This window comes from Cupriavidus sp. WS (assembly GCF_000395345.1).
Taxonomy (GTDB): domain Bacteria; phylum Pseudomonadota; class Gammaproteobacteria; order Burkholderiales; family Burkholderiaceae; genus Cupriavidus; species Cupriavidus basilensis_B.
Genome location: NZ_AQPL01000032.1, coordinates 1 through 56203, shown reverse-complemented (window position 1 = coordinate 56203; position 56203 = coordinate 1). Strand labels below are relative to the sequence as shown.

Annotated in this window: 51 protein-coding genes and 1 pseudogene (1 of these 52 cut by a window edge); 18 read left to right on the top strand and 34 right to left on the bottom strand. The window is 68.9% G+C overall.

Going from position 1 to position 56203, the window contains the following annotated elements:
- From purD to K206_RS0103510, 8 genes are all read left to right on the top strand, one after another.
- Positions 1-78: the end of a phosphoribosylamine--glycine ligase gene (gene purD, locus K206_RS0103545; RefSeq protein ID WP_029043191.1), read on the top strand. The gene continues 1191 nt to the left of window position 1, outside the view; the window shows 78 of its 1269 coding nt (coding positions 1192-1269); its start codon lies beyond the left edge, outside the window; the stop codon is at positions 76-78.
- Positions 79-370: 292 nt separating this feature from the next.
- Positions 371-1282 (top strand): oxygen-dependent coproporphyrinogen oxidase, encoded by a 912-nt coding sequence (gene hemF, locus K206_RS0103540; protein ID WP_020201032.1) that lies wholly within the window; start codon positions 371-373, stop codon positions 1280-1282.
- Positions 1283-1292: 10 nt separating this feature from the next.
- Positions 1293-2039: a nicotinate-nucleotide adenylyltransferase gene (locus K206_RS0103535; protein ID WP_020201031.1), complete on the top strand. Its 747-nt coding sequence runs from the start codon at positions 1293-1295 to the stop codon at positions 2037-2039.
- Between the two features lie 13 nt (positions 2040-2052).
- Entirely contained in the window at positions 2053-2817 is a 765-nt protein-coding gene (gene rsfS / locus K206_RS0103530) for a ribosome silencing factor (RefSeq protein WP_020201030.1), read from the top strand.
- Positions 2818-2839: 22 nt separating this feature from the next.
- Positions 2840-3310, top strand: a complete 471-nt coding sequence (gene rlmH / locus K206_RS0103525) for a 23S rRNA (pseudouridine(1915)-N(3))-methyltransferase RlmH (protein ID WP_020201029.1) — start codon at positions 2840-2842, stop codon at positions 3308-3310.
- Between the two features lie 129 nt (positions 3311-3439).
- Positions 3440-4042: a nucleoside triphosphate pyrophosphatase gene (locus tag K206_RS0103520; RefSeq protein ID WP_043365298.1), complete on the top strand. Its 603-nt coding sequence runs from the start codon at positions 3440-3442 to the stop codon at positions 4040-4042.
- Between the two features lie 123 nt (positions 4043-4165).
- Complete coding sequence (rng, locus tag K206_RS0103515) at positions 4166-5632, top strand: ribonuclease G (RefSeq protein WP_029043189.1); 1467 nt, start codon at positions 4166-4168, stop codon at positions 5630-5632.
- A 117-nt stretch (positions 5633-5749) separates the two neighbouring features.
- Positions 5750-6136, top strand: a complete 387-nt coding sequence (locus K206_RS0103510; protein ID WP_020201026.1) for an RcnB family protein — start codon at positions 5750-5752, stop codon at positions 6134-6136.
- 179 nt (positions 6137-6315) lie between these two features.
- On the opposite strand, the gene K206_RS0103505 is transcribed toward K206_RS0103510, so the two are convergent.
- Entirely contained in the window at positions 6316-7692 is a 1377-nt protein-coding gene (locus K206_RS0103505; RefSeq protein ID WP_043365294.1) for a cytochrome-c peroxidase, read from the bottom strand.
- Between the two features lie 293 nt (positions 7693-7985).
- On the opposite strand from K206_RS0103505, the gene acpA reads away from it, so the two are divergent.
- Together acpA and K206_RS0103495 are read left to right on the top strand one after the other, a co-directional pair.
- Entirely contained in the window at positions 7986-10121 is a 2136-nt protein-coding gene (acpA, locus tag K206_RS0103500; protein ID WP_029043188.1) for an acid phosphatase, read from the top strand.
- A gap of 258 nt (positions 10122-10379) precedes the next feature.
- The gene (locus tag K206_RS0103495) at positions 10380-10904 is read left to right on the top strand and encodes a hypothetical protein (protein WP_020201023.1); all 525 of its coding nucleotides are present in this window, start codon (positions 10380-10382) and stop codon (positions 10902-10904) included.
- 10 nt (positions 10905-10914) lie between these two features.
- Here K206_RS0103495 and K206_RS0103490 read toward each other — a convergent pair whose 3' ends face one another.
- From K206_RS0103490 to K206_RS0103475, 4 genes are all read right to left on the bottom strand, one after another.
- Positions 10915-12132 (bottom strand): cation:proton antiporter, encoded by a 1218-nt coding sequence (locus K206_RS0103490; RefSeq protein ID WP_020201022.1) that lies wholly within the window; start codon positions 12130-12132, stop codon positions 10915-10917.
- A gap of 126 nt (positions 12133-12258) precedes the next feature.
- On the bottom strand, positions 12259-12849 hold the full coding sequence (locus tag K206_RS0103485; RefSeq protein ID WP_020201021.1) for a peroxidase-related enzyme: 591 nt from the start codon (positions 12847-12849) through the stop codon (positions 12259-12261).
- 111 nt (positions 12850-12960) lie between these two features.
- Entirely contained in the window at positions 12961-14730 is a 1770-nt protein-coding gene (gene msbA, locus K206_RS0103480; protein WP_020423652.1) for a lipid A export permease/ATP-binding protein MsbA, read from the bottom strand.
- A complete protein-coding gene (locus K206_RS0103475; protein ID WP_020201019.1) occupies positions 14727-15959 on the bottom strand; it encodes an O-antigen ligase in 1233 nt (410 codons plus the stop codon). The genes msbA and K206_RS0103475 overlap by 4 nt, the downstream gene beginning before the upstream one ends.
- 32 nt (positions 15960-15991) lie before the next feature.
- Between K206_RS0103475 and K206_RS0103470 the strand changes: the two genes are divergently transcribed.
- Positions 15992-16759, top strand: coding sequence for a glycosyltransferase family 2 protein (locus K206_RS0103470; RefSeq protein WP_043365282.1), 768 nt, complete (start codon positions 15992-15994; stop codon positions 16757-16759).
- Here the strand turns inward: K206_RS0103470 and K206_RS0103465 are convergent.
- Both K206_RS0103465 and dnaE read right to left on the bottom strand, forming a co-directional pair.
- The gene (locus K206_RS0103465; protein ID WP_020201017.1) at positions 16707-17963 is read right to left on the bottom strand and encodes a glycosyltransferase; all 1257 of its coding nucleotides are present in this window, start codon (positions 17961-17963) and stop codon (positions 16707-16709) included. The genes K206_RS0103470 and K206_RS0103465 overlap by 53 nt on opposite strands.
- Positions 17964-18012: 49 nt before the next feature.
- A complete protein-coding gene (gene dnaE / locus K206_RS0103460) occupies positions 18013-21525 on the bottom strand; it encodes a DNA polymerase III subunit alpha (protein WP_020201016.1) in 3513 nt (1170 codons plus the stop codon).
- 183 nt (positions 21526-21708) lie between these two features.
- Between dnaE and K206_RS0103455 the strand changes: the two genes are divergently transcribed.
- Complete coding sequence (locus tag K206_RS0103455; protein WP_020201015.1) at positions 21709-22554, top strand: sulfurtransferase; 846 nt, start codon at positions 21709-21711, stop codon at positions 22552-22554.
- 17 nt (positions 22555-22571) lie between these two features.
- On the opposite strand, the gene K206_RS0103450 is transcribed toward K206_RS0103455, so the two are convergent.
- The 5 genes from K206_RS0103450 to rpsP form a co-directional block, all read right to left on the bottom strand.
- A complete protein-coding gene (locus K206_RS0103450; RefSeq protein WP_020201014.1) occupies positions 22572-23252 on the bottom strand; it encodes a CoA pyrophosphatase in 681 nt (226 codons plus the stop codon).
- Positions 23253-23407: 155 nt separating this feature from the next.
- The gene (gene rplS / locus K206_RS0103445) at positions 23408-23803 is read right to left on the bottom strand and encodes a 50S ribosomal protein L19 (protein WP_020201013.1); all 396 of its coding nucleotides are present in this window, start codon (positions 23801-23803) and stop codon (positions 23408-23410) included.
- A 75-nt stretch (positions 23804-23878) separates the two neighbouring features.
- Positions 23879-24688, bottom strand: a complete 810-nt coding sequence (trmD, locus tag K206_RS0103440) for a tRNA (guanosine(37)-N1)-methyltransferase TrmD (protein WP_020201012.1) — start codon at positions 24686-24688, stop codon at positions 23879-23881.
- Between the two features lie 55 nt (positions 24689-24743).
- On the bottom strand, positions 24744-25442 hold the full coding sequence (gene rimM, locus K206_RS0103435) for a ribosome maturation factor RimM (RefSeq protein WP_020201011.1): 699 nt from the start codon (positions 25440-25442) through the stop codon (positions 24744-24746).
- 40 nt (positions 25443-25482) lie between these two features.
- Positions 25483-25737, bottom strand: coding sequence for a 30S ribosomal protein S16 (gene rpsP / locus K206_RS0103430; protein WP_020201010.1), 255 nt, complete (start codon positions 25735-25737; stop codon positions 25483-25485).
- A 145-nt stretch (positions 25738-25882) separates the two neighbouring features.
- On the opposite strand from rpsP, the gene K206_RS0103425 reads away from it, so the two are divergent.
- The 4 genes from K206_RS0103425 (at position 25883) to K206_RS0103410 (ending at position 30828) form a co-directional block, all read left to right on the top strand.
- Positions 25883-27013, top strand: coding sequence for a sorbosone dehydrogenase family protein (locus tag K206_RS0103425; protein WP_020201009.1), 1131 nt, complete (start codon positions 25883-25885; stop codon positions 27011-27013).
- 192 nt (positions 27014-27205) lie between these two features.
- The gene (locus K206_RS0103420) at positions 27206-27613 is read left to right on the top strand and encodes a hypothetical protein (protein ID WP_020201008.1); all 408 of its coding nucleotides are present in this window, start codon (positions 27206-27208) and stop codon (positions 27611-27613) included.
- Positions 27614-27860: 247 nt separating this feature from the next.
- Positions 27861-28343, top strand: coding sequence for a TM2 domain-containing protein (locus K206_RS0103415; protein ID WP_020201007.1), 483 nt, complete (start codon positions 27861-27863; stop codon positions 28341-28343).
- A gap of 214 nt (positions 28344-28557) precedes the next feature.
- Positions 28558-30828, top strand: a complete 2271-nt coding sequence (locus K206_RS0103410; RefSeq protein ID WP_020201006.1) for a copper-translocating P-type ATPase — start codon at positions 28558-28560, stop codon at positions 30826-30828.
- Positions 30829-30859: 31 nt separating this feature from the next.
- On the opposite strand, the gene K206_RS0103405 is transcribed toward K206_RS0103410, so the two are convergent.
- Both K206_RS0103405 and K206_RS0103400 read right to left on the bottom strand, forming a co-directional pair.
- Positions 30860-31945 (bottom strand): PA0069 family radical SAM protein, encoded by a 1086-nt coding sequence (locus K206_RS0103405; RefSeq protein WP_020201005.1) that lies wholly within the window; start codon positions 31943-31945, stop codon positions 30860-30862.
- Between the two features lie 119 nt (positions 31946-32064).
- Positions 32065-32568 (bottom strand): Lrp/AsnC ligand binding domain-containing protein, encoded by a 504-nt coding sequence (locus tag K206_RS0103400; protein ID WP_029043186.1) that lies wholly within the window; start codon positions 32566-32568, stop codon positions 32065-32067.
- A gap of 109 nt (positions 32569-32677) precedes the next feature.
- Between K206_RS0103400 and K206_RS0103395 the strand changes: the two genes are divergently transcribed.
- Complete coding sequence (locus K206_RS0103395; protein ID WP_029043185.1) at positions 32678-33982, top strand: D-amino acid dehydrogenase; 1305 nt, start codon at positions 32678-32680, stop codon at positions 33980-33982.
- Positions 33983-34147: 165 nt separating this feature from the next.
- Here the strand turns inward: K206_RS0103395 and K206_RS0103390 are convergent, their stop codons facing one another.
- From K206_RS0103390 to K206_RS0103355, 8 genes are all read right to left on the bottom strand, one after another.
- Positions 34148-35932: an acyl-CoA dehydrogenase gene (locus K206_RS0103390; RefSeq protein WP_020201002.1), complete on the bottom strand. Its 1785-nt coding sequence runs from the start codon at positions 35930-35932 to the stop codon at positions 34148-34150.
- A gap of 89 nt (positions 35933-36021) precedes the next feature.
- Positions 36022-36957 (bottom strand): electron transfer flavoprotein subunit alpha/FixB family protein, encoded by a 936-nt coding sequence (locus K206_RS0103385; RefSeq protein WP_020201001.1) that lies wholly within the window; start codon positions 36955-36957, stop codon positions 36022-36024.
- 17 nt (positions 36958-36974) lie between these two features.
- Positions 36975-37724, bottom strand: coding sequence for an electron transfer flavoprotein subunit beta/FixA family protein (locus K206_RS0103380; protein ID WP_020201000.1), 750 nt, complete (start codon positions 37722-37724; stop codon positions 36975-36977).
- 204 nt (positions 37725-37928) lie between these two features.
- Entirely contained in the window at positions 37929-38726 is a 798-nt protein-coding gene (locus K206_RS0103375) for a MetQ/NlpA family ABC transporter substrate-binding protein (RefSeq protein WP_020200999.1), read from the bottom strand.
- 83 nt (positions 38727-38809) lie between these two features.
- Positions 38810-39463 (bottom strand): methionine ABC transporter permease, encoded by a 654-nt coding sequence (locus K206_RS0103370; RefSeq protein WP_029043184.1) that lies wholly within the window; start codon positions 39461-39463, stop codon positions 38810-38812.
- Positions 39453-40487, bottom strand: coding sequence for a methionine ABC transporter ATP-binding protein (locus tag K206_RS0103365; protein ID WP_020200997.1), 1035 nt, complete (start codon positions 40485-40487; stop codon positions 39453-39455). Before K206_RS0103365 ends, K206_RS0103370 begins: the two co-directional genes overlap by 11 nt.
- A gap of 160 nt (positions 40488-40647) precedes the next feature.
- The gene (locus tag K206_RS0103360) at positions 40648-41451 is read right to left on the bottom strand and encodes an enoyl-CoA hydratase (RefSeq protein WP_020200996.1); all 804 of its coding nucleotides are present in this window, start codon (positions 41449-41451) and stop codon (positions 40648-40650) included.
- A gap of 28 nt (positions 41452-41479) precedes the next feature.
- Positions 41480-42403 (bottom strand): histone deacetylase family protein, encoded by a 924-nt coding sequence (locus tag K206_RS0103355; protein ID WP_020200995.1) that lies wholly within the window; start codon positions 42401-42403, stop codon positions 41480-41482.
- A 117-nt stretch (positions 42404-42520) separates the two neighbouring features.
- Here K206_RS0103355 and mltB point away from each other — a divergent pair, with 117 nt between their 5' ends.
- Positions 42521-43627 carry a lytic murein transglycosylase B gene (gene mltB / locus K206_RS0103350; protein WP_020200994.1) on the top strand — a complete coding sequence of 369 codons (1107 nt, stop codon included), beginning with the start codon at positions 42521-42523 and terminating at the stop codon, positions 43625-43627.
- Positions 43628-43750: 123 nt separating this feature from the next.
- Here the strand turns inward: mltB and cysM are convergent, their stop codons facing one another.
- The 12 genes and pseudogenes from cysM to K206_RS0103290 form a co-directional block, all read right to left on the bottom strand.
- Positions 43751-44653: a cysteine synthase CysM gene (gene cysM / locus K206_RS0103345; protein WP_020200993.1), complete on the bottom strand. Its 903-nt coding sequence runs from the start codon at positions 44651-44653 to the stop codon at positions 43751-43753.
- A 125-nt stretch (positions 44654-44778) separates the two neighbouring features.
- Positions 44779-46086 carry a solute carrier family 23 protein gene (locus tag K206_RS0103340; protein ID WP_029043183.1) on the bottom strand — a complete coding sequence of 436 codons (1308 nt, stop codon included), beginning with the start codon at positions 46084-46086 and terminating at the stop codon, positions 44779-44781.
- A gap of 323 nt (positions 46087-46409) precedes the next feature.
- Positions 46410-46823: a helix-hairpin-helix domain-containing protein gene (locus K206_RS37415; protein ID WP_155887933.1), complete on the bottom strand. Its 414-nt coding sequence runs from the start codon at positions 46821-46823 to the stop codon at positions 46410-46412.
- Between the two features lie 361 nt (positions 46824-47184).
- Positions 47185-48180: an ADP-glyceromanno-heptose 6-epimerase gene (rfaD, locus tag K206_RS0103330; RefSeq protein ID WP_020200990.1), complete on the bottom strand. Its 996-nt coding sequence runs from the start codon at positions 48178-48180 to the stop codon at positions 47185-47187.
- A complete protein-coding gene (rfaE1, locus tag K206_RS37410) occupies positions 48177-49169 on the bottom strand; it encodes a D-glycero-beta-D-manno-heptose-7-phosphate kinase (protein ID WP_020200989.1) in 993 nt (330 codons plus the stop codon). Before rfaE1 ends, rfaD begins: the two co-directional genes overlap by 4 nt.
- A 69-nt stretch (positions 49170-49238) precedes the next feature.
- On the bottom strand, positions 49239-50612 hold the full coding sequence (locus tag K206_RS0103320; protein ID WP_020200988.1) for a UDP-glucose/GDP-mannose dehydrogenase family protein: 1374 nt from the start codon (positions 50610-50612) through the stop codon (positions 49239-49241).
- Between the two features lie 42 nt (positions 50613-50654).
- Positions 50655-51929 carry a lipopolysaccharide assembly protein LapB gene (lapB, locus tag K206_RS0103315; RefSeq protein WP_020200987.1) on the bottom strand — a complete coding sequence of 425 codons (1275 nt, stop codon included), beginning with the start codon at positions 51927-51929 and terminating at the stop codon, positions 50655-50657.
- A gap of 3 nt (positions 51930-51932) precedes the next feature.
- The gene (locus tag K206_RS0103310; protein WP_020200986.1) at positions 51933-52259 is read right to left on the bottom strand and encodes a lipopolysaccharide assembly protein LapA domain-containing protein; all 327 of its coding nucleotides are present in this window, start codon (positions 52257-52259) and stop codon (positions 51933-51935) included.
- 241 nt (positions 52260-52500) lie between these two features.
- Entirely contained in the window at positions 52501-52989 is a 489-nt protein-coding gene (locus tag K206_RS0103305) for an integration host factor subunit beta (RefSeq protein ID WP_043365284.1), read from the bottom strand.
- Between the two features lie 30 nt (positions 52990-53019).
- The gene (rpsA, locus tag K206_RS0103300) at positions 53020-54714 is read right to left on the bottom strand and encodes a 30S ribosomal protein S1 (protein ID WP_020200984.1); all 1695 of its coding nucleotides are present in this window, start codon (positions 54712-54714) and stop codon (positions 53020-53022) included.
- 148 nt (positions 54715-54862) lie between these two features.
- Positions 54863-55525 carry a (d)CMP kinase gene (gene cmk, locus K206_RS0103295; RefSeq protein ID WP_020200983.1) on the bottom strand — a complete coding sequence of 221 codons (663 nt, stop codon included), beginning with the start codon at positions 55523-55525 and terminating at the stop codon, positions 54863-54865.
- Between the two features lie 143 nt (positions 55526-55668).
- Positions 55669-56203 (bottom strand): annotated as a pseudogene (locus K206_RS0103290) (3-phosphoshikimate 1-carboxyvinyltransferase); the annotation flags it as partial.

The following is a 56203-nucleotide window of genomic DNA, read 5'->3' as shown; positions in this document are numbered from 1 at the left end:
TACGCGGCGGTCGGGCAGATCCATTTCGACGGCATGCAATATCGTACCGACATCGGCTACCGCGCCCTGAAGCGTTAAAGGCGGATAAATCTACTGCGCGGCGCATGGCGGGCCCTGTGGTGCTCGCCGTACCGATGTACGGCTGCGCTCCTCGGACCCGCCATGCGCCGCTCGCTACGATTTCTCCGCCTTTAACGGGACGTCCGGACCAGCGTTTCAGCGTTTCGGCATGCCCCGCGCCAAACATCCGCAAAGCCCCTATTCCGGGCATTCCCGGCGCCAGCCAGTACAATCATGACACCGCCATGACGGCCGGACAGGCGAACCGCCTGCCCGGCCGTCGCCGCACCGGCCCATCCGCCCGCACACCATGATCGATTCCCAGGCAGTCCGTGCCTATCTGCTCGGTCTGCAAGACCGTATCACCGACGCTGTCGCCGCCATCGACGGCCAGCCGTTCGCCACCGATGCCTGGGAGAAGCCGCCCACCGAGCGCCTGCGCGGCAGCGGGCGCACCCGCATCCTGGAAGGCGGCGCCGTGATGGAGCGCGCCGGCGTGGGCTTTTCGCACGTGCGCGGCGACGCGCTGCCGCCGTCGGCCACGGCCAGCCGGCCGGAGCTGGCCGGGCGCGGCTTCGAGGCGCTGGGCGTGTCGCTGGTGTTCCACCCGCGCAATCCCCATGTGCCCACCGTGCACATGAACGTGCGCTGCCTGCTGGCGGTCAAGGACGGCGCCGAGCCGGTGTGGTGGTTCGGCGGCGGCATGGACCTGACGCCCTACTACGGCGACGCCGGCGACTGCGCGCACTTCCACCGCACCTGCCGCGACGCGCTGGCGCCCTACGGCGCGGAGCTCTACCCGCGCTTCAAGCAATGGTGCGACGAGTATTTCTTCCTCAAGCACCGCGGCGAGCCGCGCGGCATCGGCGGCATCTTCTTCGACGACTTCTCCGCGCTCGGCTTCGAGCGCAGCTTCGCCATGACGCGATCGGTCGGCGACGCCTTCCTCGATGCCTACCTGCCGATCCTGCGCGCGCGCAAGGACCAGCCCTACGGCGCGCGCGAGCGCGACTTCCAGGCCTACCGGCGCGGACGCTACGTGGAGTTCAACCTCGTGTTCGACCGCGGCACGCATTTCGGCCTGCAGTCGGGCGGGCGCAGCGAATCCATCCTGATGTCGATGCCGCCGCAGGCCACCTGGCGCTACGACTGGCAGCCGGAGCCGGGCAGCGCCGAAGCGGCGCTGTACACCGACTTCCTGCCCGTGCGCGACTGGGCCTGACGGCGAGCGTATGGAACACGACAAGACCCGACCAGGCAGCACCGGCGACGGCCAGCGCCCCTACCGCCTCGGCATCCTCGGCGGCACCTTCGACCCGCCGCACAGCGGCCACGTCGCGCTCGCGCGGCTCTGCATCGAGCGGCTCGGGCTGGACGAGCTGGTGTGGATCCCGACCGGCCAGTCCTGGCAGAAAGGCGACGACGTCACGCCCGCCGCCGACCGCCTCGCCATGACCGAACTGGCCGCGGCGGCGCTGGCCGACACGCACGCGCGCGTGCACGCCAGCCGCATGGAAGTCGACCGCGCCGGCCCCAGCTACACCGTCGACACCGTGCACGAACTGCGCCAGCGCTACGGCCCGCATGCCTCGCTGGCGTGGCTGATGGGCGCCGACCAGTTGCTGCGCCTGCATACCTGGCACGGCTGGCAGGCGCTGTTCGCGGACGTGCATCTGTGCGTGGCCACGCGGCCCGGTTTCGACCTCTCCGAACTCGACGGTCCGGTGCGCCAGGAGCTCGCCGCGCGCCGCGCGCCCACCCACCTGATACAATCCACGCCCTCCGGCCACATGTGGATCGACCAGACGCTCGCCGTCGACCTCTCCTCCACCGCCCTTCGCCAACGCCTGGCCGCCGGACAGCCGGCAGATGACCAACTGCCGCCCGGCGTGGCACACTACATCGCGAGCCGCGGCCTTTACCGGCCTGCCCCGTCGGATCTGCCCGGCGCGGCCCGCCCACAAACCGATCTCAGCTGAACAAGAACGCACCATGGATATTCGCAAACTGCAACGCGCCATCGTCGACGGCCTCGAAGATGTCAAGGCGCAGGACATCAAGGTGTACGACACCACCCACCTGACCGAGCTGTTCGACCGGGTGGTGATCGCCAGCGGGACCTCGAACCGCCAGACCAAGGCGCTGGCCGCCTCGGTGCGCGATACCGTCAAGGGCGCGGGCGGCCACATCGTCGCGGTGGAAGGGCTGGAAACGGGCGAATGGGTGCTGGTCGACTGCGGCGACGCCGTGGTCCACATCATGCAGCCGCAGTTGCGCATGTACTACAACCTCGAGGAAATCTGGGGCGACAAGCCGGTGCGCCTGAAGCTGGCCGCCGCCAAGAAGGGCCTGGCCAAGGCCAGCGAGCCGGTCGACGAGGACGAGGATGAAGACGCGCCGGTGATCCGCACCGTGCGCCGCGCCAGCAACCTGCGCCCCGCGCTGGCACGCCTGCCCGAAGGCATGAAAGAGCCCTCGCCGCCGCTCGGCCACGAGGACACCGACGCCGACGCCATCGCCGTCAACCGCGCGCCGGCCGTCAAGAAACGCCTGACCAGCAGCCTGGGCTCGGCTCCCGCACGCAGCGCGCCGGCCAAGTCCGCCGCGCCGCGCAAGAGCGCCGCCGGCACCGGCGCGGCGCGCAAGACCGCGGCGAAGACGCCGGTCAAGACCGCCACCAAGACCGCGGCCAAGGCGCCCGCCAGGACCGCCGCCGCCAAGGCGCCGGCGCGCAAGCGCGCCACCCGTCCGGCCTGAGCCGGCGCGGCGCCATCCCGCCATGCAGTTGCTGATCGTGGCCGTCGGCCACAAGATGCCCGGCTGGATCGAGACCGGCTTCGCCGAGTACGCCAAGCGCATGCCGCCCGAGCTGCGCATCGAGCTGCGCGAGATCAAGCCCGAGGCGCGCTCCTCCAGCAATAACGCCGCCACCGTGATGCAGCGCGAGGCGGCCCGCATCGAGGCGGCGCTGCCGCGGCAATGCCGCATCGTGGCGCTGGACGAGCGCGGCCGCGACCTCACCACGGTGCAGCTCGCCGGCCAGTTGACCGACTGGCAGCGCGAGGGCGGCGACGTGGCCTTCCTGATCGGCGGCGCCGACGGCCTCGACCCGGCCCTCAAGGCGCGCGCGCAGACCCTGCTGCGGCTGTCCAGCCTGACCCTGCCGCACGGCATGGTGCGCGTGCTGCTGGCCGAGCAGCTGTACCGCGCGTGGTCGGTCACGCAGAACCATCCGTATCACCGCGCCTGACCTGCGCGCCGGTCCCGCGCACCGCCCCCCGGCCGCATCTGCGGCGATGCAGCACAAGGGTACAATGCGGCCCAAGCGGCGCATGGCGCCTGCCGGATCTTCTCCCACCAGGACTACCCGACCGCCGTGATCCATCCCTTTCTCTACCTTGCCTCCCAGAGCCCGCGCCGGCGCGAGCTGCTGACCCAGCTCGGCGTGGCCTACGAACTGCTGCTGGCCGGCGACGATGAAGACGCCGAAGCGCTCGAAGCGGTGCTGCCCGGCGAAAGCCCCGACGACTACGTGCAGCGCGTGTGCGCGCTCAAGGCCGAGGCCGCGCTGCGCCGCCGCGAGCGGCGCGCCCTGCCCGACGCGCCCATCCTGACCTCCGACACCACGGTCTGCCTGGACGGCGAGATCCTCGGCAAGCCGGACGGCGACGCCGATGCCGCGCGCATGCTGGCGGCGCTGTCGGGCCGGACCCACCGCGTGCTGACCGCGGTGACGGTGGCCTCCACGCTCGGCCTGCGCCATGCGCTGTCGGTCTCCGACGTCACCTTCCGCGCCATGACCGAGGCCGAGATCGCCGCCTACGTGGCCAGCGGCGAGCCGGCCGGCAAGGCCGGCGCGTACGGCATCCAGGGCCGCGCGGCGGAGTTCGTGGCGCGAATCGCCGGCAGCTATTCGGGTATCATGGGCTTGCCCTTGTTCGAGACGGCTGCCCTGCTCAGACAGGCCCGACTACGGTTCTGAGAACCCGCCACCGACCTTTTCGTCAACCCACGGCATGCACGGCCGTGGCATCTCCCCCGGAGCGCGTGGCGGCATAGTGCGGACAACCATCTGGCCGGCGCGCCGGCACGAGTTTCACCCACCATGACTGAAGACATCCTAGTCAACATCACACCGCAGGAAACGCGCGTGGCCATCGTGCAGCAGGCCGCCGTGCAGGAGCTCCATGTCGAGCGCACGCTTTCGCGCGGGCTGGTCGGCAACATCTACCTGGGCAAGGTCGTGCGCGTGCTGCCGGGCATGCAGTCCGCCTTCATCGACATCGGCCTGGAGCGCGCGGCCTTCCTCCACGTCGCCGACATCTGGCACCCGCGCGACCCCGAGAAGAACGGCAACGCCGCGCCGCTGGCGATCGAGAAAACGCTGTACGAAGGCCAGGCGCTGATGGTGCAGGTGATCAAGGACCCGATCGGCACCAAGGGCGCGCGCCTGTCGACCCAGGTCAGCATCGCCGGGCGCACGCTGGTCTACCTGCCGCAGGACCCGCACATCGGCATCTCCCAGCGCATCGAAGGCGAGGTCGACCGCGAAGCGCTGCGCGCGCGCGTGCAGGGCCTGGTGCCGGCCGACGAGCGCGGCGGCTTCATCGTGCGCACCATCGCCGAGGAATCGAGCGACGAGGAGCTCGGCAACGACATCGCCTACCTGCGCAAGATCTGGGCCTCGATCCGCCAGAACGCCACCAGCCTGCCCGCGCCCAGCCTGCTCTACCAGGACCTGAACCTGGCCCAGCGCGTGCTGCGCGACTTCGTCAGCGACGCCACCAACGTGATCCAGGTGGACTCGCGCGAGAACTACCAGAAGCTGGTCGAGTTCGCCCAGGAATACACGCCCGCGGTGCTGCCGCGCCTGTCGCACTACACCGGCGAGCGCCCCGTCTTCGACCTCTTCAACATCGACGCCGAGATCGAGAAGGCGCTGTCGCGCCGCGTCGACCTCAAGTCCGGCGGCTACCTGATGATCGACCAGACGGAGGCCATGACCACCATCGACGTCAACACCGGGGGCTACGTCGGCGCGCGCAACTTTGACGACACCATCTTCAAGACCAACCTGGAGGCGGCGCACACCATCGCGCGCCAGCTGCGGCTGCGCAACCTGGGCGGCATCATCATCATCGATTTCATCGACATGGAGAACGCCGAGCACCGCGACGCCGTGCTGTCCGAGCTCAAGCGCGCGCTCGCGCGCGACCGCACCCGCATCACCGTCAACAGCTTCTCCCAGCTCGGGCTGGTCGAGATGACCCGCAAGCGCACGCGCGAATCGCTCGCGCACGTGCTGTGCGAGCAGTGCCCGGTGTGCCAGGGCAAGGGCCAGGTCAAGACGCCGCGCACGGTGTGCTACGACATCCTGCGCGAGATCATGCGCGAGTCGCGCCAGTTCAACCCGCGCGAATTCCGCATCCTCGGCTCGCAGCACGTGATCGACCTGTTCCTCGAGGAAGAAAGCCAGCACCTCGCCATGCTCGGCGACTTCATCGGCAAGCCGATCTCGCTGCAGGTGGAATCGACGTTCCACCAGGAGCAGTACGACATCATCCTGATGTGAGCCCGGCGTGCGGCGCCCGCCTCCCGGAATGGAAGAATTGGTAACAGTTGTGCCGGGCGATCCACGCTAGACTGATCCGCAAGCCCTTCCTGAACAGGGCTCTTCGGAGAAGAAACGATGAAAAAGACCAAGGTGGTCGCCAGCATGCTGCTGGCCGCTTTCGCGATGACTTCGGTCGCCGGGTTCGCCCAGGGCCATGACGACCGCAGGGGCCCGCCGCCGGGCCGGTACGATCACGATCACGGCCACGGGCCCGCGCATGGCCGCGGCCCGGACCGCGGTCCCGACCGTGGCCCCGAGGGGTATCGCCCGCCGCCGGGCGGCTGGCACAAGGGCGAGCGGATTCCGATGGAATACCGCGACCGCCAGTACGTGGTCGACAACTGGCGCGAGCATCGCCTGTCCGCGCCGCCGCGCGGCTACCAGTGGGTCGGCGTGGGCGGCGACTACTTCCTGATCGGCGTGGCCACCGGCGTGGTGCTCCAGACCCTCATCGGCCACTGAGCGCCGCATCGCCACGGGTCGGCGGGCGGGGCCTGCGCCGGGACGAGGCGCCGCCAGCCGACCAGCCGCCGGACCGCGCCATGCGGCCGGCGGGCATCAAACTCCAGACGCCACGCGCGGCCCTGGCGCCGCCTTGACGTCCTGCCCCGATGTTCTGCCCTGATCCCTGATCTGCAGCCTCAACGCGCCGCCGCCACCTTGGCCGGCGCCGGCACCGCGTAACCATCCGTCAGCGTCTTCAGGAACGCGATCACGTCGCGGATCTCGGCGTCGCTCATCGCCGGCTTGCCGCCGGCCTTGCCGCCGAACGGCGCTTCCATGTTGACGTTGTCGTGGTACTGCGCGGGCAGGTCGTCGAACTTGTCGACGCCGCCGCCGGGCTTGTGCGGATACCAGCGACCCGGGTTGGTGTCGCGCTCCGCGTAGAAGTGCAGCACCGCTTCCAGCGAATGGAACATGCCGTTGTGGAAGAACGTGCGGCGCAGCGCCACGTTGCGCAGCGACGGCGTGCGGAACAGCCCGCAGTAGTCGCCGCGCTCCTTGAGGTCGGTACGGTCGGGGCCGCACAGACCCATGTCGAAAAAGGCCGGGTCCGCGTTGCTCGCGAGCTTGCGGTTGCGCGGCACGCCCAGCGCGATGAAGCCGAAGTCCGTGAACGCCGGGAACGCGCCTTCGCGGATGCTGCCCGGGTGGCAGGCGGCGCAATTGCCCTTGTCCGGATCGTTGAACACGCGCAGCCCGCGCGTTTCCTGCGGGGTCAGCGTCGCCTGGCCGCGCAGCACGGCGTCGTACTTGCTGGTGTACGGATAGAACTCGGCCGGCGTTTCCTGGAAGACCTCGAGCGCCATCACGATAGCCTGGTAGGCGGTGCCTTCGTCGTCGAGGATGTCCTTGCCGAACACCTGGCGGAAGGTGTCCGCGTGCGGGCCCGAGCGGATGCGCGCGACCACCGCGCCCGGCGTGCCGTTGGCCATCTCGTGCGCGGACAGCAGCGGCGCGCCGGCCTGCTCGTGCGTCGACGCGGCGCGGCCGTCCCAGTCGTGGCCGCCGGTCGGCCCCTGGTCGACCGAGTCGTCGCCGTCGTTCTCGTGGAAGTGCTCGGCGAACGGCGGCACGTTCTGCACATAGCGCAGCGACGGCGCGGCGCGCGTGCCCGGGTGCCGCATGTCGGTGCCGCCCAGTTGCACGGACAGGTCGTTGGGCGGCCCGTAGGCATGCGTGGGGCTGTGGCAGCTCGCGCAGGCCTGCTGGCCCGATGCCGACAGCGCCGGATCGAAGAACAGCGCCCTGCCGAGCGCGCCCAGCGCCGGAATCGACGGATGGCGCTCGGCCATCATCGCGTAGAACGCCTTGGGTGCGGCCTTGGAAGCCGGGGCCGGCGCGCTGGCCGCCACCGGCATGCTGGCCGCGCTGGCCGCCACCGCCGGCGGCGCGTCCTGCCCGCCGCACGCGCCCAGCAAGGCCACCGCCAGCACCAGCGCCCCGCCACCCGCAGCACGCCTCCACGCCTGCGGTGAAGGCAACGAGATATTCAACGGCAAGGGCGGCAGCAGCATGGAGGCGAAGCGCGAAATCGTGGAAGTCGTGAGGGGGCGGCGCAGGCGCGAGGCGTCGGCATTCGCGCCCGGAAGGCTTGCCACACTAGCGCACGCGGATGACAGCCGCGTGTCAGTCACCAGACCGACTTGTGCGGCGCTGACCGCCGCCGGCACGCGAAGTTCCCCGCTGTGCAGCACCATCATCAATTTGACACGGACGCGCGCCACACTCCCGCCTCATGGAAAACACCGGCCTTTTTTGCCTCGGCAGCCATTTCTTGTCCCCTCAAACGCATAGAAGAGGAAAACCCATGCGTCGCGCATTTCGACTCTTTCCGCTGGCAGCACTAGCCGCTGCCGCCATGACCGCCTGCGGCGGCAGCGACTCCGTCAGCCCGGCGCCGGCCACGCCGGCCGCCACCACCTCCGGCGTAGTGACCGGCAGCTACTTCGAGCACGCCAAGGTCTGCATCGACGCCAACAACAACGCCAAGTGCGACAGCGGCGAAGCCAGCACCTTCACCGACGCGCAAGGCGCCTACACGCTCACCGGCAGCGGCGCCGTGGTGGCCGAGATCGGCACCGACGCCTTCCGCAACGACGGCAGCGCGCACAACGCAGTGACCCGCCCGCTGGTCTTCCGCGCACCGGCGGCGGCCAACGGCGTGCTCAGCGCCATCTCGACCGAGCTGGCCGCGCTGATGGACGGCAACGGCGGCGACCTCAACGCGGCCAAGACGCAACTGGCCACCCGCCTCGGCGTGGCCGCGGACAAGCTGCTGGAAGACCACAACAAGGAAACCGACAGCAAGATCAAGACCACGCTGCAGGCCGAGATCGACCAGACCATCGACCTGATCGCCGACGCCGTGGCCGCTGGTGGCGACATCGGCAAGGCCATCGGCGACGGCGTGGCCAAGCGCCTGGCGCTGAACAACATCCAGACCGTGGTGGTGATCTACGCGGAAAACCGCGGCTTCGACACCCTGTACGGCCTGTTCCCGGGCGCCAACGGCATCCCCGGCGCGAACCCGACGTCGGACGGCAAGATCGAGCCGCAGAAGGACTTCGACAACAGCGCGCTGTCCTCGCTGCCGCCGACCTGGGGCGGCTTCACCGCCACCGGCCAGACCGTCACGATCCCGCAGGCCAACACGGTCGGCTGGGCCAACAAGCCGTTCCGCATCGACGACCCGGCCGGCGTGCAGAACACCAGCACGGTGGTGGACCAGACCGTCATCACGCGCGACCTGGTGCACCGCTTCTACAACAACCAGATGCAGATCAACGGCGGCAAGAACGACAAGTTCGCGGCCTACTCCGACGCCGGCGGCCTGTCGATGGGCTACTACGACGGCAGCAAGATGGCCCTGTGGAAGGTCGCCCAGAACTACACGCTGGCCGACAACTTCTACATGGGTGCGTTCGGCGGCTCGTTCCTGAACCACCAGTACCTGGTCTGCGCCTGCGCGCCGCAATACCCGAACGCGGACACCTCGCCGGCCAGCGGCTCGATCTCCGCCATCGACACCGATGCCAACGGCAATTTCGTGCGCCTCACGCCGGCCGCCGCGGCGCCGGCCAGCGTCCTGACCGGTGCTGCCACCTACAAGAACGACAGCACGCTGACGCCGAAGGACAAGACGGGCATGTACTACGCCGTCAACACCATGCAGCCGGCCTACCAGCCGAGCGGCAACGCGCCGGCGGCCAGCGGCAACGCGGCCTATGCCGACCCGAGCAAGGCCACCACGCTGCCGCCGCAGACGCAGGCCACCATCGGCGACCTGCTCGACGCGCGCGGCGTCAACTGGGCCTGGTATGCAGGCGCCTGGTCCAAGGTGACGGCCGACCGCACGCTGATCAACAACGGCCAGGCCGTGCCCAACTTCCAGACGCACCACCAGCCGTTCAACTTCTACGCCAAGCTGGACCCGGTCGCCAACGCCAGCTACCGCAGCGCGCACCTGAAGGACTTCGACTCGCAGTTCCTGCAGGACGCCGCCGCCGGCAAGCTGCCCGCCGTCACGTTCTACAAGCCGCAGGGCAACCTGAACCAGCACGCCGGCTACGCCAACGTGGCCGACGGCGATGCCCACATCGCCAGCGTGATCAGCCAGCTCCAGCAAAGCCCGCAGTGGAAGAACATGCTGATCGTCGTGACCTACGACGAAAACGGCGGCTTCTTCGACCACGCCGCGGTGCCGAAGGGCGACGTGTGGGGCCCGGGCACGCGCATCCCGGCGATCATCGTGTCGCCGTTCGCCAAGAAGGGCTTCGTCGACCATACCCAGTACGACACCGCCTCCATCCTGCGCTTCATCACGCACCGCTACGCCCTGCCGACGCTGCCGGGCCTGAAGCAGCGCGACGATGCGCTGCTGGCCAACAAGGGCAAGGCGATGGGCGACCTGAGCAACGCGCTCGACTTCTCCGCGGCCAAGTAAGCCCACGCCCGGCACCGCGTCGCCTGATGCGGCGCCGGGCGCGCGCAGGCCCGCAAACGAAAAACCCCGCGCCGTTGCCGGCGCGGGGTTTTTGCTTTTCGTTGCGCGGCGCGGCAACGCCGGCGCGGCCTCCGATGCCTGCCGCACGCAGGCGCCGTGCTTTCCCCTCGCCTTCCTTTGCGCATCCGCTATAACTACAGGTAGAGGTGGGCGCGGCCAGCCCGACGGCCGCGCGGGCACCGGGCGCAAGGAGTAGCCATGAAGAACACGCGCTTGCCTGCGTGGGTGCCGGTCGCCGCGCTGTCGGTTGCCGCACTGACGGCCTGTACCGTGACCTTGCCGCCGCCCTCCCCGCCCGCCGCGCGCGCGCCCGAGCCGCGCCCCTCGGCCGCCGGCGCCGCGCGCGAGCGCGCCACGCCGATACCGCCGCGCGACATCGACCTCGCCGGCAGCTGCCAGCGCACCGAAGACGATGGTTTCCGCGAGGACGCGCACATGCGCGTGGCGAGCAACGACGTGCGCAGCCTCACCTGGACCCTGTGGGTCGGCCGGCGCGGCTCCTGCCATTTCGACCTGGCCGAGTTCCGCCAGACCCGCAAGACCCCGCACATCGAACTGCGCGCGCTCGACGACAGCGGCTGCACGCTGATGGTGTGGCAGGACCCGCGCCGCGTGACGCTGGCCCATGCCCACTGCGAGAAGCATTGCACGCCGGGGATCTACGAGCAGGCGTGGCCGGTCCTGTTCGACCCGCGCAGCGGCGCGTGCGCGGAGGCGCGCTAGCGCGCCCGGCTCAGGCGGCGCCGCGCAGCCCGGAAGCGGCGCGCGTCAGCGGCTTGGCCAGCACCGTGGTGGCCAGCGCCATCAGCAGCAGCCCCGAGAACGCCGTCTGGCCGATCAGCCCGGCCTCGAACAGGATGCCCAGCACCACCACTTCCATCAGCCCCTTGGTCTGCACCAGCGCGCCCAGCATCCATGCCTCGCGCCGCGGCAGGCCGGCCAGGCGCGCGGGCAGCGCGGTGCCGGCCACCTTGCCGGCGACCGCCACCAGCGTGCTGAGCCCGAACACGAGCAGCGTGTCGTACCCGCCGATGGCGATGTCGGTGCGCAGCCCGGTCATCAGGAAGAAGAACGGCATCAGCACCACCACCGTGGTCGGCTCGAGCTGGCGCCGCAGGTCGGCCGCCGCCTCGCGCGGCAGCGCCACGCCGGCCAGGAAGCCGCCCAGGATGTAGTGCAGCCCGATCGATTCGGAGACCAGCGCGGAGCCGAAGATCAGCACCGCGACCAGCGCCAGCCGCGCGTCGTTGCCCTGCATGCGCGGCAGCAGGCGCGCCAGCGCCGGGCGCACCAGCCACAGCATGGCGCCGACGTAGAGCGCGCCGCACAGCGCCAGGCGCAGGAAGTCGCCGGCCGACGAGCGGCCCGCGCTGGCGAGGATGACCGAGAGCACCAGCCAGATCGCCGCGTCGCTGAACGCGGAGCAGCCCAGCGCGAGCTGGCCGGGCACCGAGTCGGACAGTTTCATCTCGCGCAGGATGGCGCCCAGCACCGGCAGCGCGGTCACTGCCATCGACACGCCCACGGCAAAGGCGAACTGCCAGGCCGAGGCCGCCGGCCCGACCACCGCCGGCGCCGCATGCGCCAGCCACGCGCCGGCCGCGGTGCCGAGCGCGAACGGCGCCAGCACGCAGCCCAGCGCCGCCGCCGTGGCGATGCGCCGCATGCCCGGCTGCCCGGCGCCGCCGATGTGCAGGCCCGAGAGGAAAGCGAACAGCACCACCGCCAGCCATTGCAGGCCCGACAGCGCCGACAGCTGCGCGGCGCCGAACAGCGCCTGCCAGCCCCGCGGCCACAAGGTGCCCAGCAGCGACGGCCCGAGCAGGATACCGCCCACGATCTGCATGGCGACCAGCGGCACGATGCTGCCGATGCGCAGTCCGCGCCACAGGACGAAGGGCGTGCCCACCACCAGGCAGGCCTGGGCGAAGAAGAGCGAGACAGGATTCAAGATGGAAGGCGCCGTGCCGGTCGGGCAGGACGAACAGAGGTTGGTGGATCGAGGCAACGGGAGCCGGAGACCACGCCACGCGCGGCCCCGGCAGCGGGCGAATCAGCGAATCAGCCAACGAGCGCGCTATTTTGCCTTGGGCACGCGCCCCATCAGGTAGAACTCGTCGTTCGGGCGCATGCCGATGGTGTTGGCCATGCGGTTGGACAGGCCGAAGAACGCCGTGATGGCGGCGATGTCCCAGGCATCCTCGTCGCTGAAGCCATGCGCGCGCAGCGCGGCGAAATCGGCTTCGTCGACCTCGTGCGAGGCCTGGCAGACCTTGAGCGCGAAATCGAGCATGGCGCGCTGGCGCGGCGTGATGTCGGCCTTGCGGTAGTTGACCGCGACCTGGTCGGCCAGCGCCGGCTGCTTCTCGTAGATGCGCAGGATGGCGCCGTGCGCCACCACGCAGTACAGGCACTGGTTGGCGCCCGAGGTCGCCACCACGATCATCTCGCGCTCGCCCTTGGTCAGGCCGCCGTCCTTGAGCATGAGCGCGTCGTGGTAGGCGAAGAACGCGCGGAACTCGTCGGGCCGGTGCGCCAGCGTGAGGAACACGTTGGGAACGAAGCCGGCCTTGTCCTGGACCTCCAGGATGCGCGCGCGGATGTCGTCGGGCAGATTGGCGAGCGCGGGCACGGGATAGCGGCTGATCGGGGAAACGGGCTGGCTCATGTCATCCTCTCGGCTGTGGTTTGCCTGCCATTCTAGCCAAGTCGGCCGGCGGCACCGGCAAACCCCGGCGGGAGGATGTGGCGCCGCCTGCCCGCGGCGCCGGCGCCGCGCTCAGTGCGTGGCGAACTGGATCTTGTGCAGCCCGGCGTAGAGCCCCTCGGCCGACAGCAGCTCCTCGTGGCTGCCGTGCTCGGCCACGCGCCCGTGGTCCAGCACCACGATGCGGTCGGCGTTCTCGATGGTGGACAGGCGGTGCGCGATCACCAGCGTGGTACGGCCGACCATCAGCGCCTCCAGCGCGGCCTGGACCTGGCGCTCCGACTCCGAATCCAGCGCCGAAGTGGCCTCGTCGAGGATCAGGATCGGCGCGTCCTTGTAGATCGCGCGCGCGATCGCCAGCCGCTGGCGCTGGCCGCCCGACAGCTTCATGCCGTTGTCGCCGATATTGGTCTCGAGGCCCTGCGGCAGGCCCTTGACCATGTCGGTCAGGTAGGCCGCCGCCAGCGCGCGCTCGACGCGCGCGATGTCGATGTCCTGCGCGTCGTGCACGCCGTAGGCGACGTTGGCCGCCACGGTGCCGTTGAACAGCACCACGTCCTGGCTGACGAAGGCGATCTGGGTGCGCAGGTCCTTGAGCGTGAACACGTCGATCGGCTGGCCGTCGAGCAGGATGCGGCCCTCGGTCGGGTCGAAGAAGCGCGGCACCAGGTTGACCAGCGTGGTCTTGCCGCTGCCCGACGGCCCCACCAGCGCCACCACCTCGCCCGCGCTGGCGTGGAAGCTGACCTTGTCCAGCGCCGGCCGGCCGGCGTCGCCGTAGCGGAAGCTCACCTTGTCGAACACCAGGTCGCCGCGCGCGCGCGCCAGCGGCAGCCCGCCCTCCTGGCGCTCGACCGGCTCGTCGATCAGGCCGAAGATCATCTCGGCCGCGGTCAGGCCGCGCTGCAGCGGCTGGTTGAGGTCGGTCAGGTGCTTGAGCGGCGAGATCAGCAGCAGCATCGCCATCACGAAGCCGGTGAAGCTGCCCACCGTGGTCTGGTTGGACTGCGACTGGATCATGGCGATGGTCAGGATCACCGACAGCGCCAGCGAGGCCAGGAAGGCCGTGACCGGCTGGTTCAGCCCGCCCGCCACCGCCATGCGCATCGAATAGCCGCGCAGGCGCTCGGCCATCGCGGCGAAGCGCCGGGTCTCGTACTGTTCGCCGCCGTGCAGCTTGACCACCTTGTAGCCGCCCACCGCTTCCTCGACCACGTAGGCCGCGCTGTTGGTCAGCGCCTGGTGGTCGCGGTTCAGGCGGCGCAGGCGCCGGTTGACCTTGGACATCACGAAACCGATCACCGGCAGGATCACCGCCACCACCAGCGTCAGCCGCCAGTTGGTGTAGAACAGGTAGACCAGCAGCGCCAGCACCGTCAGCGAATCGCGCACCAGCGTGATCAGCACGCCGGTCAGGATCTGCATGACCTGGTTGACCTCGAAGATCACCGCGTTGATGAGCGACGCCGCGGTATTGCGGTGGAAGAACAGCGCCGGCGCGTGCAGCATGCGCTCGAACATCTGCATGCGCATCTTCAGCAGCACGCGGTTGGAGATCAGGCTCAGCAGGTAGCCGGAGGCGAACTGCGCCACGCCGCGGATCAGCGCCACGCCGGTCAGCAGCGCCGGCACGTGCCAGAGCTTGCCGACGTAGGCGCCGCCGAACCCCTTGTCGAGCAGGTCGTTGACGACCTTGGGGATCAGGCCTTCCGCGCCCGCCACCACCGCCATCGCGATGATGGCGACGACGAAGACGCGCATCTCCGGGCGCAGGTAGGCCCAGACGCGCTTCAGGGTATCGGCCTCGCGGCCGTGGGGGGCGTGTTGTTCTCGAACGTTCACAGGTTCTCCACCCCGCCGGCGCGGGGATGTCTTGCTTGTAGGGCAGCCAGGCCGAGCAGCAGCCCGACGATGCTGGCATAAAAAACGATATTGGCCTGGTGTGCCATCGTCACCTGGGTCAACCCGCAGATTAGGCTGGCCAGCACCACGCCGAGGCCGCCGGCGCTCAGGCAGACGCCGATGCGGTTGTCCGAGCGGCAGCAAGCGCGCAGCAGCTGCCAGAACAAGACGCCGGGCACCAGAAACAGGCCCAGCAGCGCCAGCAGGCCCGGCATGCCGGTGGTGGCGGCGGCCTCGAGCACGTCGTTGTGGGCATGCTGGAGGATGCAGACATCGGACTCGCTGTGTTGCTGGCAGAAGGCCGAGGCGCGGGGAATCCGCGCGAACTGGCCAATGCCGACACCCAGCCACGGATGCAGGCGAATCGAGTCCAGTGCCAGTTGCCAGGTCTTCAGGCGCGCGCCGACCGACGTTTCCGTGTTGCCCTCCTGGAACTGCTCCAACTGGCCGCGCACCAAATCGACCCGTTGGGCCACGGGGCTATCCGGCACCAGATAGAGTCCGGCGGCAAGCGCGACGATGAGCGACACCGCACCGATGAACTTGCCGGGCCTCATGCTGGGGTAGCGCACGAACAGCAACGGCAGCATCGTGACCGCCAGCGCCAGCCAGGCGCCGCGCGTGCCGTTGACGATCAGCACCGCTGCCGCCAGCGCCAGGTTGGCCCACGCGATCAGGTGCGCCTTGCGGCTTTTGCCCGGATGCACGAAGCCGATCAGCCCCAGCGCGGCAACCATGTTGCCGAAAGCGATGGCCTGCGTCCACGCGGAAGGCCGCGGATCGTTGAGAATCCAGCGCTGGAACAACACCGCCACGAGACTGAGCGCCAGCGCCACGGTGATCCCGCCCCAGATGCGCTGCGGATCGGGCGCGGTCCTCAGCACGACCAGGCAGGTAAGCAACAGCAGCAGGATCCGGGACGGATTGTCCATCACGTTCCACGGCACGCCGAAATAGAGCTTCGACGTCATGAACACGACCACGGCGGCTAGAATAGCGAGCCCGAGCGGACAGAGCGTGGCACGGTAGCGCACCCACGTGTCGCCCATGCCCCGGTGGGCCAGCAGCGCCAGCGCCAGGATGCCGGCGAGAAAGATGCCGGCGCCCTTGGGCACGCAAAGCAGCAGGATCGGGAATGCCAGGACCAGCGCGTTGGCGATGGAAGTCACTTTCCCTGCACGAAACACCATAAACAAGCCCTATGAAAATCTCAGTCGTACTGATTACGAAAAACGAGGCACACAACATCCGGGCCTGCCTGGAAAGCGTGTCCTGGTGCGACCGCGCGATTATAGTGGATTCGGGTAGCCGGGACGGCACGGTCGAGCTGGCCCGCGGCCTCGGCGCCGAGGTGTTCGAAACCGGGCATTGGCCGGGCTTCGGCGCCCAGAAGAACCTGGCCGTGTCCAAGGCCGACACCGAGTGGGTCTTCTCGCTCGACGCCGACGAGCGCGTCACGCCCGAGCTGCGCGACGAGATCCTGGCGGCGGTTGCGTCCGGCCAGGCCGACGCCTACGAGATGCCGCGCCTGTCGCGCTTCTGTGGCCGCTTCATCCGCCACGGCGGCTGGTATCCCGACTACGTCACACGGCTGTTCAGGCGCGGCCATGCCCGCTTTACCGACGACCTCGTGCACGAGCGCGTGGTCGCCGACGGCCCGGTCGGCAAGCTGGCCTCGCCGCTGCTGCACTACACCTACGACGACTTCTCGCAGGTGCTGCGCAAGGTCGACCAGTACTCCACGCTGGGCGCGCAGCAGGGCTTCGCGCGCGGCAAGTCGGCCTCGCCCGCCGGCGCCGTGCTGCATGGCGCCTGGGCCTTCCTGCGCACCTACCTGATGCGCCGCGGCTTCCTCGACGGCGCGCAGGGGCTGGGCGTGGCGCTGATGAACGGCCAGGCCAGCTATTACAAGTACATCAAGCTGTGGTACCTGCGGCAGAAGACGCAGCCGCAGGAGCCGCGGGGCTAGCGCCGGGCGCCGCGGCCGGCGGCGCGCCCAGCAGGTCGTCCACGCAGGCCGCGAAGGCGGCCGAGGTCGGGCCGAACCCCATCTGCTCGATGTGGGTGGCGGCGAAGGCCAGCAGCCGCGCGCGCAGCGGCGCGTCTTCCAGCCCGCGCCGGATCGCCTCGGCCAGCGCGTGCACGTCGCCGACCGGCGTGAGCAGGCCGGCCTTGCCGTCGGCCAGGATCTCGCGCGGGCCCACCGGGCAGTCGGTGCTCACCACCAGCTGGCCGAGCGCCATGCCTTCGAGCAGCACGTTGGGCAGCCCTTCCATCTTCGAGCTGAACGCCATCAGCCGCGCGTGGCGGATCCATGCGTAGGGATTGGCCTGGAAGCCGGCGAACGTCACCCGTTCGCTGACGCCCAGCTCGCGCGCCAGCGCCTCGAGCCGCGCGCGCGAGGCGCCGTCGCCCACCAGCACCAGGCGCTCGCGCAGGCCGGTGCCGCGCACCAGCGCGGCGTAGGCGTGCAGCAGCGTGGTGAAATCCTTCTGGCTTTCTTCCAGGCGCCCCACCGAAACGATGTAGGGATGGGCCGGCGGCGTGAACGGCGCGTTGCCGAGCGCGCGGATGCGGTCCAGGTCGGTGGCGTTGTACAGGCGCACGAACTTGGCCGCGGCCTCGGGGATCAGCGCGCGCGCGTCGGCCAGCATGCTGTCGTTGAGCACCACGATGCGGTCGTAGTGCTCGCGGCACTGGCGCCGCAGCTTGCGCAGCTTGCGCGGGTTGTCTCGCTCCAGGTGCGCCACGCTGAAGTGCTGGTAGCCGATCATCGGTATCGGCAGGCGGCCGGTCAGCCGCGACAGCGACATGTCGTAGTCGATGGCGAGGTCGTAGCCGCGCGCGATCGCGCGAAAGCGCCGGTTGACCAGCGGCTTGCGCACCGGCGGCAGCAGCACTTCCTCGTAGATCTTGCCCAGCGGGCCGAGCTTGCCGGCCTTCTTCTTCTGCCGGAAATGCGACAGCCAGCGCTCCGGCGCCAGGATGTGGATCTTCACGTCCGGCGGCAGCATGGCGCGGAAATGCGTCTCCAGCGCCTCGGTCGGATAGGTCAGCGTCAGGCCGAGCTCGAAGCGCTCCCGGTCCAGCGAGGCCAGCAGCGACACCAGCGAGGTCTCGATGCCGCCGCGCAGGAAGTGGGTCAGGTGAAAGAGGATGCGTTGCTTGGCCATGCGGGGGCGTGGTGGATCCAGGGGATGACGGACTGCCGGCAACTGCGGATCAGCCGTACAGCATGCGCACGCTGTCGCCGGACAGCGCCGCGCGGAAGCTCGCGAGCGCGTCGTCCGACGGCGTGACCAGCCACTGCCGCCCGAGCTCGGCCTCGCAGCGCGCGCCGCTGGTGGCGTAGCTCACGCGCACGGGCAGGCCCGGCGTGTTGGCCACGGTGGCGAGATACGGCGTGAGCAGCTCGCGCAGCAGCTCGGTCGAGGCGTTGCCGTTGAAGGCCAGCCCCACGGCCTCGGCATAGCGGGCGCGCGCGGCCACCAGGTCCATCACCGATTCGGCGGTGAAGCGCACGCCGCCGGTGAAGGTGTCGTGGCGCGCGTTGCCCTGCACGATCACCAGCTCGTCGTCGCGGAACATGTGGCGGTTGGCGTCGAACAGCTCGTTGAACACCGTCATCTCGATCTGCGCGGTGCCGTCGTCGAGCATCACGATCAGCATCTTGCCGCGCTGCGTCATCTGCGTGCGCATGCCGGTGATGACGCCGGCGATGACCTTGCCGCGCACGTCGCGCCCGTAGCCGCCGCCATTGCCCTGCACTTCCTTTTCCAGCCCGGCCAGCGTGCCCTTGAGGAAGCGCCCGACCTCGTCGCGGTAGGCGTCGAACAGGTGGCCCGAGAAGTAGTAGCCGAGCGCCTGCTTCTCCTCCTGCAGCGTGCGCTTGGGCGGCCAGCGCGGCTCGTCGACCAGTTCGGGGCGGTGCGATGCGCCGGCGTCGGCCATCAGGTCGAACAGCGAGACCTGGTTGGCCGACTCTGCCTTCTGCTCGGCCGCTTCCATCGCACGCGACACCGAGGCCAGCAACTGGCCGCGGTTGTCGTTGAGGCTGTCGAACGCGCCGGCGCGGATCAGCGCCTCGATGGTGCGGCGGTTGACCTGGCGGCGGTCGACGCGCTCGCAGAAATCAAACAGGTCGGCGAACGGCTTTTCCTCGCGCGCGCGCAGGATGTCCTCGATGGCGCCCTGGCCCGAGCCCTTGATGCCGCCGAGGCCGTAGCGGATGGTCTTGGCGTCGGTCGGCGCGAAGCGGTATTCGCTGGCGTTGACGTCGGGCGGCAGCACCTTGAGGCCATTGAGCTTGCAGTCCTCGTAGAGGATCTTGACCTTGTCGGTGTCGTCCATCGCCAGCGACATGTTGGCTGCCATGAATTCGGCCGGATGGTGCGCCTTGAGCCACGCCGTGTAGTAGGCCAGCAGCGCATAGGCGGCCGCGTGCGACTTGTTGAAGCCGTAGCCGGCGAACTTCTCCATCAGGTCGAAGATGTCGTCGGCCTGCCCGGCGGTCAGCCCGTTCTTGTCGGCGCCCTCGCGGAACATGACGCGGTGCTGCGCCATTTCCTCGGGCTTCTTCTTGCCCATCGCGCGGCGCAGCAGGTCGGCGCCGCCGAGCGAGTAGCCGCCGATGATCTGCGCCATCTGCATCACCTGCTCCTGGTAGACCATGATGCCGTAGGTCTCCTTGAGCACCGGCTCGACGCGCGGGTCCGGGTACTCCACCTTCTCGCGGCCGTGCTTGCGCGCGCAGAAGCTGGGGATCAGGTCCATCGGGCCCGGGCGGTAGAGCGCCACCAGCGCGATGATGTCCTCGAAGCGGTCGGGCTTGGCGTCTTTCAGCATGCCCTGCATGCCGCGGCTTTCCAGCTGGAACACGGCCACCGTGTTGGCGGTCTTGAGGATGTCGAAGGCGGGGCCGTCGTCGAGCGGGATGTGGCTGCAGTTCCAGTCCGCCCTGGACGGGTCGAGCCGGCGGATGTAGCGCTCGGCCCAGTCGAGGATGGTCAGCGTGGTCAGGCCCAAGAAGTCGAACTTGACCAGGCCGGCCGCTTCCACGTCGTCCTTGTCGTACTGGCTGACCACGCCGCTCATGCCGTCGTTCTGGCCGCCCTGGGTGTAGAGCGGGCAGAAGTCGGTGAGCTTGCCGGGCGCGATCAGCACGCCGCCGGCGTGCATGCCGACGTTGCGGGTCATGCCCTCGACGCGCTGCGCCAGCTCCAGCAGCTGGCGCACTTCCTCCTCGTTGTTCTCGCGCTCGGTCAGCAGCGGCTCTTCCTTCTTGGCCTCCTCGATGGTGACCAGCTTGCCGGGCTTGAACGGGATCAGCTTGGCGATGCTGTCGACGAAGCCGTAGCCGAGGTCAAGCACGCGGCCCACGTCGCGCACGGCGGCCTTGGCCGCCATCGTGCCGAAGGTGGCGATCTGCGAGACCGCGTCCTTGCCGTACTTCTCCTTCACGTAGGTGATGACGCGGTCGCGCCCGTGCTGGCAGAAGTCGATGTCGAAGTCGGGCATCGAGACCCGTTCCGGGTTCAGGAAACGCTCGAACAGCAGCGCGTACTTGAGCGGGTCGAGGTCGGTGATGCCGAGCGCGTAGGCCACCAGCGAGCCGGCGCCGGAGCCCCGCCCCGGGCCCACCGGCACGCCGTTGTTCTTGGCCCAGTTGATGAAGTCCGCCACGATCAGGAAGTAGCCGGGGAAGCCCATCTTGATGATGGTGCCGGTCTCGAATTCCAGCCGCGCGTAGTACTCGGCGCGCCGGGACTCGCGCTCGGCCTCGTCCGGGAACAGCACGGCCATGCGCTTTTCCAGGCCTTCCTTGGCGAGGTGGACGAGGTAGTCGTCGAGCGACATGCCGTCCGGCGTGGGGAACAGCGGCAGGCGCGGCTTGCCCAGCTCGAGCGTGAGGTTGCAGCGGCGCGCGATCTGCACCGCGTTCTCGAGCGCGGACGGGATGTCGGCGAACAGCGCGCACATCTCGTCCTGCGTCTTGAAATACTGGTCGGTGGTGAAGCGCCGCGTGCGCCGCGGGTTGGCCAGCAGCTCGCCCTCGGCGATGCAGGTGCGGGCCTCGTGCGCGGTGAAGTCGTCGGCGGTCATGAACTGCACCGGGTGCGTCGCCACCACCGGCAGGCGCAGCCTGGCCGCCAGTTGCACGGCCTGCTGCACGTAGGCGTCGGTGCCGGGATGGCCGGCGCGCTGCAGCTCGACGTAGAAGCGCTGCGGGAACACCCGGGCCCAGTGCGCGGCGGCGCGCTCGGCCGCGGCGTCGTTGCCGTTGGCCAGCGCCATGCCGATGTCGCCGCTCATGGCGCCGGACAGCGCGATCAGGCCGGTGGCCAGCGGCAGGTCCTCCTCGCCGGGCTCGTCGAACCAGCCGGGTTCGATCTCGGCGCGGCCGCGATGCTGGTTGGACAGCCATGCGCGCGACAGCAGCATGCACAGGTTGAGGTAGCCGCGCCGGTCCTGCACCAGCAGCAGCAGGCGCGCCGGCTTGTCGCGGTCTTCGGCGTTGGTGAGCCAGACGTCGGCGCCGACCACCGGCTTGACGCCGCCGCCGCGCGCTTCCTTGTAGAAGCGGATCAGGCCGAAGGCGTTGGCGAGGTCGGTCAGGGCGAGCGCGCCCATGCCGTCGGCCGCGGCGGCCTCGACGGCGGCATCGAGGCGCACGATCCCGTCGACGACGGAGTATTCGGAATGGAGGCGGAGATGAACGAAGCGAGGTGCAGACATGGACGTGATTGTACCGGCTCGGCATGGCCGCGCCTGCCTTCTTTGCAGGCGCGCCGCGCCGGCATGCCCGAGCGGGGCGCTCGGGCAAGGCCGCCGCACGGCCTCCGAGGCGCTATAATTTCGCCTTTCCAATCAGGCAGTTACCGCGCGGCCGCAAGGCGCGCGGCCGGGCGCGCCTCCGCTATGCAGATCGTCAACATCTCCGCTTATAAATTCGTCACGCTGGACGATATTCCGGCCCTGCGCCCGGACATGCGCGCGCGCTGCGAGGCCCTGGGCCTGAAGGGCACCATCCTGCTCGCGCCGGAGGGCATCAACATGTTCCTGGCCGGCAGCCGCGCGGCCATCGACGGCTTCATGGGCTGGCTGCACGCCGATCCGCGCTTCGCCGACATCGCGCCCAAGGAAAGCCTGTCGGAGAGCCAGCCCTTCAAACGCATGCTGGTGCGCGAGAAGAAGGAAATCATCACCATGAAGATGCCGCTGATCCGCCCCGAAGCCGGGCGCGCGCCGGCGGTGCGGCCGGTGGACCTGAAGCGCTGGCTCGACCAGGGCCACGACGATGCCGGCCGCCCCGTGGTGATGCTCGACACCCGCAACGATTTCGAGGTGGCGGTCGGCACCTTCACCCACGCGGTGGACTACGACATCGCCAAGTTCAGCGACTTCCCGCCCGCCATCGCCGCGCACAAGGCGGAATTCGAGGGCAAGACCGTGGTGTCGTTCTGCACCGGCGGCATCCGCTGCGAGAAGGCCGCCATCCACATGCAGGAAGCCGGCATCGAGCATGTCTACCAGCTCGAGGGCGGCATCCTGAAATATTTCGAGGAAGTGGGCGGCAGCCACTACCGGGGCGACTGCTTCGTGTTCGACTACCGCACCGCGCTGAATCCCAGCCTGGAGCCGGCCGGCCCCAAGCAGTGCTTCGCCTGCCGCGCCGTGGTCACGCCCGAGGAACAGCAGAGCCCGCACTACGTGGTGGGCAAGAGCTGCCCCCACTGCATCGCGCAGCGGCAGGCAGCGGCCTGAACCGAACGCGGGCGGCTTCAGGCCGCCAGCAGGTGGTAGAGATTGCGCAGCATGCCGGCGGTGGCGCCCCAGATGAAGCGGTAGCCGCCGTTTTCGCGCGGGAATGGCATGGCGTAGAACAGCCGTTCGCCGTCGACCCAGCGGAACAGGCGCCGCTGGTGATGGGATGGGTCCATCAGGAAGCCGAGCGGCACCTCGAACACGTCCGCCACCTCGCGCGCGTCGGGGCGCAGCGTGAAGCCGCTGCGGACCAGCCCGACCACGGGGCTGACGTGGAATCCGGTGCCCGTGATGTAGTCGGGCAGCGCGCCCAGCACTTCCACGTAGTCCCGCACCAGCCCCACTTCTTCTTCCGTCTCGCGCAGCGCGGTGTCCACCCGGTCGACATCCGACGGCTCGTGGCGCCCGCCCGGAAAGCTGATCTGCCCCGCGTGGGCGCTGAGGTTGGCGTTGCGCTGCGTGAGCAGCACCGTCAGGCCATCCTCGCGCTCCACCAGCGGCACCAGCACGGCGGCGTCGCGCAGCGCCACGCTGCGGTCGTAGATGCGCGATTCGTCGGTCAGCTCGGGCGCCCACGCCGGCGGCGACTTGAGCCGGTGGCGCACGAAGTCCGGCCGCAGGCGCACCTCGGGCAGGGCCGGATGGCTGCTATCGGTGGAGACGATGGGTAGGGTTTCGGGATCGAAGGCGGGACGCATATCGCCTCGCAGTATGACAGATGACGGGCAAAACCGTCTTTGCGCGATGCAACAGGACGCTTTGCAGCGCAGCTTGCGCGGACCCATGCAAAAAGGGCACCCGGAGGTGCCCTTCTTGCGCAGCCACGGCCGGCGGACCGGCCACGGCAACCAGCTTACTCGGCGGCTGCGGCCTTGGCGGGCGCTGCCTTGTATGCCAGCTTTTCCTTGATACGCGCGGACTTGCCCGAACGCTCACGCAGGTAGTACAGCTTGGCGCGGCGGACGTCGCCGCGGCGCTTCACTTCGATACCGGCGATCAGCGGCGAGTACAGCTGGAACGTGCGTTCCACGCCTTCACCCGAGGAAATCTTGCGCACGATGAAGGACGAGTTCAGGCCGCGGTTGCGCTTGGCAATCACGACGCCTTCGTAGGCCTGCACGCGCTTGCGGTTACCTTCCACCACGTTCACGCTGACGATCACGGTGTCGCCGGGTGCGAATGCGGGGATGGTCTTGTTCGCGGTCAGGCGCGCGATTTCGTCTTTCTCGATCAGCTCGATGAGGTTCATCGTTTCTTCTCCTTGTCCATCATGCCGGCGTTGTATGCCCCGGGCGTTGCCCGGGCCCCGGCAGAGGATGGGGTTTCACTTGACGGGAGCGAACTCCCGCCCTTCATTCGCCAGCCACGCCGACAGGAATTTCTCGTCGGCGCGGCTGAGCAAACCTGCGCTGCGGGCGGCCCCGATCAGGTCGGGGCGCTTCCTCGCAGTGTTGGCGAGCGCCTGCTGGCGCCGCCACTTCTCGATCTCGGCATGATGGCCCCCGAGCAGTATCTCGGGCACCCGCATGCCTTCGTATTCTTCCGGCCGCGTGTAGTGCGGGCAATCCAGCAGGCCGTTGACGAAGCTGTCCTGCACCGCCGACTGCGCATCGCCGAGCACGCCGGGCAGATGCCTGACCACCGCGTCGATCACCGCCATCGCCGGCAGCTCGCCGCCCGACAGCACGAAATCGCCGAGGCTGATTTCCTCGTCCACGCGCCGCTCGATCAGGCGCTGGTCGATGGCCTCGTAGCGCCCGCACAGCAGCACCAGCCCGGGGCGCTGCGCCAGCGACATCACCTTCGCGTGCGTCAGCGGCGCGCCCTGCGGCGACATCAGCACCACGTGCGGCTTCACCGTATCCGCCGCATCCACCTGGGCATCGGCCCGCGCCGCCTGCTGGGCCGCGCAGGCCGCGTCGATGGCGTCCTCGAGCGGCCTGGCCAGCATCACCATGCCAGGGCCGCCGCCATACGGGCGGTCGTCGATGGTACGGTAGTTGTCGGTGGTGAAATCGCGCGGATTCCAGGTGCGCAGCGCATAGCGCTGCTGCTTCGCCGCCCGGCTGGTAATACCCCAGTCGGTCAGCGCGCGGAACATCTCGGGAAACAGCGTGATCACATCGAACTGCATCCGCCTCTCCCTTGGCTTGCCCACCGGGCCCGGCCCGGCGCCTGTCGCCAGGCGCTCAGTAATCCAGCCCCCAGTCGACCACCACCTGCCGGGCCTTGATATCGACCGAGCGCAGGAAGGCATCGACAAACGGGATCAGGCGCTCGCCGGCCTTGCCGTCGGGCAAGGCATGCGCCACCTGCAGGATCTGGTGAGCCCCGTTGTCGATCAGGCCGGACACTTCGCCCAGCAGCTCGCCCTGTTCGTTGGACACGGCGCAGCCGATCAGATCGACCCAGTAAAACTCGTTCTCGTCCGGCGCGGGGAAATCCTCGCGGCGGATCCATACACGACGGCCCTTGAGCGCTTCGGAGTGGCTGCGGTCGGACACGCCGACCGCCTGCGCCACCACCGTGCCGCTATGCTCGCGGGACTGCGCGATCTTCACGCACAGGGCTTCGGCGCTCACCGCGCCCGCCGCGCCCAGCACGCCGGCCGGCGGCTTGAGCAGCCACCAGCGGCGCGCGTGCAGCAGCGCGCTGGCATCGTCGGCGTGCGGCTGGATCTTGATCCAGCCCCGGATTCCGTATGCGGCGCCGACGTAGCCGACTTCGATCAGGTCGTCCGGCAACGCGTCGGTGTACGCCAGCGCGGCCGGCAATCCGGCCTGCGGCCTGGGCGCCGGCTTCTGGCCGGCGGACTGCGGACGGGCCGCGGGTTCCAGCGGCACATTCAGCGGCCGCCGCGCCGGGGCGCCTTGCTTGCGTTCGGTCACGTGTCGTCTGCCACGCGTCGCGAAACGCGCGTCACAGCAATCAGGCAGCGGCCTTGGCGGCGTTCTGCTTGACCAGGCGGGCCACGGTCGGCGACATCTGGGCGCCAACGCCGGTCCAGTAGGTCAGGCGGTCCTGCACCAGGCGCAGGCCTTCTTCGCTGGCGCCGGCCAGGGGATTGTAGAAACCGATACGCTCGATGAAACGGCCATCGCGACGGTTGCGCGAGTCAGCGGCGACGATGTTGAAGAACGGGCGCTTCTTGCTGCCACCGCGAGCCAGACGGATTACGACCATGGGTGTGATTCCTCAGAAAACTTGATGTTCGAACACGAAACACAAGAGTATAGCCCAAATCCCGAGGCCAAACAAACACTTAGAGCGATTGACGCGACACCCTGCCACGGGCATCGTGGCGAAAACCCCGACAGGAGAGCATCGCATGCGTTCCTACCTTCACATTCGCGCCCGCCGCGCCCTGCTGGCGGGCTGGCTTGCCGCCGGCGCCTGGCTCGGGCATGCGGCCGGCGCCGCCGAGGCCTTGCCGCTGGACCGCATCAAGCTGCCGCCCGGCTTTCGCATCGAAGTGCTGAGCCAGGCGGTGCCCGAGGCGCGCGGCATGACCATGTCGCCGGCCGGCACGCTGTTCGTGGGCACGCGCGGCGAAGGCAAGGTGTACGCCATCGCCGCGCCACTCGCCGGCAACCCGCAGGTGCGCACCGTCGCCACCGGGCTGACCATGCCGGTCGGCGTGGCATTCCGCGACGGCGCGCTCTATGCGTCCTCGACCTCGCGCATCGTGCGCATCGACGGCGTGGAAGCCCGCCTGGACAATCCGCCCGCGCCCGTCGTGGTGAGCGACCGCTTTCCCGGCGAAACGCACCACGGCTGGAAGTTCATCGCGTTCGGCCCGGACGGCTATCTCTACGTGCCGGTCGGCGCGCCGTGCAATATCTGCAAGCCGGACGAGAACCGCTACGCCAACATCATGAAGATGAAGCCCGACGGCAGCGACCTGCAGGTGGTGGCGCGCGGCGTGCGCAACACGGTCGGCTTCGACTGGCAGCCCGGCACGCGCGAGCTCTGGTTTACCGACAACGGCCGCGACAACCTCGGCGACGACGTGCCCGACGACGAGCTCAACCACCTCGCCCGCGCCGGCCAGCACTTCGGCTATCCGTACTGCCATGCCGGCGACATCGCCGACCCGGAATTCGGCAAGCAGCGCGCCTGCGCCGAGTTCGCGCCGCCGGCGGCCAGGCTCGGCGCCCACGTTGCCGCGCTCGGCATGCGCTTCTATGCCGGATCGCAATTTCCTGCCGAATATCGCAACAATATCTTTATTGCCGAACATGGCAGCTGGAACCGCAGCCAGCCGGTCGGCTACCGCGTGGTCCGGGTGGTGCTCGACGGGCGCGGCCAGGCCGTGCGCAGCGAGGTGTTCGCGCAAGGCTGGCTGCAGGACGGCCGGCCGTGGGGCCGGCCGGTCGACGTGCAGGTGGCGCCCGACGGCTCGCTGCTGGTCAGCGACGACATGGCGGGCGCGATCTACCGCATCCGCTACGCGCCATGAAATGGGCGCCGCGAAATAAGCGCCGCCAAATGAAGCACGCCGGGGTTTCACCGCTGCGTCATGACGCGGCGGTGGGGGCGAAACAATCCGTTACACCGGTAACGGCTTTTGCATAGGCGCGCCGGATGCGCGTGCGTACCATGATTCCATCTTCCGACAACATCGCCGCGCGACAGGAAACTGGGATTCCGCATGTTCCCCCGCACTCTCCTGCGCGACCCGGTGGCGGGCATCCTGCTGGCCGTGCTTCTGCTCGGCCTCAGCGGCGCCGGCCATGCCCAGGTCGCGTTCTGGCAACATAGCCGGCCCGACGGCCGGAGCCTGGCTAATGCCCGCGCGCAGGCGGGCCAGGGCGGCTGGGAAATGGCCAGCGTGCGCGCCGAACGGCAGGATCACGTGCGCGCCCAGATCGAACGCATGGAAGCGCGCGCGCGCGCCGACGACCGCCTCAGCGGCCGCGCGCTGCCGCCCCAGGAACGCGAGGACGAGCGCGCCCGCCCGTCCGAGCGCAGCGCGCAGGCGGACCCGGTGCGCGGCGAGCAGCGCAACTCCGGCGTCGGCCCCGGCTGGCAGGCGCGCGGACGCGACGGCGGCCGCTAGCCGGATCGCCGGATCGGGCTCCGCGCCCGGATTTTCCCGCTTTTACGCCCGCTTTTGCGCCCGCTTTTGCGCCCTTTCCCCCGATTGCCGATCCGCCCCGCGCGCGCCGCGGCGGCGGCGCGCCCGTGCGGCATCGTGCGCATTGCCGGCATCATGCGGCGGCGTACAATGAGCGCCGGCGCCAGCACGGCTGGCCCGTGACCGCCCCCGCCGGCAGGTTCCGCCGGCCCTCACTTCGTCGCCGCCCATGCCCGTCGCCACCCAAGTCCCCGCCGCCGCCAAGACCGCCGCCACCGGCAAATCCAAGCTGGCCACGGTCGCCCTGGCCTTCCTGTGCGGCAGCCTCGGGCTGCACCGCTTCTACCTGGGCGGGCTGCGCGACAAATTCGGCTGGGCCCACCTGCTGGCCACGCTGGCCGGCGCCATCGGCGTGGCGTCGATGCAGACCGGGGCCGGCTCGCCCGCGCTGAACTGGACCTTCGCGGTGGCCGGCGGCACCTCGCTGATCGCCGCCTTCCTCACCGCCATCGTGTACGGGCTGCGCGCCGACGACAAATGGGACGCGCGCTTCAACCCGCACGGCCAGCCCACCCGCTCGGGCTGGCCGGTGGTGATCCTGGTCATCCTGTCGCTGCTGATCGGCACCGGCCTGCTGATGGCCGGCCTCGCCATCAGCTTCCAGACCTTCTTCGAATCCCAGGTCGAGGCGGCGCGGGCGCTCTCGCAGTAACCGCGGCCACGCGGCCCGCCGCCCAACGCGGCCATGCGCCGCGCCTTCCCGTTCCAGCCAGCCACGCGGCGGCCCGCCGCCGCCATGACGCCGCCATGCCGTCGGTTCGCCACGGTTTGCGCCACATCAGCAAGCGGCCGCGCGATGCGCCTATGATGCCAACGCCGGCGCGCGACAGGCGCGCGCGTGGCTCAACCGAAAGGAGCGCCGCCGAATGGACCGTCACGAACCCGCGCAGGGCGAAACCCATCAGCACGTCCATCCGCCCCAGGACGGCGGCATGGGCGCCGGCGGCCATCCGCACGACCACGACCATCACCACCATCACGCCCACGCGCCGGCGCCCGGCCCCCGCCAATCCCCGGACGCCGCGCCGGCGCAGGAAGGCACCATCTACACCTGCCCCATGCATCCGGAGATCCGGCAGGACCATCCCGGCAACTGCCCGAAATGCGGCATGACGCTCGAGCCGCTCATGCCGGAACTGGAAGCGGAGGAGAACCCCGAGCTGGCGGACTTCCAGCGGCGCTTCTGGTGGACCCTGCCGCTGACCGCCGTGGTGTTCGTGCTGGCCATGTTCGGGCACCAGCTCGGCTGGATGGCGGCCGCGACGCAAAGCTGGGTCGAGCTGGCGCTGTCCACGCCGGTCGTGCTGTGGGCGGGGTATCCGTTCCTTGCGCGCTGCGTGCGCTCGTTCGCGCAGCGCAGCCCCAACATGTGGACGCTGATCGGCCTCGGCACCGGCGCGGCCTATGTCTACAGCGTCGTCGCCACGGTGGCGCCGGGGCTGTTCCCGCAGGACTTCGCCATGCATGGCCGCATCGGCGTGTATTTCGAAGCCGCCGCGGTCATCATCTCGCTGACGCTGGTCGGCCAGCTGCTGGAGATCAAGGCCCGCTCGCAGACCTCGGCGGCGATCCGCTCGCTGCTCGGCCTCGCGCCGAAGACGGCGCGCCGCCTCAACGCCGACGGCAGCGAGGAAGATGTGCCGCTGGCCCACGTGCACGTGGGCGACCGCCTGCGCGTGCGGCCGGGCGAGAAGGTGCCGGTCGACGGCGTGGTGGCCGAAGGCGGCAGCTCGGTCGACGAGTCGATGATTACCGGGGAGCCGATGCCCGTGACCAAGCGCGCTGGCGACCACGTCATCGGCGCGACCATGAACGCCACCGGCAGCCTGGTCATCGTGTCCGAGAAAATCGGCTCCCAGACCGTGCTGTCGCAGATCGTGCAGATGGTGGCGCAGGCGCAGCGCTCGAAGGCGCCGATGCAGCGCATGGCGGACAAGGTGGCCGGCGTGTTCGTGGCCGTGGTCATCGCCGTCGCCGTGCTCACGTTCCTGGCGTGGGGATTGTGGGGCCCGCAGCCAGGCTGGGTGTACGGCCTCATCAACGCCGTCGCGGTGCTGATCATCGCCTGCCCGTGCGCGCTCGGGCTGGCGACCCCGATGTCCATCATGGTCGCCAGCGGCAAGGGCGCGTCGAACGGCGTGCTGTTCCGCGATGCGTCGGCCATCGAGAACCTGCGCAAGGTCGACACGCTGATCGTCGACAAGACCGGGACGCTCACGGAAGGCCGCCCGGCCTTCGAGCGCGGCCTCGGCATCAACGGATTCTCCGACCAGGAAGTGCTGCGCCTGGCGGCCAGCCTCGACCAGGGCAGCGAGCATCCGCTGGCGGCCGCGCTGGTCGAGGCGGCGCGCCGGCAGAACCTGCCGCTCGACACGGCCGCGGATTTCGAGTCGGGCACCGGCATCGGCGTGCGGGGCACCGTGGCGGGCCGCAAACTCGCGCTCGGCAATACCGTGCTGATGGCGGCCGCGGGCGTCTCCGCCGCCGCCCTGAGCGAGGCCGGCGACGGCCTGCGCGCGCAGGGCGCGAGCGTCATGTACCTGGCCGTCGACGGCACGCTGGCCGGCCTGCTGGCGGTGTCGGACCCGATCAAGGCGACCACGCCGGAAGCGCTGCGCAGCCTGCAGGCGCAGGGCATCCGCGTGGTGATGGCCACCGGCGACGGCGTGGCCACGGCCAGGGCCGTGGCCGGCAAGCTGGGGATCGGCGAATACCACGGCGAGGTCAGGCCGGCGGACAAGCTGGCGCTGGTCGCCCGGCTCCAGCAGGAAGGCCGCGTGGTGGCGATGGCCGGGGACGGCATCAACGATGCGCCGGCGCTGGCCAAGGCCGACGTCGGCATCGCGATGGGCACCGGCACGGACGTGGCCATGAACAGCGCCCAGGTCACGCTGGTGAAGGGCGACCTGCGCGGCATCGCCCGCGCCCGCAAGCTGTCCGAGGCGACCATCCGCAACATGAAGCAGAACCTCGGCTTTGCCTTCGTCTACAACGCGCTGGGCGTGCCGCTGGCGGCCGGCGTCCTGTATGGCGCGACCGGGATGCTGCTGTCGCCGATGTTCGCCGCGCTGGCCATGAGCCTGAGCTCGGTGTCGGTGGTCTCCAATGCGCTGCGCCTGCGGCGCGCGGCGGTGTAGGCCAGCGAGGGCGGACACCGCGCGCGGCGCTTCAGAACAGCGACTGCTGCGCGGACAGCGGCTCCGGCACGCGGAACAGGTCGGCCCGCAAGGGCGGGCGCTGCTGGTTGAGCCCGAAGCGGCGGCAGGCCTGCGCGAAGCGCTTGCCGACCAGCTCGGCGAAGATGCCGGTGCCGCGCATGCGCTGGCCGAATTCGGACTGGTTGTGCTTGCCGTCGCGGATCTGCTCGATCAGGCTCATGACGTGGCGGCGCCGCCCCGGGTAGTGCTGCTCCAGCCATTCGACGAAGAGGTCGCGCACCTCCAGCGGCAGGCGCAGCATGACGTAGCCGGCCGCCCCGGCGCCGGCCCCGGCGGCGGTCTCGAGCACGCGCTCGATGTCGAAGTCCGTCAGCGCCGGAATGATCGGCGCCACGATGACACCGGTGGGAATGCCCTGCCCGGCCAGGCGCCGCACGCCCTCCATGCGCCTGGCCGGCGTATTGGCGCGCGGCTCGAGCCGCCGGGCGATGTCCGCGTCGAGCGTGCCGATCGAGACGTAGACCCGGGCCAGGCCCTTGGCCGCCATGCGGGCGAGGATGTCGGCGTCGCGCGTGACCAGCGACGATTTGGTCGTGATGGCCACCGGATGGTTGAATTCCTCCAGCACCTCCAGGATGGCGCGCGTCAGCCGGTGCTCCCGCTCGATCGGCTGGTAAGGGTCGGTATTGGTGCCGAGCGCGATCACCGAGGGCACGTAGTGCTTCTTGCTCAGTTCCCGCCGCAGCAGCTCGGCCGCGTTCGGCTTGGCGAACAGCTGCGTCTCGAAGTCCAGCCCCGGCGACAGCCCGAGGTAGGCGTGGGTCGGGCGCGCGAAGCAGTACGAGCAGCCGTGCTCGCAGCCGCGGTAGACGTTGATCGACTGGTCGAACGGGATGTCGGGCGACTGGTTGCGCGTGATGATCGATTTCGCCGCTTCGAGGACCACGATGGTCTTGCGCGGGGGCAGCTCGCCGTGGGCTTCCAGGACCGCCGCGAGGTCGTCGTCGTCGGGCTCGCGCGACCAGCCGTCGAAGCGGGATTCGACGTTGGAAAGCGCCCCGCGGCCGCGCTGGAAACCGGTCTTGAGTGACGCCATGACAACTCCTGCTGCGCGTTACGATATACTGTATAAATATACAGTATCGAGGCGCCGCATGCAGATTTTCCGGGGGCGTGGCGGCGCGCGGGAAAGCGCCGCGGGCTGGCGGGCCGCCCTCAGGCGAGCGGCGCCTTTTCGTCGACGGCGATCGCCAGCGTCTCCTTGATTTCCTCCATCACCACGTAGCTCTTGGACTGCGCGGCGCCGGGCAGCTGCAGCAGGATGTCGCCGAGCAGGCGGCGGTACTCGCCGATCTCGCGGATGCGCGCCTTGATGAGGTAGTCGAAATCGCCGGACACCAGATGGCATTCGAGCACTTCCGGGATGCGCGAGACCTCGCGGCGGAACTGCTCGAACATGTTGCCGGACTTGTTGCCCAGCGAGATCTCCACGAACACCAGCAGGCCGCTGCCCAGCAGGGCCGGATTGAGCCGCGCGTAGTAGCCCATGATCACGCCGTCGCGCTCCATGCGCTTGACCCGCTCGATGCAGGGCGTGATGGTCAGCCCGACGGCCTCGGCCAGCTCTTTCATCGACATCCGCCCGTCGGCCTGGAGCAGCGCCAGGATCTTGCGGTCCAGCCGGTCGAGGCTGCGCACCGGTTGCCGACTCGTTCTCATGAGTAGTTCCTGTTTCCTTGAAAATTACGATAACTATGACTGCATATATTTAAATAGTATAGAGAGAATTACTTTATCCACCCTCTTTTTTGGTTTCGAGCCCCCGACTATGCGAGTTCTCGTCCTTGGCAGCGGTGTAATTGGCGTGACAAGCGCCTGGTATCTGGCCCGCGCCGGCCACGAAGTCACCGTGATCGACCGCGAGGCCGCGCCCGCGCTCGGCACCAGTTTCGCCAACGCCGGGCAGATCTCGCCCGGCTACGCATCGCCGTGGGCCGCGCCCGGGGTGCCGCTCAAGGCCATCAAGTGGATGTTCCAGGAACACGCGCCGCTGTCGGTGCGCCCGGACGGCACGCTGTTCCAGCTGCAGTGGATGTGGCAGATGCTGATGAACTGCTCGGCCGAGCGCTACGCCACCAACAAGGAACGCATGGTGCGGCTGGCCGAGTACAGCCGCGACTGCATCCGCGCGCTGCGCGCCGATACCGGCATCGCCTACGAAGGCCGCCAGCAAGGCACGCTGCAGGTCTTCCGCACGCAGGAGCAGCTCGACGGCGCCGCCAAGGACATCGCCGTGCTCGAGCAGGCCGGCGTGCCCTACCAGTTGCTGTCGCGCGGGGATCTCGCCGCGAGCGAACCGGCGCTGGCCGCGGTCAGCCACAAGCTGAGCGGCGGCCTGCGGCTGCCCAACGACGAAACCGGCGACTGCCAGTTGTTCACCACCCAGCTCGCGGCGATGGCCGAGGGCCTCGGCGTGAAGTTCCACTACGAGCGCACCATCGACGGGCTGCTGACCCGCGGCGACACCGTCACCGGCGCGATGATCGGCGGCCAGCCGGTGACGGCCGACCTCGTGGTGGTGGCGCTGGGAAGCTGGTCGACGCCGTTCCTGAAGAACATCCTGCCGGGCCTCTCGAACCTGCCGGTCTACCCGCTCAAGGGTTTCTCCATCACCGTGCCGATGGCCGACGCGGAGCGCAGCCCGGTGTCGACCGTGCTCGACGAGACCTACAAGGTCGCCATCACGCGCTTCGACGACCGCATCCGCGTGGGCGGCATGGCCCAGATCGTCGGCTACGACCGTTCGCTGGACCCGTCCAAGCGCCGCACGCTCGAGCACGTGGTGACCGACCTGTTCCCGGGCGCCGGCGACGTCAGCCGCGCCACCTTCTGGACCGGCCTGCGCCCGATGACGCCGGACGGCACGCCCATCGTCGGCCCCACGCCGCTCAAGGGCCTGTGGCTCAACACCGGCCACGGCACGCTGGGCTGGACCATGGCCTGCGGCTCGGGCAAGCTGCTGTCGGACCTGGTGTCCGGCACCTCGCCGGCCATCCGCGCGGACGACCTGTCGGTGACGCGCTACCTCAAGCAGCCGGGCGCGCGCGCCGCGCACCGCCCCGCGGTGGCCTGAGCGGCCGGCCGGGCCGGCTTGCGGTCTTCCTTCTCCGGTCTGCACGCCGCGTGCGGGAAAGGGAAGCAACCCCTCGGCACGCGGCGCGTTAAACGGCGCTTTATCAGCAAAAAGGGCGACCCTTTCGGGGCCGCCCTTCTTGTTTCTACCGCACCGCCACCGCCGTCAGAACTGCGCTTCGCTCAAGGCATTGACCGGCGCCGCGCCGGCCACGATGGCATCGCGCAAACCCGATGCCTGCGACAGGATGTGCTCGGCGAAGAAATGCGCCGTGGCGATCTTGGCGCCGTGGAACGCCGCGTCCTCGCCGTGCTTCGCCTGCGCGGCCAGCATCGCGCGGGCGAGCTGCCAGCCCGAGAACACGATGCCGCACAGCTTCAGGTAAGGCACGCTGCCGGCGAACACCGCGTTGGGGTCCGTCTTGGCATGGCCGGCCACGAACGCCACCGCGGCTTCGAGCGCCGCGCGGCCCCGCGCCAGTTGCGCCTGCACCGCCACGAAGGCCGCGCCGCCCTGCTTACCCAGCGCGGCCTCGGTCTCGGCGATCTGCGCGCAGATCGCGCGCGCGGTCGCGCCGCCGTCGCGCGCGGTCTTGCGCCCGACCAGGTCGTTGGCCTGGATGGCGGTGGTGCCTTCGTAGATCGGCAGGATGCGCGCGTCGCGGTAGTGCTGCGCGGCGCCGGTCTCCTCGATGAAGCCCATGCCGCCGTGCACCTGCACGCCGAGGCTGGTGACTTCGATCGACAGCTCGGTGCTCCAGCCCTTGACGACGGGAACCAGGAACTCGTAGAAGGCCTGGGACTGCCGGCGCACGGCCTCGTCCGGGTGCCGGTGCGCGGTGTCGCACGCGCCCGCGGCCACGTAGGCCACCGCGCGCGCGCCTTCGGTCAGCGCGCGCATGGTCATCAGCATGCGCTTGACGTCGGGATGGTGGATGATGGTGACCGCCTCGCGCGCGGAGCCGTCGACCGGGCGGCTCTGCACGCGCTCGCGGGCGAAGGCCACGGCCTGCTGGTAGGCGCGCTCGGACACCGCCACGCCCTGCATGCCGACCGAGAAGCGCGCCGAGTTCATCATGATGAACATGTACTCGAGGCCGCGGTTCTCCTCGCCCACCAGCGTGCCGATGGCGCCGCCGTGGTCGCCGAACTGCAGCACGGCGGTGGGGCTGGCCTTGATGCCGAGCTTGTGCTCGATCGACACGCAGTGCACGTCGTTGCGCGCGCCGGTGGAGCCGTCTTCGTTGACCAGGAACTTGGGCACGATGAACAGCGAGATGCCCTTCACGCCCTCGGGCGCATCGGGCGTGCGCGCCAGCACGAGATGGACGATGTTCTGTGCCATGTCGTGCTCGCCGTAGGTGATGAAGATCTTGGTGCCGAACACCTTGTAGGTGCCGTCGCCCTGCGGCTCGGCGCGCGTGCGCACCGCGGCCAGGTCCGAGCCGGCCTGCGGCTCGGTCAGGTTCATGGTGCCAGTCCACTCGCCCGAGATCAGCCTGGGCAGGAAGACGGCCTTCTGCGCGTCGCTGCCGGCGGTGAGCAGCGCCTCGATGGCGCCGTCGGTCAGCAGCGGGCACAGCGCGAACGACAGGTTGGCGCTGTTGAGCATCTCGTTGCAGGCGGTGGCGATCAGCTTGGGCAGGCCCTGGCCGCCGAAGTCCGGCGAATGCAGCACGCCCTGCCAGCCGCCTTCGGCGAACTGGCGGAAGGCTTCCTTGAAGCCGGCCGTGGTCGTCACCACGCCGTCCTTCCAGCTGCTGGGGGCGGTGTCGCCGATGCGGTTGAGCGGCGCCACCACCTGCTCGTTGAACTTGGCCGCCTCGTCGAGCACCGCCTGCGCCGTCTCCGGCGTGGCGTCCTCGAAACCGGGCAGCTTGCTGACTGCGTCGAGGCCAGCCAGTTCGTTCATCACGAACAGCATGTCCTTGAGCGGGGCACGATAGGTCATCGATGTCTCCGGGTATGTATGAAAAAGCCGTTCGCGGGCGGACCCGGAACGGCTTGCACTTTCTGGCCGGGCCCTGCGGGCCCGCGCGATCAGCCCAGCGCCGCCACCAGTTCCGGCACGACGGTGTTCAGGTCGCCGACCAGGCCGTAGTCGGCCACCGAGAAGATCGGCGCCTCGGCGTCCTTGTTGATCGCCACGATCACCTTGGAGTCCTTCATGCCGGCCAGATGCTGGATCGCGCCCGAGATGCCGACGGCGATGTACAGCTGCGGCGCGACGATCTTGCCGGTCTGCCCGACCTGGTAGTCGTTCGGCACGAAGCCGGCGTCCACCGCGGCGCGCGAGGCGCCCATCGCGGCGTTCAGCTTGTCGGCCAGCGGCGTCAGCACCTTGGTGTAGTTCTCGCCCGAGCCCACGCCGCGGCCGCCGGACACGATGATCTTGGCGGCGGTCAGTTCCGGGCGGTCGCTCTTGGTGACTTCGCGCGAGACGAATTGCGAGATACCCGTGTCGGCCACGGCCGGCAGGTTCTCCACGGCGGCCGAGCCGCCTTCGGTGGCGGCGGCGTCGAAGCCGGTGCCGCGCACGGTGATGACCTTGACCTTGTCCGACGACTGCACGATCGAGATCGCGTTGCCGGCGTAGATCGGGCGCTCGAAGGTGTCCGGGCTGTCGACCTTGGTGATGTCCGACAGTTGGGCCACGTCCAGCTTGGCGGCCACGCGCGGCAGGATGTTCTTGCCGTAGGCGGTGGCGGGCGCCAGGATGTGGCTGTAGTCGCTGGCGATGGCCAGCACCTGCTCGGCGATGTTCTCGGCCAGGCCGTCGCCGAAGTACGGCGCGTCGGCCAGCAGCACCTTGGCCACGCCGGCGATCTTGGCGGCGGCCTCGGCGGCGGCCTTGGCATTGGCGCCGGCAACCAGCACGTGGACGTCGCCGCCGCACTGGACGGCCGCGGTCACGGTGTTCAGCGTGGCCGACTTGATGGATTGGTTGTCGTGTTCAGCAATGACGAGTGCAGTCATGTTTTATCTCCTGGCGCTCAGATGACCTTGGCTTCGTTCTTCAGCTTCTGCACCAGCGTCGCGACGTCCGGCACCATCACACCCGCGCTGCGCTTGGGCGGCTCGACGACCTTGACGGTCTTCAGGCGCGGCGCGACGTCGACGCCGAGGTCCTCGGGCTTGACGGTCTCGAGCGGCTTCTTCTTGGCCTTCATGATGTTGGGCAGCGTGACGTAGCGCGGCTCGTTCAGGCGCAGGTCGGTGGTGACCACCGCCGGCAGCTTGAGCGACAGCGTTTCCAGGCCGCCGTCCACTTCGCGCGTCACCGAGGCCCGGCCATCGGCGACCGTCACCTTGGAGGCGAAGGTGGCTTGCGGCAGGCCCGCCAGCGCGGCCAGCATCTGGCCGGTCTGGTTGGAGTCGTCGTCGATGGCCTGCTTGCCCAGGATCACCAGCTGCGGCTGTTCCTTCTCGACCAGTGCCTTGAGCAGCTTGGCCACGGCCAGCGGCTGCAGGTCTTCGTTCGACTCGACCAGGATGCCGCGGTCGGCGCCGATCGCCATCGCGGTGCGCAGGGTTTCCTGGCATTGCGCCACGCCGCACGACACGGCGATCACCTCGGTCGCCACGCCGGCTTCCTTCAGGCGCACCGCTTCTTCCACGGCGATTTCGTCAAACGGGTTCATGCTCATCTTGACGTTGGCCAGATCCACGCCCGTGCCGTCCGACTTGACCCGGACCTTGACGTTGTAATCCACCACGCGCTTGACTGCGACGAGTACTTTCATGCGCTCACTCCACTGATAGTCGATAGTCAGAAATTTGGTTCGCCCGCCATTATAACCACCGGGTCGGCGGCCTTCTTGTTTTTCGAACGGTCGTACTATTTTATCGGCAAAGAATTGCCGGGCATAGCCCGGCAGCGTGAAAACCTCGCGCCATTGTGCCGCGGACTGCCCAGCGGCACGCCGGTCTGCGGGTTTTTCTCCAACTTACCAGGCGGTAATCACCGAATCCTTGTACGTGCTCAGCACGTACTGCTTGACCTCGGGCGAGTGGTAGGCCTTCACCAGCTTGGCCACCCACGGCTTGTTCCGGTCGGCCTCGCGGATGGCGATCAGGTTGGCATAGGGGCCCTTCGGGCCTTCCATCGCGATCGCGTCCTTGGTCGGCGACAGGCCGGCGGACTCGGCATAGTTGCCGTTGATGGCGGCGGCGTCGAGGTCGTCCAGCGAGCGCGGCAACTGGGCCGCGTCCAGTTCCACGATCCTGATCTTCTTCGGGTTGGACACGATGTCCAGCGGCGTGGCCTTCAGGCCGGCATCCGGGCGCAGCTTGATGATGCCCTTGCTCTGCAGCAGCAGCAGGCCGCGGCCGCCGTTGGTGGGGTCGTTGGGCACGCCCACGCGCGCGCCGTCCTTGAGCTGGTCGAGCGACTTGAGCTTCTTCGAGTACACGCCCATCGGGAAGGTCACGGTGAAGCCGACGTGGGTGAACTTGTAGCCGCGGTCCTTGATCTGCGCTTCCAGGTACGGCAGGTGCTGGTAGCTGTTGGCGTCGAGGTCGCCCGCGGCCAGCGCGGCGTTGGGCTGGATGTAGTCGCTGAACTCCACCAGCTGGATGTTGAGGCCGTCCCTGGCCGCGACCTTCTTCACCTGCTCCATGATCTGGGCGTGCGGGCCGCCCGTGACGCCGACCTTGATCGGCTTTTCCTGCGCGATGGCGCCGGTGGCGAAGGCGGCGCCGATGGCGGCGCCGGCGATCCATTGCAGCACGTTGCGACGTTGCATGACTGGCTTCCTTGTTTCCCGAATGCTCTGATTGCCGGTTTTCTTCCGCATGTCCCGGCGCTGACTTATCGCTTGCCTATCGCTTACTTATGGCTGATGCGCCGCACCAGCCAGTCGCCGAAGCTCTGCACCGCCTGCACGAAGACGATCAGGATCAGCACCACCGCCACCATCACCTCGGTGATGTAGCGCTGGTAGCCGTAGCGGATGCCGAGGTCGCCCAGCCCGCCGCCGCCGATGGCGCCGGCCATCGCCGAGTAGCCCACCAGGCTGACGAAGGTGATGGTCAGGCCCGCCACGATGCCGGGCATGGCCTCGGGCAGCAGCACCTTCATGACGATCTGGCCGGTGGTCGCGCCCATCGACTGGGCCGCTTCCACCAGGCCCTTGTCGACTTCGCGCAGCGCGCTTTCCACCAGCCGCGCGATGAACGGGATCGCGGCGATGGTCAGCGGCACCACGGCCGCCGTGGTGCCGATCGACGAGCCGACGATGAAGCGAGTAAACGGGATCACCACCACCAGCAGGATGATGAACGGGATCGAGCGCACCGCGTTGACCACCACGCCAATGGTGCGGTTGAACAGCGGGTGCGACAGCACGCCGCCGCGGTTGGTCAGGTGCAGCAGCACGCCCAGCGGCACGCCGAACAGCGCCCCGACCACGCCCGAGATGCCCACCATCAGCAGGGTCTCGTTGAACGAGGTCAGGAACAGGTCAAACATTTCAGACCACATGCTCGATCTCCTCCACTACCACGCCTTGCTCCTGCAGGAAGGCCATCGCGGCCTTGACGTCGGCCGGCTCGCCGGTGGCCATGATGGCCAGCGAGCCGAAGGCCTGCCCCTGGATCTCGTCGATGTGCCCGTGCAGGATGTTGAAGTCCAGCCCGTGGCGGCGGATGGCCTGGGCCAGCACCGGCTGGTCCACGCCGGCGCCGGTGAAGGCGAGGCGGTAGACGTGGTCGCGGCCGTTGCCGAGCCGGCTTTCCACGCGCTTGAGCACGCTCGCCGGCAGCTCCTGCGCGATCACGTCGCCGATCATGGCGCGCGTGACCTCGTGCTGCGGGCGCAGGAAGACGTCGATCACGCGGCCGCTTTCCACCACCTGCCCGGCTTCGAGCACGGCCACGCGGTCGCACACCTGTTTGATCACTTCCATCTGGTGCGTGATCATGACGATGGTCAGGCCCAGGTCGCGGTTGATCTGGCGCAGCAGCTCCAGGATGGCGCGCGTGGTTTCCGGGTCGAGCGCCGAGGTGGCCTCGTCGGACAGCAGCACCTTGGGCTTGCTCGCCAGCGCGCGGGCGATGCCCACGCGCTGCTTCTGCCCGCCGCTGATCTGGGCGGGATAGCGGTCCTTCAGCGCCGACAGGCCGACCAGATCCAGCAGCGGCAGCACCGTCGCGGAGATCTCGCTCCTGGACTTGCCGGCCAGCTCCAGTGGCAGCGCCACGTTGTCGTACACGGTGCGCGACGACAGCAGGTTGAAATGCTGGAAGATCATGCCGATGTCGCGGCGGGCCTGGCGCAGCGCGCCGCTGCCGAGCGCGGTCAGGTCCTGGCCGGCGACGATCACGCGGCCGGCGCTGGGCCGGTTGAGCAGGTTGATGGCGCGCACCAGCGTGCTCTTGCCGGCGCCGCTGCGGCCGATGATGCCGAAGACCTCGCCGGGGGCGATGGACAGGCTGACATCCCGCAATGCATGCACTTCGCCCGACCCGCCGGGAAAGCGCTGCGATAGACCTTGCAGTTCGATCATGTGAAATGAAAACGGCAACAGGCGAGAAATGTCTCAAGCGCTGTTGCCGCATCTTGTTTTTTTGGCGAAGCTCGCATTTTAAGCGATCCGCTTCATACCAGAAACGACTTTTTGCCGATGTCTTTATATGTTCACGGCATATGGAACGGCAAAAAGCTGCTTAGGCGCCCCGCCACGAAGGGGGCCGCTTGTCCAGGAAGGCCTGCACGCCTTCCAGTGCCGCGTCGTCCATCATGTTGCAGGCCATCGTCTGGCCGGCCAGCTGGTAGGCCGCCTCGATACCCATCTCCAGTTGGCGGTAGAACAGCCCCTTGCCGGCGGCCACCGCCGCGGCCGGCTTGGCGCAGATGCTGGCGGCCAGACGCGCGACCTCGGCGTCAAGCGCGTCGGCCGGCACCACGCGGTTGACCAGGCCGCGCTCGCGCGCCTGTGCCGCATCGATCATGTCGCCGGTCAGCAGCATCTCCAGCGCCTGCTTGCGCGAGACGTCGCGCGACAGCGCCACGCCCGGCGTCGAGCAGAACAGGCCGAGGTTGACGCCGGACACCGCGAAGCGGGCGTCGTCGGCCGCCACCGCCAGGTCGCACATCGCCACCAGCTGGCAGCCGGCGGCGGTGGCGATGCCCTGCACGCGCGCGATCACCGGCTGCGGCATCTTGTGGATCGCCATCATCATGCGCGTGCAGCGGTCGAACAGCGCGCGGTAGTAGGCATGCGACGGGCTGGCGCGCATCTCGCGCAGGTCGTGGCCGGCGCAGAAGGCGCGCCCGGCCCCGGCCAGCACCACCACGCGCACGGCGGGATCGGCGGCGATGCGGGAGAACGCGGCGGCGAGCGCGTCGAGCAGGCCCTCGGACAAGGCGTTGAAGGCCTCGGGGCGGTTCATGGTCAGCCGCAGCACGCCCGCGGCGTCCAGGCTCTCGGCCAGCAGCGGCGTGGCCGCGCGGTTGTCGGTTTCTGCCATGCCGGCGGTCTCCTGTATTTGCTGTTTCTTATTGTTCGAGCAGCACCTTGAGGTGCGCCAGCACGCTGCGCCCGAGCGCGCTGAGGTTGTAGCCGCCCTCCAGGCAACTGACGATGCGCCCGCTGGCGTGGGCGCGGGCCACTTCCATCAGTTGCGCGGTGATCCAGGCGTAGTCCTGCTCGACCAGGCCCATCTGCCCGAGGTCGTCCTCGCGGTGGGCATCGAAGCCCGCCGAGATGAACAGCATCTGCGGCTTGAAGTCGTGCAGGCGCGGCAGCCAGATCGTCTCCACCACCTCGCGCACCGCCAGCCCGTTGGTATAGGCCGGCAGCGGGATGTTCGACATGTTGGCGGCGATGTGCTCGGTGCCGCTGTAGGGATAGAACGGGTGCTGGAAGAAGCTGCACATCAGCACCCGCTGGTCGCAGCGGAACGCCGCCTCGGTGCCGTTGCCGTGGTGCACGTCGAAATCGACGATGGCCACCCGCTCCAGCCCGTGCGCGGCCAGCGCGTGGCGCGCCGCCACCGCCACGTTGTTGTAGAAGCAGAAGCCCATCGCGCGGTCCGGCTCGGCGTGGTGGCCGGGCGGGCGCACGCAGCAGAAGGCGTTCTCGATCTCGCCGGCGATCACCGCGTCGGTGGCGGCCACGGCGGCGCCGGCGGCCAGCCCGGCGGCGGCCAGCGTGTGGCTGTTCATCAGCGTGTCGGGATCGATCGGGTGATAGCCGCTGGCGGGGCTGGCGGCGGCCAGGCTGGCGACGTATTCCGGCCGGTGCACGCGCCCGATCTGCTCGGCCGTGGCGGGCGGGGCTTCGCGCCGGTCCAGCAGGCCATCCATGCCGTGCGAGATCAACTGGTCCTCGATGGCCTGCAGGCGCTCCGGGCATTCCGGATGAAAATGCCCCATCTCATGCAGCAGGAATTCGGGATGCGTGTAGAAGCCTGTCGGCATGTCTTCTTGCTTTATGGTTGTCTCCAATCGCTACGTTAGCACATGCCGGCGCGGCCACCCAGCGGGGCGCCGCGCGCGCACCATCCGCTATACTCGCAGCGACTTGCAAAGGACACCATGACCGACATCCAGCGCTCCTTGCGCCGCCCCTTGCTGGGCGCCGCGCTTTCCGCTGCCGCATTGAGCTTGTGCGGCGTCTCCCCCGCCCTGCTTGCGGCCGGCAAGCGCCGCGTGAGCGTGCGCGAAGAAGAGATCGAGCCGGGCCGCTACCGCGACAACCCCAGGAGCCGCGCGTTCATCGACGACATGGTGGCGCGCCACGGCTTCCCGCGCGCCACGCTCGAAGACTGGTTCGGCCAGACCGTCTATTCGTCCACGGTGGCGCGCCTGATCATGCCGCCGGCCACGCCGGGGCGCAAAAGCTGGCGCGCCTACCGCTCGCGCTTCATCGAGCCGATCCGCATCAACGCCGGCGTGCGCTTCTGGCAGCAGAACCGCGACACGCTGCGCCGCGCCGAGGCCGAGTTCGGCGTGCCGGCCTCGGTGATCGTCGGCATCATCGGCGTGGAGACCATCTACGGGCGCGACATGGGCACGTTCCGCGTGATCGACTCGCTCTCCACGCTGGCCTTCGACTACCCCGACACGCCCAACCGCGAGGCCCGCACCACGCTGTTCCGCAACCAGCTCTCCGACTACCTGCTGTGGTGCCGCGACACCGGCACCGACGTGTTCTCGGTGCTGGGCTCCTACGCCGGCGCGATCGGCATCCCGCAGTTCATGCCCACCAGCCTGCGCGAGTACGCCATCGACTACGACGGCGACGGCCACATCGACCTGCGCAACAGCCCCACCGACGCCATCGGCAGCGTGGGCCGCTTCCTGCAGCTGCACGGCTGGGAACAGGGCCGCCCGGTGGCGTGGCGCATCGCGCCCGACGAAGGCAGCCGCGGCATCGCCACGGCCGCGGCCGACGGCGAGCCCTGGCCGACCCGCACGCTCAGCCAGTTGCTCAAGGCCGGCCTGCGCGTGGACGAGCCGATCGACCTCGCGCGCGAAGGCGAGACCGGCGTGCTGGTGGTGGACCTGCCCACGCCGGGCGAGACCACCGACTACATGCTGGGCCTGCGCAATTTCTACGTGCTCACGCGCTACAACCGCAGCTTCTTCTACGCGCTGGCGGTGTACCAGCTCGGCGAAGCGGTCAAGGCGGCGATGGCCTGACGCCAGTCGCCGCCGCCGGCAAACAAAAAGCCCCGCTGCCATGAGCGGGGCTTTTTGCTGGCGCGCGCGCTGTGCGCGCTGTGCGCGATGTGTGCGATGCGCGCGATGCCTGTGGCGCGGGCCTCAGGCCGGGAACACCCCGGTGGACAGATAGCGGTCGCCGCGGTCGCACACCACGAAGACGATGGTGGCGTTCTCCACTTCCTCGGCGATGCGCAGCGCCACGCACAGCGCGCCGGCGGCGGAGATGCCGCAGAAGATGCCTTCCTCGCGCGCCATGCGGCGCGCCATGTGCTCGGCGTCGCCCTGGCTGACCAGTTCGGTGCGGTCGATGTACTTGGGATCGTAGATCTTCGGCATGTACGCCTCCGGCCACTTGCGGATGCCGGGAATGCGCGAGCCTTCGGCCGGCTGCGCGCCGACCACCTGCACCGCGGCGCTCTGCTCCTTGAGGTAGCGCGACACGCCGGTGATGGTGCCGGTGGTGCCCATCGCCGAGACGAAGTGAGTGATACGCCCTTCGGTCTCGCGCCAGATCTCGGGGCCGGTGGTCTCGTAGTGGGCCAGCGGGTTGTCCGGGTTGGCGAACTGGTCGAGGATCACGCCGCGGCCGTCGCGCTCCATCGAGTCGGCGAGGTCGCGCGCGTACTCCATGCCGCCCTTGACCGGCGTGAGGATGATCTCGGCGCCATACGCGGCCATGCTCTGGCGGCGCTCCATGCTCAGGTCCTCGGGCATGATCAGCACCATCTTGTAGCCGCGGATGGCGGCGGCCATCGCCAGCGCGATGCCGGTGTTGCCCGAGGTGGCCTCGATCAGCGTGTCGCCCGGCTTGATGCGGCCGCGCGCCTCGGCGCGGGCGATCATCGACACCGCCGGCCGGTCCTTGACCGAGCCCGCCGGGTTGTTGCCCTCGAGCTTGCCGAGAATTACGTTGCCGCGCGGGGCGCCGGCGGCGCCGGGGATGCGCTGCAGTTGCACCAGCGGCGTATTGCCGATGGTGTCTTCGATCGTCTTGTAGGCCATGATGAGCGGGATTCCGAATGTCGGCGGACATTGTAATCCAGCCGTAATACTCGCGCCGGCAGGCGCGCCGGGCCGCCGCGGCTGCGACAGCCCGCCTCATGGCAACGCCGGCGGGACAGCAAGCGTCAGGCCTCGGCCTCGCCGCCCTTGCGCTCGCCCAGCAGGTGGTACAGCAGGATGGCACCGAAGGTGGCGGTGCCGATGCCGCCCAGCGTCATGCCGCCGAGCTTGAGGGTCAGGTCGCCGGCGGCCACGGTCAGCGTGGCGCCTACCGTGATGAGGTTGCGCGAGCTGGAGAAGTCCACCTTGTTCTCGACCCAGATGCGCCCCGCGGTGGCCGAGATCAGGCCGAACACGACGATGGTCAGGCCGCCGATCACCGGCCCCGGGATGGTCAGGATCAGCGCGCCGAACTTGGGCGAGAAGCCCAGGATGAGCGCTACCACCGCGGCCACCACGAAGATCAGCGTGGAGTAGATCCGCGTCACCGCCATCACGCCCATGTTCTCGGCGTAGGTGGTCACGCCGGTGCCGCCGCCGCCCGCCGAAATGATGGTGGCGATGCCGTCGCCGATGAACGCGCGGCCGATGTACGGGTCGAGATTGCGCCCGGTCATCACGCTGATGGCCTTGATGTGCCCGAGGTTCTCGGCCACCAGCACGATCGCCACCGGCGCGATCAGCAGCATGGCGCTGGCCTGGAACACCGGCGAAGTGAACACCGGCAGGCCGAACCAGCTCGCCGCGGCCACGCCGGAGAAGTCGATGGCCTTGCCCAGCCCCATGAGGTTGGTGCAGACGCAGTACAGCAGGTAGCCGAACAGCCCGCCGACCAGCACCGGCAGGCGGCGCAGCATGCCCGGCGCGTGCACCGCCACCAGGCCCACCGCCAGCACCGTGGCCAGGCCGACCCAGGTGTCGAGCGCCGCGCCGCTCACGGCCTTGACCGCCACCGGCGCGAGATTCAGGCCGATGGCCGCGACGATGGCGCCCGTGACCACCGGCGGCATCAGCCGCTCCACCCAGCGGTAGCCCACCGCCTGCACCACCAGCCCGATGACGAGGTAGAGCGCGCCCGCGGCGATGATGCCGCCGAGCGCGACCGGGATGTTCGGGTTCGGGCCGCTGCCGGCATAACCGGTGGCGGCGATCACCACCGCGATGAAGGCGAAGCTCGAGCCGAGGTAGCTCGGCACCCGGCCGCGCACGCACAGGAAGAAGATCAGCGTGCCGATGCCGGAGAACAGGATCGCGATATTGGGATTGAAGCCCATCAGGATCGGCGCGATGGCGGTCGAGCCGAACATCGCCACCACGTGCTGGATGCCCGCCAGCACGGTCTGGCCGGCAGGCAGCCGCTCGTCGGGCGCGATCACGCCATGTGTCTTCAGCCGCCACCTGGGCAGGAATCCCGCGTCCTCACCATTTGCCATCGTCGAGCTCCCTTTCTTGTCCTTGGCCTGGAGATCCGGCCTGGGTTGGTTTGTCGTGGCCGCGCGGCCGGCTCGGTCCGCGCGGGCGTGCGCATGATACCGCGCGGCCGCATTCATGCGAAGCCACCGGAACTAGCACAAGCCGTACCAGCGCATGCCGGCGCGGGCATGCGGCCTTGCCACGATCGTGGTGCATGACGGCGGGAAGCCCCGGACGCGGCCGGGGCTTCGACGGTGCGCCGCGCGCCGCGCACGATGGCATACACGATGGCATGCGCGACGGCTTGCGCGATGGCACGCGGCGCGGCTCCGGGGAGCGCGGGTTACTTGAGGGCCTTGGCCGGCGCCTTCTCCGCGGGCCTGGCCTCCTTCTTCGCCACGGCCGCGGCAGCGGGCTTCGGCGCGGCGCCCGCGCCGATGGTCATGCCGGCTTCCTGCAGCCGTGCCACCGACTTCTGGCCCAGGCCCTTGACGCGGTCGGCGAGGTCGGCCGCATCCCTGAAGGGCCCGCCCTTGGCGCGCTCGGCCACGATGGTGCTGGCCGTGGCCGGGCCGATGCCCTTGAGCGTCACCAGCGTGGCCTCGTCGGCGGTGTTCACGTCGACGGCGGCATGGGCCGCGCCCGCCAGCGAAAAGCAGAGCGCAAGCGCCAGCACCGCATGCCTGGACACCAGCCTGACCGACTGCGCGAGCGAGTGCCTGATCGAGTGCGGAATCGACTGCTTGAGCGATTGCATGAGCGACCGCGTGCGTGACTGCACGAGCGATTGCATGAGCGACTGCCTGATTGCCTGATTGCGCATTGGAGATTCTCCTGTCCGTTGTGAAGGTTGCCGCGTCCTGACCGGACGCCGCAAGACCGAGGATAGAAGCGCGCGGCGCGCCTGGCGCATCCTGCAACCAAAGTTCACGTCGGCTACCAGGATGTGTCCGCGCGCGGCTCCAAAAGAAAAACGCGCGCCGAAGCGCGCGTCCAGGCTGTCAGGAAGATCAGCTTGCCGCTTGCGTTTTCCCCGCTCCCGCGTGCGGGAGAGGGGAGCAGATCGGCGGCAATCGAAGGTTCCGCGTCGATCCGGCCACGGGCCGCGGTGCGCGGCCTCAGCCCCGGCGCTGCAGCAGCCAGCGGCAGTAGCGCGACACGCCTTCCTCGACCGTGTAGAACGCATCCTTGTAGCCGGCCGCGCGCAGGCGCGACATGTCGGACTGCGTGTAGCACTGGTACTTGCCGCGCAGCGCGTCGGGGAACTTGATGTATTCCACCAGCCCTTCCTGCACCAGCTCGTCCAGGCTCAGGCGCGGCTTGTCCTCGGCTTCGCGCAGCGTGTTGACCACGGCGCTGGCGATGTCGTTGAACGGCTGCGCGTGGCCGGTGCCGAGGTTGAAGATGCCCGACTTGTCCGGATGCTCGAGGAAGAACAGATTGACCTTCACCACGTCCTCGACCGAGACGAAATCGCGCGTGTGGCCGCCGGGGCCGTAGCCGCCGTATTCGCCGAACAGCTTGACCGTGCCGTCGGCGCGGAACTGGTTGAAGTTGTGGAACGCCACCGAGGCCATGCGCCCCTTGTGCGCCTCGCGCGGGCCGTAGACGTTGAAGTAGCGGAAGCCCACGATCTGCGACAGCGCCGACGGCAGCGTGCGCCGCACCACCTGGTCGAACAGGAACTTGGAGTAGCCGTAGACGTTGAGCGGCTGCTCGTGCTCGCGGTCTTCCCGGAACACCTGCGAGGCGCCGTAGGTGGCCGCCGACGAGGCGTAGAGGAACTGCGCGCCCTGCTCCAGGCAGGCTTCCATCAGCGCGCGCGTGTAGCGGTAGTTGTTCTCCATCATGTAGCGGCCGTCGTGCTCCATCGTGTCGGAGCAGGCGCCCTCGTGGAACACCGCGCGCACCTTGCCGAAGTCGCCGCGCGCGAAACGGGCCAGGAATTCGGTCTTGTCGACGTAGTCGCGGATGTCGCAGTCGACCAGGTTGTGGAATTTCTCCGCGCGCGTCAGGTTGTCGACGGCGACGACATTGTCCTCGCCGCGGTCGTTCAGGCCCTTGACGAGGTTGCTGCCGATGAAGCCGGCCGCGCCGGTAACGATGATGGTCATGTGCGTGAGGACTCGTGCGAGCCGGAAGACGGTGCCGCGCCCTGCGCCGGCGTACCGAACAGTTCAGGATAGGTGACCACGGCGGTGCCGAGCTTGCCCACCACGATGCCGCCGGCGCGGTTGGCGTGCTGCACGGCCTCCTTGAGCGGCACGCCCGCGCCGAGCATGGTGGCGAGCGTGGCGATCACGGTGTCGCCGGCGCCCGAGACGTCGTAGACCTCGCGCGCCTGCGCTGACACGTGCAGCACTTCGGCCTCGGTGTAGAGCGTCATGCCCTCTTCCGAGCGCGTCAGCAGCAGCGCTTCCAGGTGCAGCTCGCGGCGCAGGTTCTGGGCGCGGATGGTGAGGTCGGACTCGGTCTTCCAGGCCCCCACCACGTGGCGCATCTCGGCGCGGTTGGGCGTGATCAGCGTGGCGCCGCGATAGCGCGAGTAGTCGTCGCCCTTGGGATCGACCAGCACCAGGCAGCCGGCCGCGCGGCCCGCTTCCACCATGCGGCCCACGTGCGCCAGCCCGCCCTTGCCGTAGTCGGACAGCACCAGCACCTTGTATTCCTTGACCAGGGTCTGGAAGCGCTCCTGCACGGAAAGCAGCACCTCGTGCGCGGGCGGGTTCTCGAAGTCCACGCGCAGCAGTTGCTGCTGGTGCGCCACCACGCGCAGCTTGATGGTGGTGTTGACGCTCGCGTCGCGATGCAGGTAGGGCTGCACGTGGCTGGCCGCCAGCAGGGTCTCGAGCGTGCGGCCGGGCTCGTCGTCGCCGACCACGCCGAGCATGCCGACGCTGGCGCCGAGCGCGGCCGCGTTGCGCGCCACGTTGGCCGCGCCGCCGAGGCGCTCGTCGCTGCGCTTGATCTGCACGACCGGCACCGGCGCTTCCGGCGAGATGCGCTCCACGTCGCCGAACCAGTAGCGGTCCAGCATCATGTCGCCCGTCACCAGGATGCGGGCTTGATTGATCTGTTGCAGCGGAATGTGGTTCTTGCTCATGGAATCCTTGGCAACGCGGCCCGGTCCGTCAGCCAGCGCGTCGGCTTGTTCTTCCCGTTGGTTTCTCGGTTAGCGCGTCGTGGTCGGCCGCCCGATCGCATGATATTCGATGCCTGCTTCCTGCATGGCCTCGGGCTCGTACAGATTGCGTCCGTCGAAGATGACGGGCGCCGTCAGGCGGCGCTTGATCTGGTTGAAGTCGGGGCTGCGGAAGACCTTCCATTCCGTGACGATGACCAGCGCGTCGGCGCCGTCCAGCGTGTCCATCTGCGCGTCGCTGAAATGCACGCGCGCGAAGCCGCCCTCGATGTCGGCGAGGTCCTCCTCCAGCACGCGGCGCGCCTCGGCCATCGAGATCGGGTCGTGCACGCGCAGCGCGGCGCCGCGCGACACCAGCGCGCGCGCGAGCACCCGCGACGGCGCCTCGCGCATGTCGTCGGTGTTGGGCTTGAACGCCAGGCCCCACACCGCGAAGGTGCGCCCCGCGAGATCCTCGCCGAAGCGGCGCACGATCTTGTCGGCCAGCACCTGCTTCTGCGCGTCGTTGACGGCCTCGACCGCCTCCAGCACGCGCATGGGCTTGCCGTGCGCGCTCGCGGTGCGCATCAGCGCCTGCACGTCCTTGGGAAAGCACGAGCCGCCGTAGCCGGCGCCGGCATAGAGGAAACTATAGCCGATGCGCGGATCGGAGCCGATGCCCATGCGCACCAGCTCGATGTCGGCGCCGACCTCGTCGGCCAGGTTGGCCAGCTCGTTCATGAACGAGATGCGCGTGGCCAGCATCGAGTTGGCGGCGTACTTGGTGAACTCGGCCGAGCGCACGTCCATGTAGAAGGTGCGCTCGTGGTTGCGGTTGAACGGCGCGTAGAGCTGGCGCATGATGGCCTTGGCGTGGCGGCCCGCGACGTCGGCGTCGCAGCCCAGCACGATGCGGTCGGGGCGCATGAAGTCCTCCACCGCGGCGCCTTCCTTGAGGAACTCGGGGTTGGACACCACCGAGAACTGCAGGTCTTCCAGGCTGCGCGCGGCCAGCTCGGCGCGGATCGCCTGGGCGACGCGGTCGCCGGTGCCGACCGGCACGGTCGACTTGTCCACCACCACCTTGAAGCCGGTCATGTGGCGGCCGATGTTGCGCGCCGCCGCCAGCACATACTGCAGGTCGGCCGAGCCGTCCTCGTCGGGCGGCGTGCCGACCGCGATGAACTGCACGTCGGCGTGCTCGACGCTCGCCGCCACGTCGGTGGAAAAGGTCAGCCGGCCGGCCTCGCGATTGCGCAGGATCAGTTCCTTGAGGCCCGGCTCGTAGATCGGCACGCCGCCGGCGTTGAGCAGCGCGATCTTGCGCTCGTCCACATCCAGGCAGAACACGTCGTTGCCCAGTTCGGCCAGGCAGGCCCCGGTCACTAGACCGACGTAGCCGCTGCCGATAACGGTGACTTTCATAGCTTGTACTCCAGATAGGGATTGGCGTGCGACGCCAGGGCGTCAGCCGAGTGCCTCCGAACGGCGCGGCGCGTAGGTTTCCCAACGGTTGCAGCCGGGGCATTGCCAATAGAACAACCGCGCGCGGAAACCGCATTCACGGCAGGTATAGCGGGCCAGGTTGCGCGTGCGATGCTGCAGCAGGTCGCGGATCGCCGCGACTTCCTGCGCCTGCGCGATGTCCTGGCCGGCCGCCGGCGACGCCACCGCCGCAACACCGGCGGGCACGTCGGCGGGCATATTGGCGGGCATATTGGCGGCCACATCGGCGGGCGCTTCCTGCGCCTGCGCCGCTTCGGCGGCCTGGGCCTCGAAATACTTGGTCAGCGCCAGCAGCGAAGGCTGGCGGCGCAACTGCTCGCGCATCAGCGTGGCGGCGGCCGGCGCGCCGTGCAGCTCGAGCTCGGCGCGGTAGGCGCTGTCGAGCAGCTCGGGCGCCAGGCTGGTCTTGAGCAGGCCGCGCAGCCATGCCAGGGCCTTGCCCTCGTCGCCGAGCTGGCGGTAGGCCTTGACCACGCGGTCGGCCACCAGCGGCAGGTAGGACGCATCCTGCTGCTCGATGCCGAACCAGTGGCCGAGCGCCCCGGCCACGTCGCCGGCGGCCATCGCCACGTCGCCGAGCAGCATCGGCGCGCGCACGTTCGCGGGATTTTCCTCGATGGCCTGGCGCAGCCAGCCGGTCGCCTCGTCGGGCTGCTTGCGCTGCAGAGCGTCCTGCGCCAGCTCGCAGCAGAACTGGGCGATCTGCACCTTGTAGTCCTTCTGCTCGAGCGGCTGCAGCTCGCGCGCGGCGTCGATGGCCTTCTTCCATTCCTTCTCGACTTCGTAGAGCTCGAGCAGCACGTGCTTGGCCGGCGCCGCGTAGGGGCCGGACATCAGCCGCCGCAGCGATTCCTCGGCGCGGTCCAGCAGGCCGGCGCGCAGGTAGTCCTGGCCGAGCTCGTAGAGCGCGTGCTCGCGCTCGGCGTCGGGCAGGTCCTGGCGGCTGGCCAGGTTCTGGTGCACGCGGATGGCGCGCTCGGTCTCGCCGCGGCGGCGGAACAGCGCGCCGAGCGCGAAGTGGAGCTCGGTGGTCTCGGGGTCCAGGCGCACCACTTCGATGAAGGCATCGATGGCCTGGTCGGGCTGCTCGTTGAGCAGGAAGTTCAGCCCCTTGAAATAGGAGCGGGGCAAGGCGCCCTGCTCGCTCAGGAGCTGGCGCGCGTCGAAGCGCGCGGCCATCCAGCCGAGGCCGAAGATGAGCGGCAGCGCAAGCAGCCACCAGGTTTCAAAAATCATGGCTCAGACTTTCGGGCCGACTACGTTGTAGGGAACGCCGGACGCGGCGGCCTGCGGATCGCGCGGGGATTCCGGCGGCTGGCTGCGCGCCTCGCCGAGCGCGCGCCGCAGCCGGCCCATCTCGATGCGCTGGCGCATCAGCGCCGGCGCCACCGCGGCCAGCGCGGCGACGATGCCGAGCCCGAAGGCGGCCAGCAGGATCAGGATCAGCGGCGCGCGCCAGACGGCGTCGAAGAACAGCCGCAGCGAGGCGTCGGCGGTATTGCGCAACGCCAGCACGAACAGCAGCGCGAACAGGACAATGCGGATGATCCAGGCGACAAGTTTCATGCGGACGTCAGGAGGATTTCATGCGGACTTCAGGCGGCAGGTAAGGCATCGGGCTCCGGCAATGCAGGCCGATGCGGACATCGGGCCAGCGGGCGGCGACGCCCCTCTGTGGATTTCCGGCATTGTAGCGGAATCGTCTCGCGCCAACGGTAACCTCTTGTATGCCCGCATAATGAAAAAGCGCCCCGATGCGGGGCGCTTTCTCGACTATCCAGGCATATTGCGAGCGAATCGCAGCAACTCAGGAACGGGCCAGCTTCAGCCCGGCATCGTCGTGCAGCACGCCGCCGGCGACCGCCGGCTTGGGCTGTCCGTGCGCCGTTGCCGCATGGACCGCGCCGTGGCCGTTGCCATTGGCACTGGCATTGCTGCCATTGCCATTGCCGACATGGTTGCCGCCGGCGATGGCACCAGCGCCACCGCCGCCGTTACCGGCGGCCTGTGTCACCAGGCTGCGGTCGACCCGCTCGCGCAACTCCTTGCCCGCCTTGAAGTGCGGCACCCGTTTCTCGGGCACCAGCACCCTCTCGCCGGACTTGGGGTTGCGCCCCACGCGCGGCGGACGCCGGTTCAGACCAAAACTGCCGAATCCGCGAATCTCGATGCGGTGGCCATCGGCCAACGCTTCGGACATGGCATCGAGGATCGTCTTGACCGAGATGTCCGCGTCCCGCAGCAACAACTGCGGGAACCGGGCAGCCAGTTTTTCGACAAGCTCGGACTTGGTCATGGGCATCCGCTGGCAGGAGTGAACCGATGCTTACTGGTTGTCCTGGCCGAGCTTGGCCTTCAGCAGCGCGCCCAGGTTGGTCGTGCCGGCGGTGCCGGTATCGGCCTGGAACTTCTGCATCGCTTCCTGCTGCTCTGCGCTGTCCTTGGCCTTGATCGACAGGTTGATGTTGCGCGACTTGCGGTCGACGTTCACCACCAGGGCGGTGATCTGCTCGCCTTCCTTCAGCACGTTGCGGGCATCTTCCACGCGGTCGGCCGAGATTTCGGACGCGCGCAGGTAGCCTTCCACGTCGTCAGCCAGCTGCACCACGGCGCCCTTGGCATCCACCGTCTTGATGGTGCCGTTGACCAGGGAACCCTTGTCGTTGGCCGAGATGAAGTTGTTGAACGGATCGCCCGACAGCTGCTTGATGCCCAGCGAGATGCGTTCCTTGTCGACGTCGATGCCCAGGACCACGGCTTCCACGTCGTCGCCCTTCTTGTACTTGCGCACGGCTTCTTCGCCGGTTTCCTGCCAGGACAGGTCCGACAGGTGCACCAGGCCGTCGATGCCGCCGGGCAGGCCGATGAACACGCCGAAGTCGGTGATCGACTTGATCTGGCCGGCCAGCTTGTCGCCCTTCTTGTGGTTGCGGCTGAAGTCGTCCCACGGATTGGCCTTGCACTGCTTCATGCCCAGGCTGATACGACGCTTGTCTTCGTCGATGTCGAGCACCATGACTTCGACTTCGTCGCCGAGCTGGACAACCTTGGACGGGGCCACGTTCTTGTTGGTCCAGTCCATTTCCGACACGTGCACCAGGCCTTCGATGCCGGCTTCGATCTCGACGAACGCGCCGTAGTCGGTCAGGTTGGTCACCTTGCCGAACAGGCGGGTGCTTTGCGGGTAGCGGCGCGAGATGCCGACCCACGGATCTTCGCCCAGCTGCTTCACGCCCAGCGAGACGCGATTCTTTTCCTGGTCGAACTTGAGGATCTTGGCGGTGATTTCCTGGCCGACCGACAGCACTTCGCTGGGGTGGCGGACACGGCGCCATGCCAGATCGGTGATGTGCAGCAGGCCGTCGATGCCGCCGAGGTCCACGAACGCGCCGTAGTCGGTGATGTTCTTGACGATACCGTTGACGATGGCGCCTTCCTTCAGGGTTTCCATCAGCTTCTGGCGCTCTTCGCCCAGGGTCGCTTCGACCACGGCGCGGCGCGACAGCACCACGTTGTTGCGCTTGCGATCCAGCTTGATGACCTTGAATTCCAGGGTCTTGCCTTCGTACGGCGTGGTGTCCTTGATCGGACGCACGTCGACCAGCGAGCCCGGCAGGAACGCGCGGATGCCGTTGACCATGACGGTCAGGCCGCCCTTGACCTTGCCCGTGACCGTGCCCGAGATGATCTCGCCGTCTTCCAGCGCCTTCTCGAGGTTCAGCCACGATGCCAGGCGCTTGGCCTTGTCGCGGGACAGGATGGTGTCGCCATAGCCGTTCTCGAGCGCGTCGATGGCCACGGAGACGTAGTCGCCGGCCTGCACTTCGAGTTCGCCCTGGTCGTTCAGGAACTCCTCCACCGGCACAAAGGCTTCGGACTTGAGGCCGGCGTTGACGACCACGAAGTTGTGGTCGATGCGCACGACTTCAGCGGAAATCACTTCGCCAGCCTTCATATTGGAGCGGGCGATCGATTCCTCGAACAGTGCGGCAAAGGATTCGTTAGTTTGCAGGTCGGACATAAACTTGTTTAGCAATCCGCAGTACTCGGGCCGGCGCGAGGATCGCGCTCAGTCTGCCTGGGCAGCGGGGTCAGGTTGAACAACACCGGCGGTTCCGCGCATGCGGGCGCCACCGGCACTTCGGCGCGCAGCGGTCCGGGCGCGCGGGTCAGCAACCCTGCGCGGCGTACCACTCCAGCACCTGCGCCACTGCCTGATCCACCGTCATCTCGGAGGTGTCGAGCAGCCGCGCATCCGTTGCGGGACGCAGCGGCGCGGCCGTGCGGGTGCGATCCCGCAGGTCGCGCGACTCGAGGTCACGCAAAAGGTCTTCGATATTAGCAGAAATTCCCTTATCAATCAATTGTTTATAGCGCCTGCGAGCGCGCGCCTCGACACTTGCGGTCAGGAACACCTTCAGGCGGGCGTCCGGGAAAATCACGGTGCCCATGTCGCGCCCGTCGGCGACCAGCCCGGGCAGCTTGCGGAAACCGCGCTGCAGCGCCGTCAGCGCGTCGCGCACCGGCTGGTGCACGGCGATGGCGGAGGCGCGGTTGCCGGTGGCCTCGGCGCGGATGGCCAGGCTGACCTCCTCGCCGCCGAGCCAGACCCGGTCCGGGCCGAACTTGACATCGAGGCGGGTGGCCAGTTTTGCAAGCCCCTCGACATCCTGCGCGTCGATGCCCGCCCGCTCGCTGGCGAGCGCCACCAGGCGGTACAGGGCCCCGCTGTCCAGCAAGTGGAAGCTGAGCGCATCGGCCACCTTGTGCGCTACGGTGCCCTTGCCGGAGGCGGTGGGCCCGTCGATTGTGATGACGTCGACGATAGTCATTGCTTATTGAAACAGGACAAAAATCAATCTTCCTAACAAGAGTGCCAAGAGTGCCGGCCGGCGCCGCGCGGCGCATCCTCTTACTGTGGCGCATTACGCCGCCGGCCGCTACTGGGGCAGGCGCGCACAGGCACGCGCGGTGATCAGCGCGTCACAGAGGCGAATACCTCGAAATAATCTGGGAAGGTCTTGGCCACGCAACCCGGCTCGTTGATGCGCACCGGCAGCGGGCCGAACGCGGCCAGCGAGAAGCACATCGCCATGCGGTGGTCGTCGTAGGTGTCGATGCCGGCGGCCGGCGTCTGCCATTGCGACGGCGGCGTCACCTTCAGGTAGTCCGCGCCCTCCTCCACTTCCACGCCGAGCTTGCGCAGCTCGGTGGCCATCGCGGCGATGCGGTCGGTTTCCTTGACCCGCCAGCTCGCGATGTTGGTCAGCGTGGTCGGGCCGTCGGCGAACAGCGCCGCCACCGCCAGCGTCATGGCGGCGTCCGGGATGTGGTTGCAGTCGAGCTCGATGCCGCGCAGGCGGCCGTCGTCGCGCTCGGTGCCGCGCACTTCGATCCAGTTGGCGCCGGCCATGACGTTGACGCCCATGCGGTTGAGCGCCTCGGCGAACTTCACGTCGCCCTGGATGCTCGACATGCCCACGCCTTCCACGCGCAGCGGGCCGCCGCCG

What these genes read in the sequence shown, in the direction of transcription:
- K206_RS0103495 (WP_020201023.1), top strand. Translation starts at nt 10,380, where the DNA reads ATGAAGAACACGCGCTTGCCTGCGTGGGTGCCGGTCGCCGCGCTGTCG.
- K206_RS0103535 (WP_020201031.1), top strand. Translation starts at nt 1,293, where the DNA reads ATGGAACACGACAAGACCCGACCAGGCAGCACCGGCGACGGCCAGCGC.
- rlmH (WP_020201029.1), top strand. Translation starts at nt 2,840, where the DNA reads ATGCAGTTGCTGATCGTGGCCGTCGGCCACAAGATGCCCGGCTGGATC.
- K206_RS0103395 (WP_029043185.1), top strand. Translation starts at nt 32,678, where the DNA reads ATGCGAGTTCTCGTCCTTGGCAGCGGTGTAATTGGCGTGACAAGCGCC.
- mltB (WP_020200994.1), top strand. Translation starts at nt 42,521, where the DNA reads ATGACCGACATCCAGCGCTCCTTGCGCCGCCCCTTGCTGGGCGCCGCG.
- rfaD (WP_020200990.1), bottom strand. Translation starts at nt 48,180, where the DNA reads ATGACCATCATCGTTACCGGCGCGGCCGGCTTCATCGGCAGCAACCTC.
- K206_RS0103405 (WP_020201005.1), bottom strand. Translation starts at nt 31,945, where the DNA reads ATGGCGTCACTCAAGACCGGTTTCCAGCGCGGCCGCGGGGCGCTTTCC.
- rpsP (WP_020201010.1), bottom strand. Translation starts at nt 25,737, where the DNA reads ATGGTCGTAATCCGTCTGGCTCGCGGTGGCAGCAAGAAGCGCCCGTTC.
- K206_RS0103370 (WP_029043184.1), bottom strand. Translation starts at nt 39,463, where the DNA reads ATGTGGTCTGAAATGTTTGACCTGTTCCTGACCTCGTTCAACGAGACC.
- rplS (WP_020201013.1), bottom strand. Translation starts at nt 23,803, where the DNA reads ATGAACCTCATCGAGCTGATCGAGAAAGACGAAATCGCGCGCCTGACC.
- K206_RS0103505 (WP_043365294.1), bottom strand. Translation starts at nt 7,692, where the DNA reads ATGCTGCTGCCGCCCTTGCCGTTGAATATCTCGTTGCCTTCACCGCAG.
- K206_RS0103385 (WP_020201001.1), bottom strand. Translation starts at nt 36,957, where the DNA reads ATGACTGCACTCGTCATTGCTGAACACGACAACCAATCCATCAAGTCG.
- K206_RS0103340 (WP_029043183.1), bottom strand. Translation starts at nt 46,086, where the DNA reads ATGGCAAATGGTGAGGACGCGGGATTCCTGCCCAGGTGGCGGCTGAAG.
- K206_RS0103400 (WP_029043186.1), bottom strand. Translation starts at nt 32,568, where the DNA reads ATGAGAACGAGTCGGCAACCGGTGCGCAGCCTCGACCGGCTGGACCGC.
- K206_RS0103510 (WP_020201026.1), top strand. Translation starts at nt 5,750, where the DNA reads ATGAAAAAGACCAAGGTGGTCGCCAGCATGCTGCTGGCCGCTTTCGCG.
- rpsA (WP_020200984.1), bottom strand. Translation starts at nt 54,714, where the DNA reads ATGTCCGACCTGCAAACTAACGAATCCTTTGCCGCACTGTTCGAGGAA.
- K206_RS0103390 (WP_020201002.1), bottom strand. Translation starts at nt 35,932, where the DNA reads ATGACCTATCGTGCCCCGCTCAAGGACATGCTGTTCGTGATGAACGAA.
- K206_RS0103380 (WP_020201000.1), bottom strand. Translation starts at nt 37,724, where the DNA reads ATGAAAGTACTCGTCGCAGTCAAGCGCGTGGTGGATTACAACGTCAAG.
- K206_RS0103420 (WP_020201008.1), top strand. Translation starts at nt 27,206, where the DNA reads ATGTTCCCCCGCACTCTCCTGCGCGACCCGGTGGCGGGCATCCTGCTG.
- K206_RS0103305 (WP_043365284.1), bottom strand. Translation starts at nt 52,989, where the DNA reads ATGACCAAGTCCGAGCTTGTCGAAAAACTGGCTGCCCGGTTCCCGCAG.
- K206_RS0103465 (WP_020201017.1), bottom strand. Translation starts at nt 17,963, where the DNA reads ATGGCCAAGCAACGCATCCTCTTTCACCTGACCCACTTCCTGCGCGGC.
- K206_RS0103410 (WP_020201006.1), top strand. Translation starts at nt 28,558, where the DNA reads ATGGACCGTCACGAACCCGCGCAGGGCGAAACCCATCAGCACGTCCAT.
- hemF (WP_020201032.1), top strand. Translation starts at nt 371, where the DNA reads ATGATCGATTCCCAGGCAGTCCGTGCCTATCTGCTCGGTCTGCAAGAC.
- K206_RS0103455 (WP_020201015.1), top strand. Translation starts at nt 21,709, where the DNA reads ATGCAGATCGTCAACATCTCCGCTTATAAATTCGTCACGCTGGACGAT.
- K206_RS0103425 (WP_020201009.1), top strand. Translation starts at nt 25,883, where the DNA reads ATGCGTTCCTACCTTCACATTCGCGCCCGCCGCGCCCTGCTGGCGGGC.
- dnaE (WP_020201016.1), bottom strand. Translation starts at nt 21,525, where the DNA reads ATGTCTGCACCTCGCTTCGTTCATCTCCGCCTCCATTCCGAATACTCC.
- K206_RS0103365 (WP_020200997.1), bottom strand. Translation starts at nt 40,487, where the DNA reads ATGATCGAACTGCAAGGTCTATCGCAGCGCTTTCCCGGCGGGTCGGGC.
- K206_RS0103450 (WP_020201014.1), bottom strand. Translation starts at nt 23,252, where the DNA reads ATGCGTCCCGCCTTCGATCCCGAAACCCTACCCATCGTCTCCACCGAT.
- K206_RS0103320 (WP_020200988.1), bottom strand. Translation starts at nt 50,612, where the DNA reads ATGAAAGTCACCGTTATCGGCAGCGGCTACGTCGGTCTAGTGACCGGG.
- K206_RS37415 (WP_155887933.1), bottom strand. Translation starts at nt 46,823, where the DNA reads ATGCAATCGCTCAAGCAGTCGATTCCGCACTCGATCAGGCACTCGCTC.
- K206_RS0103360 (WP_020200996.1), bottom strand. Translation starts at nt 41,451, where the DNA reads ATGGCAGAAACCGACAACCGCGCGGCCACGCCGCTGCTGGCCGAGAGC.
- K206_RS0103355 (WP_020200995.1), bottom strand. Translation starts at nt 42,403, where the DNA reads ATGCCGACAGGCTTCTACACGCATCCCGAATTCCTGCTGCATGAGATG.
- trmD (WP_020201012.1), bottom strand. Translation starts at nt 24,688, where the DNA reads ATGCAGTTCGATGTGATCACGCTGTTTCCCGAGATGTTCCGCGCGCTG.
- K206_RS0103415 (WP_020201007.1), top strand. Translation starts at nt 27,861, where the DNA reads ATGCCCGTCGCCACCCAAGTCCCCGCCGCCGCCAAGACCGCCGCCACC.
- rng (WP_029043189.1), top strand. Translation starts at nt 4,166, where the DNA reads ATGACTGAAGACATCCTAGTCAACATCACACCGCAGGAAACGCGCGTG.
- acpA (WP_029043188.1), top strand. Translation starts at nt 7,986, where the DNA reads ATGCGTCGCGCATTTCGACTCTTTCCGCTGGCAGCACTAGCCGCTGCC.
- cysM (WP_020200993.1), bottom strand. Translation starts at nt 44,653, where the DNA reads ATGGCCTACAAGACGATCGAAGACACCATCGGCAATACGCCGCTGGTG.
- K206_RS0103310 (WP_020200986.1), bottom strand. Translation starts at nt 52,259, where the DNA reads ATGAAACTTGTCGCCTGGATCATCCGCATTGTCCTGTTCGCGCTGCTG.
- rsfS (WP_020201030.1), top strand. Translation starts at nt 2,053, where the DNA reads ATGGATATTCGCAAACTGCAACGCGCCATCGTCGACGGCCTCGAAGAT.
- cmk (WP_020200983.1), bottom strand. Translation starts at nt 55,525, where the DNA reads ATGACTATCGTCGACGTCATCACAATCGACGGGCCCACCGCCTCCGGC.
- K206_RS0103485 (WP_020201021.1), bottom strand. Translation starts at nt 12,849, where the DNA reads ATGAGCCAGCCCGTTTCCCCGATCAGCCGCTATCCCGTGCCCGCGCTC.
- K206_RS0103375 (WP_020200999.1), bottom strand. Translation starts at nt 38,726, where the DNA reads ATGCAACGTCGCAACGTGCTGCAATGGATCGCCGGCGCCGCCATCGGC.
- K206_RS0103470 (WP_043365282.1), top strand. Translation starts at nt 15,992, where the DNA reads ATGAAAATCTCAGTCGTACTGATTACGAAAAACGAGGCACACAACATC.
- lapB (WP_020200987.1), bottom strand. Translation starts at nt 51,929, where the DNA reads ATGATTTTTGAAACCTGGTGGCTGCTTGCGCTGCCGCTCATCTTCGGC.
- rfaE1 (WP_020200989.1), bottom strand. Translation starts at nt 49,169, where the DNA reads ATGAGCAAGAACCACATTCCGCTGCAACAGATCAATCAAGCCCGCATC.